Origin of the sequence: Agrobacterium sp. MCAB5 (assembly GCF_052114365.1) — a bacterium.
Lineage (GTDB): Bacteria > Pseudomonadota > Alphaproteobacteria > Rhizobiales > Rhizobiaceae > Agrobacterium > Agrobacterium tumefaciens.
The window spans coordinates 230,687-287,098 of record NZ_JBFREP010000002.1; the positions used below are offsets into that span (position 1 = coordinate 230,687).

General features: G+C 59.4%; 55 protein-coding genes (2 of these 55 only partly in view). 26 read left to right on the forward strand and 29 right to left on the reverse strand.

The genetic code is table 11. From position 1 onward, the window contains the following. The 3 genes in view from bigR to AB4Z23_RS05805 are tightly spaced (each overlapping or abutting the next) and all read left to right on the forward strand, a layout consistent with a single transcriptional unit that may run on beyond the window. Nucleotides 1-115 carry the 3' end of a sulfite-sensing transcriptional repressor BigR gene (bigR, locus tag AB4Z23_RS05795; RefSeq protein WP_065687817.1) on the forward strand. 239 nt of this gene lie to the left of the window's left edge, so only the last 115 of its 354 coding nucleotides appear in the window; its start codon lies off the left edge, out of view; its stop codon occupies nt 113-115. Further along, a complete protein-coding gene (locus AB4Z23_RS05800) occupies nt 112-519 on the forward strand; it encodes a YeeE/YedE family protein (RefSeq protein WP_142851168.1) in 408 nt (135 codons plus the stop codon). Before bigR ends, AB4Z23_RS05800 begins: the two co-directional genes overlap by 4 nt. Next, on the forward strand, nt 516-950 hold the full coding sequence (locus AB4Z23_RS05805; protein WP_065687818.1) for a YeeE/YedE family protein: 435 nt from the start codon (nt 516-518) through the stop codon (nt 948-950). The genes AB4Z23_RS05800 and AB4Z23_RS05805 overlap by 4 nt, the downstream gene beginning before the upstream one ends. A gap of 60 nt (nt 951-1,010) precedes the next feature. On the opposite strand, the gene gpmI is transcribed toward AB4Z23_RS05805, so the two are convergent. The 6 genes from gpmI to AB4Z23_RS05835 form a co-directional block, all read right to left on the reverse strand. After that, nucleotides 1,011-2,528 (reverse strand): 2,3-bisphosphoglycerate-independent phosphoglycerate mutase, encoded by a 1,518-nt coding sequence (gpmI, locus tag AB4Z23_RS05810; protein WP_065687819.1) that lies wholly within the window; start codon nt 2,526-2,528, stop codon nt 1,011-1,013. 212 nt (nt 2,529-2,740) lie between these two features. Beyond that, nucleotides 2,741-3,994: a dihydrolipoamide acetyltransferase family protein gene (locus AB4Z23_RS05815; RefSeq protein WP_065687820.1), complete on the reverse strand. Its 1,254-nt coding sequence runs from the start codon at nt 3,992-3,994 to the stop codon at nt 2,741-2,743. Nucleotides 3,995-3,996: 2 nt separating this feature from the next. Next, entirely contained in the window at nt 3,997-5,010 is a 1,014-nt protein-coding gene (locus tag AB4Z23_RS05820; protein ID WP_013761697.1) for an alpha-ketoacid dehydrogenase subunit beta, read from the reverse strand. 3 nt (nt 5,011-5,013) lie between these two features. Beyond that, nucleotides 5,014-6,252 (reverse strand): 3-methyl-2-oxobutanoate dehydrogenase (2-methylpropanoyl-transferring) subunit alpha, encoded by a 1,239-nt coding sequence (locus tag AB4Z23_RS05825; RefSeq protein WP_003511177.1) that lies wholly within the window; start codon nt 6,250-6,252, stop codon nt 5,014-5,016. A 44-nt stretch (nt 6,253-6,296) separates the two neighbouring features. Beyond that, the gene (locus AB4Z23_RS05830; RefSeq protein ID WP_060642351.1) at nt 6,297-7,424 is read right to left on the reverse strand and encodes an acyl-CoA dehydrogenase family protein; all 1,128 of its coding nucleotides are present in this window, start codon (nt 7,422-7,424) and stop codon (nt 6,297-6,299) included. Between the two features lie 12 nt (nt 7,425-7,436). After that, a complete protein-coding gene (locus AB4Z23_RS05835) occupies nt 7,437-8,600 on the reverse strand; it encodes an acetyl-CoA C-acyltransferase (protein ID WP_081308483.1) in 1,164 nt (387 codons plus the stop codon). 182 nt (nt 8,601-8,782) lie between these two features. Here AB4Z23_RS05835 and AB4Z23_RS05840 point away from each other — a divergent pair, with 182 nt between their 5' ends. The 8 genes from AB4Z23_RS05840 (at nt 8,783) to panB (ending at nt 17,640) form a co-directional block, all read left to right on the forward strand. Further along, nucleotides 8,783-9,256 (forward strand): Lrp/AsnC family transcriptional regulator, encoded by a 474-nt coding sequence (locus AB4Z23_RS05840; RefSeq protein ID WP_003500312.1) that lies wholly within the window; start codon nt 8,783-8,785, stop codon nt 9,254-9,256. Between the two features lie 81 nt (nt 9,257-9,337). After that, the gene (locus AB4Z23_RS05845; protein ID WP_035199562.1) at nt 9,338-10,510 is read left to right on the forward strand and encodes an isovaleryl-CoA dehydrogenase; all 1,173 of its coding nucleotides are present in this window, start codon (nt 9,338-9,340) and stop codon (nt 10,508-10,510) included. 8 nt (nt 10,511-10,518) lie between these two features. Beyond that, nucleotides 10,519-12,120 (forward strand): carboxyl transferase domain-containing protein, encoded by a 1,602-nt coding sequence (locus AB4Z23_RS05850; protein ID WP_035199563.1) that lies wholly within the window; start codon nt 10,519-10,521, stop codon nt 12,118-12,120. 7 nt (nt 12,121-12,127) lie between these two features. Continuing rightward, nucleotides 12,128-14,113 carry an acetyl/propionyl/methylcrotonyl-CoA carboxylase subunit alpha gene (locus AB4Z23_RS05855; protein ID WP_112674735.1) on the forward strand — a complete coding sequence of 662 codons (1,986 nt, stop codon included), beginning with the start codon at nt 12,128-12,130 and terminating at the stop codon, nt 14,111-14,113. 1 nt (nt 14,114) lies between these two features. After that, entirely contained in the window at nt 14,115-15,041 is a 927-nt protein-coding gene (locus tag AB4Z23_RS05860; protein WP_065687822.1) for a hydroxymethylglutaryl-CoA lyase, read from the forward strand. Continuing rightward, a complete protein-coding gene (locus AB4Z23_RS05865) occupies nt 15,031-15,807 on the forward strand; it encodes an enoyl-CoA hydratase-related protein (RefSeq protein WP_113291591.1) in 777 nt (258 codons plus the stop codon). Before AB4Z23_RS05860 ends, AB4Z23_RS05865 begins: the two co-directional genes overlap by 11 nt. A 118-nt stretch (nt 15,808-15,925) precedes the next feature. Next, entirely contained in the window at nt 15,926-16,804 is an 879-nt protein-coding gene (gene panC / locus AB4Z23_RS05870) for a pantoate--beta-alanine ligase (protein WP_065687824.1), read from the forward strand. Next, a complete protein-coding gene (gene panB / locus AB4Z23_RS05875; RefSeq protein ID WP_065687825.1) occupies nt 16,801-17,640 on the forward strand; it encodes a 3-methyl-2-oxobutanoate hydroxymethyltransferase in 840 nt (279 codons plus the stop codon). The genes panC and panB overlap by 4 nt, the downstream gene beginning before the upstream one ends. 201 nt (nt 17,641-17,841) lie before the next feature. Here panB and rhaI read toward each other — a convergent pair whose 3' ends face one another. After that, a complete protein-coding gene (rhaI, locus tag AB4Z23_RS05880) occupies nt 17,842-19,134 on the reverse strand; it encodes an L-rhamnose catabolism isomerase (protein ID WP_003511194.1) in 1,293 nt (430 codons plus the stop codon). Nucleotides 19,135-19,234: 100 nt separating this feature from the next. Continuing rightward, nucleotides 19,235-21,331, reverse strand: coding sequence for a bifunctional rhamnulose-1-phosphate aldolase/short-chain dehydrogenase (locus AB4Z23_RS05885; RefSeq protein ID WP_065687826.1), 2,097 nt, complete (start codon nt 21,329-21,331; stop codon nt 19,235-19,237). A gap of 201 nt (nt 21,332-21,532) precedes the next feature. Here AB4Z23_RS05885 and AB4Z23_RS05890 point away from each other — a divergent pair, with 201 nt between their 5' ends. The 7 genes from AB4Z23_RS05890 (at nt 21,533) to AB4Z23_RS05920 (ending at nt 28,894) form a co-directional block, all read left to right on the forward strand. Next, nucleotides 21,533-22,363 carry a DeoR/GlpR family DNA-binding transcription regulator gene (locus AB4Z23_RS05890; protein WP_003511198.1) on the forward strand — a complete coding sequence of 277 codons (831 nt, stop codon included), beginning with the start codon at nt 21,533-21,535 and terminating at the stop codon, nt 22,361-22,363. Nucleotides 22,364-22,411: 48 nt separating this feature from the next. After that, on the forward strand, nt 22,412-23,422 hold the full coding sequence (gene rhaS / locus AB4Z23_RS05895; protein ID WP_003511200.1) for a rhamnose ABC transporter substrate-binding protein: 1,011 nt from the start codon (nt 22,412-22,414) through the stop codon (nt 23,420-23,422). A 208-nt stretch (nt 23,423-23,630) separates the two neighbouring features. Further along, the gene (locus AB4Z23_RS05900) at nt 23,631-25,166 is read left to right on the forward strand and encodes a sugar ABC transporter ATP-binding protein (RefSeq protein WP_065687827.1); all 1,536 of its coding nucleotides are present in this window, start codon (nt 23,631-23,633) and stop codon (nt 25,164-25,166) included. A 13-nt stretch (nt 25,167-25,179) separates the two neighbouring features. Beyond that, nucleotides 25,180-26,181 carry an ABC transporter permease gene (locus AB4Z23_RS05905; RefSeq protein WP_065687828.1) on the forward strand — a complete coding sequence of 334 codons (1,002 nt, stop codon included), beginning with the start codon at nt 25,180-25,182 and terminating at the stop codon, nt 26,179-26,181. Then, complete coding sequence (locus AB4Z23_RS05910; protein ID WP_003511205.1) at nt 26,178-27,188, forward strand: ABC transporter permease; 1,011 nt, start codon at nt 26,178-26,180, stop codon at nt 27,186-27,188. The genes AB4Z23_RS05905 and AB4Z23_RS05910 overlap by 4 nt, the downstream gene beginning before the upstream one ends. 3 nt (nt 27,189-27,191) lie before the next feature. Continuing rightward, nucleotides 27,192-27,515, forward strand: coding sequence for an L-rhamnose mutarotase (rhaM, locus tag AB4Z23_RS05915; RefSeq protein WP_065687829.1), 324 nt, complete (start codon nt 27,192-27,194; stop codon nt 27,513-27,515). Further along, nucleotides 27,512-28,894: an FGGY-family carbohydrate kinase gene (locus AB4Z23_RS05920; RefSeq protein ID WP_065687830.1), complete on the forward strand. Its 1,383-nt coding sequence runs from the start codon at nt 27,512-27,514 to the stop codon at nt 28,892-28,894. The genes rhaM and AB4Z23_RS05920 overlap by 4 nt, the downstream gene beginning before the upstream one ends. 55 nt (nt 28,895-28,949) lie before the next feature. Here the strand turns inward: AB4Z23_RS05920 and AB4Z23_RS05925 are convergent, their stop codons facing one another. The 4 genes from AB4Z23_RS05925 to AB4Z23_RS05940 form a co-directional block, all read right to left on the reverse strand. Continuing rightward, nucleotides 28,950-29,786 (reverse strand): alpha/beta fold hydrolase, encoded by an 837-nt coding sequence (locus tag AB4Z23_RS05925; RefSeq protein WP_112674739.1) that lies wholly within the window; start codon nt 29,784-29,786, stop codon nt 28,950-28,952. A gap of 335 nt (nt 29,787-30,121) precedes the next feature. Beyond that, a complete protein-coding gene (locus AB4Z23_RS05930) occupies nt 30,122-30,817 on the reverse strand; it encodes an FkbM family methyltransferase (protein WP_065687832.1) in 696 nt (231 codons plus the stop codon). 164 nt (nt 30,818-30,981) lie between these two features. Then, nucleotides 30,982-32,916, reverse strand: coding sequence for a putative bifunctional diguanylate cyclase/phosphodiesterase (locus tag AB4Z23_RS05935; RefSeq protein WP_003511211.1), 1,935 nt, complete (start codon nt 32,914-32,916; stop codon nt 30,982-30,984). Between the two features lie 9 nt (nt 32,917-32,925). Beyond that, nucleotides 32,926-33,432: a molybdopterin-dependent oxidoreductase gene (locus AB4Z23_RS05940; protein ID WP_003511212.1), complete on the reverse strand. Its 507-nt coding sequence runs from the start codon at nt 33,430-33,432 to the stop codon at nt 32,926-32,928. A 625-nt stretch (nt 33,433-34,057) separates the two neighbouring features. Between AB4Z23_RS05940 and AB4Z23_RS05945 the strand changes: the two genes are divergently transcribed. After that, nucleotides 34,058-35,494, forward strand: coding sequence for an NAD-dependent succinate-semialdehyde dehydrogenase (locus AB4Z23_RS05945; protein ID WP_003511213.1), 1,437 nt, complete (start codon nt 34,058-34,060; stop codon nt 35,492-35,494). A 360-nt stretch (nt 35,495-35,854) separates the two neighbouring features. After that, nucleotides 35,855-36,952, forward strand: a complete 1,098-nt coding sequence (locus AB4Z23_RS05950) for a DNA alkylation repair protein (RefSeq protein ID WP_065687833.1) — start codon at nt 35,855-35,857, stop codon at nt 36,950-36,952. An 18-nt stretch (nt 36,953-36,970) separates the two neighbouring features. On the opposite strand, the gene AB4Z23_RS05955 is transcribed toward AB4Z23_RS05950, so the two are convergent. The 5 genes from AB4Z23_RS05955 to AB4Z23_RS05975 all read right to left on the reverse strand — a co-directional run bounded on the left by AB4Z23_RS05955 (nt 36,971) and on the right by AB4Z23_RS05975 (nt 42,020). Continuing rightward, nucleotides 36,971-37,996, reverse strand: coding sequence for a sulfate/molybdate ABC transporter ATP-binding protein (locus AB4Z23_RS05955; RefSeq protein ID WP_013761716.1), 1,026 nt, complete (start codon nt 37,994-37,996; stop codon nt 36,971-36,973). A 5-nt stretch (nt 37,997-38,001) separates the two neighbouring features. Next, entirely contained in the window at nt 38,002-38,889 is an 888-nt protein-coding gene (cysW, locus tag AB4Z23_RS05960; RefSeq protein ID WP_065687834.1) for a sulfate ABC transporter permease subunit CysW, read from the reverse strand. Nucleotides 38,890-38,892: 3 nt separating this feature from the next. After that, a complete protein-coding gene (gene cysT / locus AB4Z23_RS05965) occupies nt 38,893-39,735 on the reverse strand; it encodes a sulfate ABC transporter permease subunit CysT (protein WP_013761717.1) in 843 nt (280 codons plus the stop codon). Between the two features lie 54 nt (nt 39,736-39,789). Beyond that, the gene (gene cysP, locus AB4Z23_RS05970) at nt 39,790-40,776 is read right to left on the reverse strand and encodes a thiosulfate ABC transporter substrate-binding protein CysP (RefSeq protein ID WP_065659633.1); all 987 of its coding nucleotides are present in this window, start codon (nt 40,774-40,776) and stop codon (nt 39,790-39,792) included. Between the two features lie 173 nt (nt 40,777-40,949). Continuing rightward, nucleotides 40,950-42,020, reverse strand: a complete 1,071-nt coding sequence (locus tag AB4Z23_RS05975) for an enoyl-CoA hydratase/isomerase family protein (protein ID WP_065687835.1) — start codon at nt 42,018-42,020, stop codon at nt 40,950-40,952. A 281-nt stretch (nt 42,021-42,301) separates the two neighbouring features. Here AB4Z23_RS05975 and AB4Z23_RS05980 point away from each other — a divergent pair, with 281 nt between their 5' ends. After that, entirely contained in the window at nt 42,302-42,553 is a 252-nt protein-coding gene (locus tag AB4Z23_RS05980; protein WP_065687836.1) for a DUF2934 domain-containing protein, read from the forward strand. 68 nt (nt 42,554-42,621) lie between these two features. Here the strand turns inward: AB4Z23_RS05980 and AB4Z23_RS05985 are convergent, their stop codons facing one another. After that, nucleotides 42,622-43,425 carry an SH3 domain-containing protein gene (locus AB4Z23_RS05985; RefSeq protein WP_003511225.1) on the reverse strand — a complete coding sequence of 268 codons (804 nt, stop codon included), beginning with the start codon at nt 43,423-43,425 and terminating at the stop codon, nt 42,622-42,624. After that, the gene (locus AB4Z23_RS05990) at nt 43,426-43,644 is read right to left on the reverse strand and encodes a hypothetical protein (protein WP_139104343.1); all 219 of its coding nucleotides are present in this window, start codon (nt 43,642-43,644) and stop codon (nt 43,426-43,428) included. It abuts the gene before it with no gap. 39 nt (nt 43,645-43,683) lie between these two features. On the opposite strand from AB4Z23_RS05990, the gene ubiG reads away from it, so the two are divergent. Continuing rightward, complete coding sequence (gene ubiG, locus AB4Z23_RS05995; RefSeq protein ID WP_026330704.1) at nt 43,684-44,430, forward strand: bifunctional 2-polyprenyl-6-hydroxyphenol methylase/3-demethylubiquinol 3-O-methyltransferase UbiG; 747 nt, start codon at nt 43,684-43,686, stop codon at nt 44,428-44,430. A gap of 82 nt (nt 44,431-44,512) precedes the next feature. Here the strand turns inward: ubiG and AB4Z23_RS06000 are convergent, their stop codons facing one another. The 4 genes from AB4Z23_RS06000 to AB4Z23_RS06015 are packed head-to-tail and all read right to left on the reverse strand — an operon-like array spanning nt 44,513 to nt 46,832. Beyond that, nucleotides 44,513-44,941: a DUF1178 family protein gene (locus tag AB4Z23_RS06000; RefSeq protein WP_003511227.1), complete on the reverse strand. Its 429-nt coding sequence runs from the start codon at nt 44,939-44,941 to the stop codon at nt 44,513-44,515. Beyond that, nucleotides 44,938-45,789 (reverse strand): carbon-nitrogen hydrolase family protein, encoded by an 852-nt coding sequence (locus AB4Z23_RS06005; RefSeq protein ID WP_003511228.1) that lies wholly within the window; start codon nt 45,787-45,789, stop codon nt 44,938-44,940. Before AB4Z23_RS06005 ends, AB4Z23_RS06000 begins: the two co-directional genes overlap by 4 nt. Before the next feature lie 29 nt (nt 45,790-45,818). Continuing rightward, nucleotides 45,819-46,073: a glutaredoxin 3 gene (gene grxC, locus AB4Z23_RS06010; RefSeq protein WP_003511229.1), complete on the reverse strand. Its 255-nt coding sequence runs from the start codon at nt 46,071-46,073 to the stop codon at nt 45,819-45,821. A 60-nt stretch (nt 46,074-46,133) separates the two neighbouring features. Further along, nucleotides 46,134-46,832: a ComF family protein gene (locus AB4Z23_RS06015; RefSeq protein WP_441360026.1), complete on the reverse strand. Its 699-nt coding sequence runs from the start codon at nt 46,830-46,832 to the stop codon at nt 46,134-46,136. A 260-nt stretch (nt 46,833-47,092) separates the two neighbouring features. On the opposite strand from AB4Z23_RS06015, the gene AB4Z23_RS06020 reads away from it, so the two are divergent. Beyond that, nucleotides 47,093-47,974, forward strand: coding sequence for a methyltransferase domain-containing protein (locus AB4Z23_RS06020; RefSeq protein ID WP_003511231.1), 882 nt, complete (start codon nt 47,093-47,095; stop codon nt 47,972-47,974). A gap of 17 nt (nt 47,975-47,991) precedes the next feature. On the opposite strand, the gene AB4Z23_RS06025 is transcribed toward AB4Z23_RS06020, so the two are convergent. The 6 genes from AB4Z23_RS06025 to AB4Z23_RS06050 all read right to left on the reverse strand — a co-directional run bounded on the left by AB4Z23_RS06025 (nt 47,992) and on the right by AB4Z23_RS06050 (nt 52,157). Beyond that, nucleotides 47,992-48,183, reverse strand: coding sequence for a Flp family type IVb pilin (locus tag AB4Z23_RS06025; RefSeq protein WP_441360027.1), 192 nt, complete (start codon nt 48,181-48,183; stop codon nt 47,992-47,994). Nucleotides 48,184-48,277: 94 nt separating this feature from the next. Further along, nucleotides 48,278-48,592, reverse strand: a complete 315-nt coding sequence (locus tag AB4Z23_RS06030; RefSeq protein WP_003511234.1) for a hypothetical protein — start codon at nt 48,590-48,592, stop codon at nt 48,278-48,280. A 162-nt stretch (nt 48,593-48,754) separates the two neighbouring features. After that, nucleotides 48,755-49,168 carry an 8-oxo-dGTP diphosphatase MutT gene (gene mutT, locus AB4Z23_RS06035; RefSeq protein ID WP_003511235.1) on the reverse strand — a complete coding sequence of 138 codons (414 nt, stop codon included), beginning with the start codon at nt 49,166-49,168 and terminating at the stop codon, nt 48,755-48,757. After that, nucleotides 49,165-49,941, reverse strand: coding sequence for a GNAT family N-acetyltransferase (locus AB4Z23_RS06040; protein WP_013761724.1), 777 nt, complete (start codon nt 49,939-49,941; stop codon nt 49,165-49,167). Before AB4Z23_RS06040 ends, mutT begins: the two co-directional genes overlap by 4 nt. 18 nt (nt 49,942-49,959) lie before the next feature. Beyond that, on the reverse strand, nt 49,960-51,201 hold the full coding sequence (argJ, locus tag AB4Z23_RS06045) for a bifunctional glutamate N-acetyltransferase/amino-acid acetyltransferase ArgJ (protein ID WP_065687837.1): 1,242 nt from the start codon (nt 51,199-51,201) through the stop codon (nt 49,960-49,962). Nucleotides 51,202-51,293: 92 nt separating this feature from the next. After that, complete coding sequence (locus tag AB4Z23_RS06050) at nt 51,294-52,157, reverse strand: peptidylprolyl isomerase (RefSeq protein ID WP_013761725.1); 864 nt, start codon at nt 52,155-52,157, stop codon at nt 51,294-51,296. A gap of 243 nt (nt 52,158-52,400) precedes the next feature. Here AB4Z23_RS06050 and secA point away from each other — a divergent pair, with 243 nt between their 5' ends. From secA to AB4Z23_RS06065, 3 genes are all read left to right on the forward strand, one after another. After that, on the forward strand, nt 52,401-55,109 hold the full coding sequence (gene secA / locus AB4Z23_RS06055; protein WP_065688010.1) for a preprotein translocase subunit SecA: 2,709 nt from the start codon (nt 52,401-52,403) through the stop codon (nt 55,107-55,109). 149 nt (nt 55,110-55,258) lie between these two features. Then, complete coding sequence (locus tag AB4Z23_RS06060) at nt 55,259-56,152, forward strand: DMT family transporter (RefSeq protein ID WP_013761727.1); 894 nt, start codon at nt 55,259-55,261, stop codon at nt 56,150-56,152. 81 nt (nt 56,153-56,233) lie between these two features. Continuing rightward, nucleotides 56,234-56,412, forward strand: the start of a protein-coding gene (locus tag AB4Z23_RS06065; RefSeq protein WP_081308484.1) for an acyltransferase family protein. It continues 1,024 nt past the right edge of the window; the window shows 179 of its 1,203 coding nt (coding positions 1-179); the start codon lies at nt 56,234-56,236; its stop codon lies beyond the right edge, outside the window.

A 56,412-nucleotide genomic window follows, 5' to 3' on the forward strand; every position in this document is an offset into this window, starting at 1 on the left:
TGTTGAAACGCGGCGCGAGGCCAAACAGATCTTCTACCGGTTAACCGAGGAAAAAGCGGCGCAGCTGATCGAGGCTCTCTATACCATCTTCTGTGCGCCGGAGGAAAACCCGTGACAGCCTATTGGCCCTCTCTATTCGGCGGTATGCTGCTCGGCCTCGCGAGTATTCTTCTGTTTCTCTTTAACGGCCGCATCGCCGGTATCAGCGGCATCCTGGGCAATGTACTCGGCAAGGAACGGCGCTTGACGGATGTGGCTTTCGTCGCAGGTTTGCTCACAGGCCCCTATCTTTACGCCGCCGCATTCGACCGCTTTCCCGCGCTCACCATATCTGCACCCTGGCCGCTGATCGTCATTGCTGGGCTGCTGGTGGGGTTCGGTACGCGCATGGGATCCGGCTGCACATCCGGCCATGGCATCATGGGTCTTGCACGATTTTCCCGGCGCTCCATCACCGCCACTGCCATCTTCCTGATCACCGGTATCCTTGCCGCGACGATAACCGGAGCGCTGTCATGAAAAATCAGGTCATGGCGCGTTTCGTGGTGGCACTTGCGGCCGGGGCACTGTTCGGATTTGGCCTCTCCCTGTCCGGCATGATCGATCCTGCCCGCGTTTCAGGCTTTCTCGACGTGGCGAGCGGCCATTGGGATCCGAGCCTGATGTTCGTTCTCGGCGGTGCGGTTTTGGTCGCCGTGCCGGGCGTTCTGTTGTGCCGTTTCCTTGCCAAACCAGTTCTCAGTGCGGAATTTCACCTTGCCGCCAAAACTCGGGTCGACGCGCCGTTGGTTGTGGGCTCGGCTATTTTCGGCGCAGGCTGGGGGTTTGCCGGTTTCTGCCCCGGCCCGGCGATATCGGCGCTTGCTCTCGGCCTAATGCCGGTCATTCTCCTCGTTTGCGCCATGATCGCCGGCATGCTCGTTCACGACCGAATCTACGCCAAACGGTAGGCATTTCCGCCTTGCCTGGACATGCGCGAGAGCAGCAGGCTCTCGCGCATCGTCGCTGGATTACAGGTCGATCAGGCTTTTGCCCGTCATTTCCGCAGGCAGCGGCACATTCATCAATTGCAGCAGCGTGGGAGCGACATCGGCGAGGATACCGTCATGCAGCTTCGCGCCTTCAGGTCCACCGAACAGGATCACCGGCACCGGATTGGTGGTGTGCGCGGTGTGCGGGCCACCGGTTACCGGGTCGACCATGGTTTCACAATTACCGTGGTCGGCAATCACCAGCATGGCGCCGCCAACCTTTTCCAGAGCGGCAACGACTGCGGCGAGCCCCCGGTCCACGGCTTCGCAAGCCTTGATCGCGGCTTGCAGATCGCCGGTATGGCCCACCATGTCGGGATTGGCGTAATTGGTGACGATGAGATCGTAACCCTTGCCGATCGCCTCGACGAATTTCTCCGTCACCTCAGGCGCGCTCATTTCCGGCTGCAGATCGTAGGTCGCAACCTTCGGAGACTTCGGCATGAAGCGGTCTTCGCCCACTTCAGGTTCTTCCTTGCCACCATTCAGGAAGAAAGTGACATGCGGATATTTTTCCGTCTCGGCCAGACGGAACTGCCGCAGACCCTGCTTGGCAACCCAGGCACCCAAAGTATTTTCGATATCGCGCTTAGGGTAAGCCGTCGTCATGAAGGTCGCATGTTTGGTCGAATATTCCACCATGCCAAGCAGCGCCGAAAGCACTGGCTTTTCACGGACAAACCCGTCGAAATCATCCGCACCGATGGCAAGCAGGATTTCACGAGCGCGGTCGGCACGGAAATTCAGGCAGAAGAGACCGTCGCCGGATTTGAAGCCTTCGTAACCACCGATGACCGTTGGCAGGATGAATTCGTCCGTAACATCATTTTTGTAGCTTGCGGCAACCGCGCTCACCGCGTCCGGCGCATGTTCGCCCCGGCCGAGAACCATGGCGTCATAGGCCTTTTCAACACGCTCCCAGCGATTATCGCGGTCCATCGCATAATAACGGCCGATCACCGTGCCGATGCTGGCGCCTTGCGGCAGGCTTGCCGCAAATGCGGGGACGAAGCCCTCTGCGGACTGCGGCGCGACATCGCGACCATCGGTGATGGCGTGCACGACGACCTTCAAACCCAGATCGGTCAGCAGCTTCACCGCCGCCCGACCGTGGACGATGTGGCCGTGAACGCCGCCATCGGAAACGACGCACATCACATGCGCCACGCCGCCCGCAGCCTTCACCTTGGCGGCGAAATCGAGCATCGCAGCATTCCTGAAAAAGCTGCCGTCTTCGATAGCCAGATCGATCTGGCCAAGATCCATGGCGACGATGCGACCGGCGCCGATATTGGTGTGTCCAACTTCCGAATTGCCCATTTGCCCGGTGGGCAGACCGACATTCGGGCCGAAGGTGGTCAGCCGCGCATTCGGGCAGGTGGCGAAAAGCCTATCCATGGTGGGCGTGTTTGCCAGTACCGGCGCATTGCTGGACGTGTCCTCGCTCAGTCCCCAGCCATCGAGAATAGTCAGGACAACGGGTTTGGGAGTGCTCATGAAAGGACCTTCTTCTTCATTCGGTTGCCGACGAACAGCGAAGCGCTGGGCACCGGAGCGCCCCCGTCCGCCACTATGATCATGATGAGAAAACACGCTTCTCGTTCTTTCTCTTCTATACTCGAAGATCGCGAACGCAAGCCTATACCGACACCGAAACAGTTCCGTGAAGCTGAAGTGCTTCACGGAAGAAAATCCTTTTCGAACGAAGCTCAGCCGTCGATGAAGATCAGCGCCGGCTTTTCCAGCAGCGCCTTGATAGCCTGAATGAAGACGGCGGCATCCCAGCCGTCTACGACCCGGTGATCGAAGCTGGAGGAGAGGTTCATCATTTTGCGCGGCACGAAACCGCTGCCATCCCAGACCGGTCGCGTCACGATCTTGTTCACGCCGATGATCGCCACCTCCGGGTGATTGATGATGGGCGTCGAAACGATACCGCCAAGGGGGCCGAGCGAGCTGATGGTGATGGTGGACCCCGTCAACTCGTCCCGTTGCGCGGCGCCGGTGCGCGACGCCTCGGCCACGCGCATAACTTCAGCAGCACAATCCCAAAGGCCGAGCGCTTCCGTGTGGCGAACGACCGGGACCATCAGCCCCGTAGGTGTCTGCGTGGCTATGCCGATATGCACCGCTTCGTAGTGACTGACGACCCCTTTTTCGTCATCGAAGGTGGCATTCATGCCGGGATGATCGGCGACCGTTTTCACAAGTGCGCGCATCAGGAACGGCAGGATCGTCAGTTTCGGCTGTCCTGACCGGCGGTTGCCATTCATGGTCGTGCGCAAATCCTCCAGATCGGTCACGTCGATTTCCTCGACGTAGGTGATGTGGGGAATGCGGGAGACGGACAGCGTCATCTTCTCGGCGATCTTGCGCCTCAGCCCTGTCACCTTCACCTCTTCGACAGCGCTATCGCGGGAAGCTATCGGCGCAGCGGGCCGCTCAGATTGCGACCGTGCGGTCAGAAATGTATCGAGATCGGCGTGGGTGATATGCCCGTCCGGCCCTGTTCCCCTCACTTGTCCGAGATCGATATCGAGATCGTCGGCGCGCTGGCGAACGGCTGGCGACGCCAGAGGTTTATGGTGTTCCACCTCAGAGGAAGGCGGCGCATCCTGTATTTCGCGGGCGGGCTGGATTTCAGCCGCTGGCGGCTCTTCCGTCATGTCGGATGGCGCTTCCGGCTCGGTCACATCCGCGGGGGCAGCAGCAACAGCGGAGGCATTGGTTTCGATGCGCACCAGCGGTGCCTTAACCGCCACCGTATCACCCACCTCCGCTGCCAACCATGTGACGACGCCCGCAACCGGCGAGGGGATTTCAACCGTCGCCTTGTCGGTCATCACAGCGGCCAGCACCATATCCTCGTGCACGGGATCGCCGGGTTTGACGTTCCATTCCACCAGTTCGGCTTCCGCCACACCTTCGCCGACATCAGGCATAGTGATAACAAATTCCGCCATCTTCAGGCCTCCATGACTTCGACGAGGGCGCGCCCGACGCGGGCCGGCCCCGGAAAATAATCCCACTCCTGCGCGTGGGGATAAGGCGTATCCCAACCAGCCACACGGACGACGGGTGCTTCCAGATGATAGAAGCAGTGTTCCTGTACCAGCGAAACGACCTCCGCACCGAAGCCTGACGTGAGCGTTGCCTCATGCACCATGACGCAGCGACCGGTCTTGGCAACGGACTTTACAATGGTGTCCAGATCGAGTGGCAAAAGGCTGCGCAGATCGATGATCTCGGCATCCACGCCCGTTTCTTCCGCTGCGGCGAGCGCAACATGCACCATGGTGCCGTAAGCGATGACAGTGACATCCTGCCCGGCGCGGCGGATTTCGGCCTTGCCGATCGGAATGGTGTAATGTCCTTCCGGCACCTCGCCCATCTCGTGCTTCGACCATGGCGTTACCGGCCGGTCGTGATGGCCGTCGAAGGGGCCGTTATAAAGCCGCTTCGGCTCCAGAAACATCACCGGATCCGGGTCTTCGATCGAGGCGATCAGCAACCCCTTGGCGTCGTAAGGATTGGAGGGAACCACCACCTTTAGCCCGCAGACATGGGTAAAAAGCGCCTCCGGGCTCTGACTATGCGTCTGCCCGCCAAAAATGCCGCCGCCGGTCGGCATGCGCAGGACTATGGGGCAGGTGAAATCGCCATTGGAGCGATAACGAATGCGCGCCGCTTCCTGGGTGATCTGGTCATAGGCCGGGTACATGTAATCCGCGAACTGGATTTCGACGCAGGGGCGCAGGCCATAAGCGGCCATGCCGATGGCCGTGCCGACAATACCGGATTCGCTGATCGGCGCGTCGAAACAGCGTGTCTTGCCATATTTGCCCTGCAAGCCCTGCGTCGCACGAAACACGCCGCCGAAATAGCCAACATCCTCGCCGAATACCACCACATCGTCGCTGCGCTCCATGGACACATCCATGGCGCTGCGGACGGCTTCGATCATCGTCATTCTTGTCATGTCTCACCACCCTGCCTTCTGGCGCTGGCGGGCGAGATGCGGCGGCATCTCGGCGTAAACGCCCTCGAAAATATCCTTCTTTGGCGGCTTGCGGCCCTCATGCAGCGTACCGTGGCTTTCCGCCTCACGCTGCGCCTCAAGCACCTCGTCGGCAATTTCCGCTTCCGCCTGCCGGTGCCGCTCCTCCGACCAGACGCCGCGCAGGATGAGATGTTTCTTCAACCGCAGAACCGGGTCACCCAGTGGCCATGCCTCGGACTCGGTCTTGGGGCGATAAGCGCTCGGATCGTCGGAAGTGGAATGCGCGCCGACACGGTAGGTCACATATTCGATCAGCGTCGGTCCGAGATTGCGCCGCGCCCGCTCCACCGCCCAGCGAGCCACGGCATAAACGGCGAGATAATCGTTGCCGTCGACCCGGAGCGCCGGAATGCCGAAGCCCAGGCCTCTGGCCGCAAAGGTGCCGGAACCGCCGCGCGCGATACCCTGAAAGGTGGAAATGGCCCATTGGTTGTTGACGATATTGAGGATGACCGGCGCCTTGTAGGTGGAGGCGAAGACCAGCGCCGAGTGGAAATCCGATTCCGCCGTTGAGCCGTCACCGATCCATGCTGCCGCGATCTTCGTATCGCCCTTGATGGCAGATGCCATCGCCCAGCCGACCGCCTGCACATATTGCGTGGCAAGATTGCCCGACACGGTGAAGAAGCCATGCTCCTTCGAGGAGTAAAGAACCGGCAATTGCCGCCCATGCAGCGGGTCCAGTTCGTTGGAATAGATCTGGTTCATCATGGTGACGAGCGGGTAATCGTCGGCGATCAACAGACCGGCCTGCCGGTAGGTCGGGAAATTCATGTCGCCTTTGGAGAGCGCCTTGCGGAAGGCGCAACTGACCGCTTCCTCGCCCAGATGTTGCATGTAAAAGGAGGTCTTGCCCTGCCGCTGTGCCATCAGCATGCGGGCATCGAAAGCCCGCAGCCGCATCATGTTCTTCAGGCCGACGAGCAAATCCTCATCCGAAAGCAGCCCGGCCCACGGGCCGACAGCCTCACCTTGATGATTGAGGACGCGGATGATGGAATAGGCCAGATCGCGCATGTCTTCAGGTGCTGCGTCCACCTCCGGGCGTGGCACGGAGCCGGCCTTGGGTATCTTCACATTGGAGAAATCCGGCTGGTCGCCTGGCCGCACCGCTGGTTCGGGAACATGCAGGCTGAGATGCGTGGTTTCGGTAATATCCATTCTACTCCTCCCATCGCCATCTCCTCCAGACGACGAAACAATTTTCAGAGGTTTCGCGCGATGACCATGCGCTGGACATCGCTGGTTCCCTCGTAAATCTGGCAGATGCGTACATCGCGATAGATCCGCTCCACCGGATAATCCGCCATGTAGCCGTAACCGCCGTGAATCTGGATGGCGTCCGAGCAGACACGCTCCGCCATTTCCGAGGCAAAGAGCTTTGCCATCGAGGCCTCCGAAAGGCAGGGCTCGCCCGCTTCCTTCAGCGCCGCCGCATGCAGCACCAGTTGCCGCGCCGCCGTTATGCGCGTTGCCATATCCGCAAGCCTAAACGCAACGGCCTGATGCTCGATGATGGCTTGCCCGAAGGCCTTGCGCTCGCGGGCATAATCCCGCGCCGCCTCGAAAGCCGCCTGCGCCATGCCAACCGCCTGTGCGGCAATGCCGATACGACCGCCTTCCAGATTGGCGAGCGCGATGCGATACCCCTGCCCCTCTTCACCGAGCCGCAATTCGGCTGGGACCGCCATATCGGTAAAGGCAATCTGGCAGGTATCCGAAGAATGCAGACCGAGTTTTTCCTCGATCCTGATTACCTCGTAACCGGGCGTATCTGTCGGCACGATGAAGGCCGTGATACCTTTTTTGCCAGCAGCAGGATCGGTGACGGCGAAGACGATGACGACATCGCCATTCTTGCCCGACGTGATGAACTGTTTTGCGCCGTCGATGATATAGCGGTCGCCATCGCGCCGCGCTTTTGTCTTCAGATTGGAGGCGTCGGAACCGGCCTGCGGTTCGGTCAGCGCAAAACCGCCGATCCATTCGCCGGAGGCGAGCTTGGGGAGGAAACGCTGCTTCTGCTCTGCCGTGCCGAATTTCAGGATCGGCACGCAGCCAACCGAATTGTGGACGCTCATGATGGTGGAACAGGCGCCGTCACCGGCAGCGATTTCCTCCAGCGCCAGGGCGTAAGCGACAGCACCGGTTTCCGACCCGCCATAATCCTCCGAGACCAGCATGCCGAGAAAGCCGAGCTCACCCATTTCTTTCAGCTCGTCTTTCGGGAACCGGCTTTCCCGGTCGCGCGCGGCAGCACCGGGGGCAAGCCGCTCGCGGGCGAAATCGCGGGCCATGTCCCTGATCTGTTGCTGGGCTTCGTTCAGGATCATCTCCGCCTCCCTTCAGTGCCGCTCGACCGCAAGCGCAGTCGCCTCGCCGCCGCCGATGCAGACGGCGGCAACGCCGCGTTTCAGTCCGTGACGCTGCAAAGCGGCCAGCAACGTGACGACGATGCGTGCACCGGAAGCCCCGATGGGATGGCCGAGCGCGCAGGCGCCGCCATGCACATTCACCTTCTCATGTGGCAGATCGAGATCACGCATGGCCGCCATCACCACAACCGCGAAAGCCTCGTTGATTTCGAACAGATCGACATCCTTTGCCGACCAGCCGGTTTTTTCGAACAGCTTTGTCATCGCGCCGTTGGGGGCCGTCGGATATCTGGCGGGTGCATCCGCATGGGATGCCTGACCGATAATGGTCGCCAGCGGTGAAAGGCCTCGTCTTTCCGCTTCGGAACGGCGCGTGAGAACGAGAGCGGCTGCACCATCCGAGATAGAACTGGAATTCGCCGCCGTCACCGTTCCGCCGTCGCGAAAGGCGGGCTTCAGCTGCGGTATCTTTTCCGGCTTTGCCTTCCCCGGCAACTCGTCCACGCCATCATCGCCAACAGGCGCGATTTCCGCTTCGAACGCACCTTCCTCTACGGCGCGTCGTGCCCGTTCCAGTGAGGCGAGCGCAAAATCATCCTGCATCGCACGAGTGAATTGATACTCTTGCGCGCAATCTTCAGCAAAAGTCCCCATCAGCCTGCCCTTGTCATAGGCGTCTTCGAGACCGTCGAGAAACATGTGGTCGGTGAGCTTTCCGTGGCCGAGACGATAGCCGTTGCGGGCGCGGTCCAGCAGATAGGGGGCGTTGCTCATGCTTTCCATGCCACCGGCAAGCACGATGGAAGAGCTTCCCGCCGCAAGCTGGTCATGTGCCAGCATGATCGCTTTCATGCCCGAGCCACACATCTTGTTGATTGTTGTTGCGCCAACCGAGTTGGGAATGGCGGCGGCAATCGCTGCCTGTCTGGCAGGAGCCTGTCCCTGCCCGGCTGAGAGCACGCAGCCCATCAGCACATCGTCGATGTCAGCGGAAGAAATTGCAGCCCGTTCGACGGCCGCGCGGATCGCCGCCGCCCCGAGATCGGAAGCCGCCACCGATTTGAATTCGCCCTGGAACCCACCCATAGCAGTACGGGCGGCCCCGACGATAACGACAGGGTCATGCACAGCCAAATTCACCTCCCTTGGTCATCCTCCCACCGAGAGAACGACCGTCATCGCTATCTCCTCCAGACCGCGACTGACGTGAACGCTATCACTATCTCGAATTCATTTCAAAGCTATTTTGATTGACAGTTTTTTGATTGGCGATATCTTTGATCCAACAATTAGTCATATCATAGAGCAAATGATCCATGATTGAGCTCGACAGTTTCGACCAGAAGATTCTCCATGTGCTTGGCGATGACGGGCGTGTGAGCTGGCGCGATCTGGCGGCCCGGATCGGGCTTTCCTTCACGCCGACACTGCGCCGCGTGCGCAAGCTGGAAGAAGAAGGCATCATTCGCGGTTATACCGCCGTGTTCGATGAGAACCGGCTGCTCGGCAATATGGGCGTCTTCATTTCCGTCACGCTGGAACGGCAGATCAAGGAAGCGCTGACGACGTTCGAGCACCATGTCGCCTCCATTCCGGAAGTGGTGGGCGGCTACCAGACGAGCGGCAGTTCCGACTATCTCATTCATGCAATGGTGCGGGATCTACCGCATTATCAGCAGCTTCTGGATTTCCTGACCACGGTTCCCGGTGTGTCGCGCATCCAGTCCAATTTCGCCATCAAGACATTCGTGCGCCGTTCCGCCGCCTTCACCGGAGGTGACGCGCCATAAATGAGAGTTGCCAGCACGGAGGAGGTGCTGGCCGCTGACGAGAGGGACGGAGATAAAAGGCCGTCCGGAGGAGGAGACGCGATGAGTTTGAACCTCGCCGCCATTTTCGATGCCGATCTCGGCCCGGAAATCGCAGCATTGCGCGACAGCGCAAGAGCATTCGCAGACGATGAAATAGCGCCGCTCGCCGCAGAAATCGATCGCAACGATCAGTTTCCGCGCCAGCTCTGGCCGCGGATGGGTGAACTCGGTCTGCACGGTATTACCGTTTCGGAGGAATTCGGCGGTGCTGACATGGGCTATCTCGCTCATTGCGTGGCGATGGAGGAGATAAGCCGCGCTTCCGCGTCCATCGGCCTGTCCTATGGCGCACATTCCAACCTCTGCATCAACCAGATTCATCGCTGGGGAACGGAAGAGCAGAAGCGGCGATATCTGCCGAAGCTGGTGTCGGGCGAGCATGTCGGTTCGCTCGCCATGAGCGAGACGGAAGCCGGCTCGGATGTCGTCTCGATGCGGCTGAAGGCGGAACGTAAGGGCGACGTCTATGTGCTGAACGGCACAAAGATGTGGATCACCAACGGTCACGAGGCAGACACGCTGGTTGTATACGCCAAGACGGACATGTCCGCCGGTGCGCGTGGCATCACGGCCTTTCTGATCGAAAAAGGCTTCAAGGGTTTTCGCCCCGCACAAAAACTCGACAAGCTTGGCATGCGCGGCTCACCCACCTCCGAACTGGTGTTTACGGATTGCGAGGTCCCGGAGGAAAACCTCCTCGGGCGCTTGAACGACGGCGTGACGGTGCTGATGAGCGGGCTTGATTACGAGCGCGCGGTGCTGGCTGCCGGCCCTGTTGGCATCATGCAGGCGGCTATCGATCTGGTGCTACCCTATGCGCGCGAGCGCAAGCAATTCGGCAAGCCGATCGGCGAATTCCAGCTGGTGCAGGGAAAGCTTGCCGATATCTATTCGGCCATGAACGCCTCCCGCGCCTATGTCTATGCCGTGGCGCGCGCCTGCGACAATGGCCGCATCACAAGGCAGGATGCGGCAGGTGCGATCCTGTTTGCCGCCGAGCGGGCGACGCGAGTTGCACTGGATGCAATCCAGCTTCTCGGCGGTTCCGGCTATGTCAATGAAAGCCCGGCGGGTCGCTTGCTTCGGGACGCCAAGCTTTATGAAATCGGCGCGGGCACCAGCGAAATCCGCCGGATGCTGATCGGCCGCGAACTGGTCAAAGGCAACGGGTGAGGAATGCGATGAAGCTTACATCCAGTCTGAACCGCGATCCCACCTTTTCCGCCAACGTCACCTTCATGTCGGGCCTGGTGGATGACCTGCGGCAGCATGTCGAAAAAATCTCCAAGGGCGGCGGCGACAAGGCGCGCGAACGGCATCTGTCACGCGGCAAATTGCTTGCGCGCGACCGGATAGAGGCACTGCTCGATCCCGGCAGTCCGTTTCTCGAATTCTCGCAATTCGCAGCATACGAGGTCTACGACGAACCCGTTCCGGCCGCCGGCATCGTCACCGGCATCGGTCGGGTCGCAGGCCGTGAATGCGTCATCGTGGCCAATGACGCGACGGTGAAAGGCGGCACCTATTATCCGCTGACGGTCAAGAAACATCTGCGCGCGCAGGAGATCGCTGCCGAAAACCACCTGCCCTGCATTTATCTGGTCGATTCCGGCGGTGCGAACCTTCCCAATCAGGACGAGGTTTTTCCCGACCGCGATCATTTCGGCCGCATCTTTTACAATCAGGCCAATATGTCGGCGGCAGGCATCGCCCAGATCGCCGTGGTGATGGGAAGCTGTACGGCTGGCGGGGCCTATGTGCCTGCTATGAGCGACCAGTCCGTGATCGTCAAAAATCAGGGCACGATCTTCCTCGGCGGCCCGCCGCTGGTGAAGGCCGCAACGGGCGAAGTGGTGAGTGCGGAAGAACTGGGTGGCGCGGATGTGCATTCGCGGCAATCCGGCGTGACTGATCACTATGCCCACGATGACCGCCACGCGCTTTCGCTGACCCGAAGGATCGTCTCCACCCTCAATCGCCGCAAACGCGTGGAGCTGGATATTCGCGAACCCGCAGAACCGCTTTATCCATCGGAGGAGCTTTACGGCATCGTGCCCACCGATACGCGCAAGCCTTTCGAGGTGCGCGAGATCATCGCGCGTCTGGTGGATGGTTCCGAATTCGACGAGTTCAAGGCGCTTTACGGCACGACGCTGGTCTGTGGTTTCGCCCATATCCACGGTTATCCCGTCGGCATCGTCGCCAATAACGGCATTCTGTTTTCGGAATCGGCGCTGAAGGGCACGCATTTCATTGAACTCTGCTGCCAGCGCGGCATTCCCCTGGTTTTCCTGCAGAACATCACCGGCTTCATGGTCGGCAAGGCCTATGAGGCTGATGGTATCGCGAAGGATGGCGCCAAGCTCGTTACGGCCGTTGCATCGGCTAAAGTGCCGAAATTCACCGTCATTATCGGCGGCTCCTTCGGTGCGGGCAATTACGGCATGTGCGGGCGCGCCTATTCGCCGCGCTTCTTGTGGATGTGGCCGAATGCGCGCATTTCCGTCATGGGCGGCGAGCAGGCGGCATCCGTTCTGGCGCAAATCCGGCGCGACGGCATCGAGGCGGATGGCCGCCACTGGTCCAAGGAGGGCGAGGAGGCGTTCAAACAGCCGATCCGGGAAAAATACGAGCGGGAAGGTCACCCCTATTATGCCAGTGCAAGGCTGTGGGACGATGGCATCATCGACCCGAAGGACACCCGCCTCGTGCTCGGCCTTGGCCTGTCGGCCGCGCTGAACGCGCCGATTGAACCCACCCGTTTCGGCATATTCAGGATGTGAGGCGACGATGTTCTCAAAAATACTGATCGCCAACCGCGGCGAAATCGCCTGCCGGATCATCCGCACCGCCCGCAAGATGGGCATCCGCACCGTCGCGGTCTATTCGGATGCCGACCGCGACGCCATGCATGTGGCGCTGGCCGACGAGGCCATTGCGATCGGTCCTGCACCTGCCCGCTCGTCGTATCTCGATGCTGAAAAGATCATCGCCGCCGCACAGGCAAGCGGCGCGCAAGCCATTCATCCCGGTTACGGTTTTCTCTCGGAGAATGCCGGTTTCGCCGAAGCCTGCGCCTCTGCCGGCATCATTTTCATCGGCCCGACACCCGATGCCATCCGCGCCATGGGCGGAAAAAGCGAGGCGAAGGCGCTTATGGCGAAGGCGGGCGTTCCCGTGGTGCCCGGCTATCACGGCGAGGATCAGGCCGACGAAAAGCTTGCCGGCGAGGCAGAAGCCATCGGCTATCCGGTTTTACTCAAGGCTTCAGCTGGCGGCGGTGGCAAGGGCATGCGCGTTGTCCGTGAAAAGCGTGAATTTGCGGCAGAACTCGCCGGCGCAAAACGCGAAGCGCTCGCCGCCTTCGGCAATGACCGTATGCTGATCGAGAAATATCTGGAACGGCCGCGACATGTGGAGGTGCAGGTCTTTGCCGATGGCCATGGCAATTGTCTTTCGCTTTTCGAGCGCGATTGCTCGATCCAGCGCCGGCACCAGAAAGTCATAGAGGAGGCCCCTGCCCCCGGCCTGCCCGATACGCTCAGGCAACGCATGTACGACGCGGCGGTCGCCGCCGCCCGCGCCATCGACTATCGCGGGGCTGGAACGGTGGAGTTCCTGCTCGACCCGTCCGGCGCGTTCTATTTCATGGAAATGAACACGAGGCTTCAGGTCGAGCATCCGGTCACGGAATATATTACCGGGCTCGATCTGGTAGAATGGCAGATCCGTGTTGCGAATGGAGAGGCGCTGCCGGACGACTGGGGCAATCTGCGCATCAACGGCCATGCCATCGAGGCACGGATTTACGCCGAAGACCCGACGCATGATTTTCTGCCGTCAATCGGCACGGTCAGCCACCTCGCCTTTCCGGAAGAAGGACCTCACCTTAGGATAGATAGCGGCATACGCACCGGCGACGCCATCAGCGTGCACTATGATCCGATGATCGCCAAGCTGATCGTCTGGGATTACGACCGTCTGTCTGCCGTGCGGCGTCTGCGTCTTGCACTCGAAAAACTGGCGATTTGCGGCGTCACCAGCAATGCCGCCTTTTTAACACGGCTTGCAGGGCTGGATGCTTTCGCCGCCGCCGAACTCGATACCGGCTTCATAGCCCGCAACGAAGCGGCGCTCTTTGCCCCCGGAGCCACGGGCGAGAACGAAATAGCTTTGGCCACGCTCGGCCTGCTTCTCTCACGCCGGAACGGGGCCAAGCCGCAGGCCGATCCTTATAGCCCTTGGAACAATACGAACTCTTTCCGCCTCAATGCGCCAGCGCGGGAAACCCTGCGTTTCGTCCTGGATCAACAGCCGGTCGATGTCGCCGTTAAACATGAGCCAGATGGTTTTTCACTGGAGATCGGCACGCGGGCAATCCGCGCTCATGGCAGCATCTCACAAGACGGCGCACTGCGGGCGACCGTCGATGGCAGGCAAAGGCAGTGCCGTTTCTTTGCCAGCGATAACGGCCACGCGCTTTTTCTGGATGGCGAGCACTATCGCATCAGCCAGCCCGACCCGGTCGATGTAGCGGATACCTCCACCCATACCGGCGGTCTGGAAGCCCCGATGCCCGGCGTCATCCGCGCCATTCTAAGCAAGCAGGGCGCAGCGGTTGAGGCCGGTGACGCGCTTGTGGTGATGGAGGCGATGAAAATGGAGCACACTATCCGTGCGCCAGCAAAAGGCACCGTCACCGCCATCAACTGCGCCGAAGGTAATATGGTCGAAGCCGGCGCCATGCTGGTGGATTTCGAACCGGAGGGCGCATGAGATGGCCTTGCCCAAAACCGTCAAGATCGTCGAGGTCGGCGCACGTGATGGCCTGCAAAACGAAACTGCTGAGGTTCCCACCGCCATCAAGATCAGGTTGATCGAGCGGCTGGCTGCGGCCGGATTGGCAGCGGTGGAGGCGGGAGCCTTCGTTTCGCCAAAAAAAGTTCCGCAAATGGCAGGGTCGAAGGAGGTGCTTCTAGGCCTCAAACGACACCCCAATACCGCCTATCCGGCGCTCGTTCCAAATATCAAGGGTTTCGAGGCCGCCGTTGAAGCCGGTGTGACGGAGATAGCCGTTTTCGTGTCCGCATCCGAAGGCTTCAGCCAGCACAATATCGCCTGTTCGCGCGCCGAAAGCCTCGAGCGCCTGCGCGATGTTTCGGAGGCAGCTGCCAGCCGTAACATCCGCATGCGCGGCTATGTCTCCTGCATCGCCGGTTGCCCCTATGACGGCGCGGTCGCACCCGAAGATGTGGCGGCGATGGCCGAAGCGCTTGTCGCCATGGGATGCTACGAAATCTCGCTCGGCGATACGATTGGTGTCGGCACGGCCGGGCAAATCCGCAAGCTCATCCAACATGTATCGACCCGCATCCCGCGCGAAAAACTCGCCATGCATTTCCACGACACCTATGGGCAGGGCGTCGCCAATGTGCTGGCTTCGCTTGAGGAAGGTATTTGTGTGTTCGACAGTTCCGTGGCCGGGCTCGGCGGTTGCCCCTTTGCGCCGGGCGCAAGCGGCAATGTCGCCACCGAAGACGTTGTTTATCTCCTGCACGGGCTTGGCATCAAAACCGGCATCGACCTGATGACGGTGGCGAGAACGGGAGACTGGATAAGTCGCCATCTCGGCAGGGCGAATGCGGCACGCGCAGGTAAAGCACTGCTTGCCGTAAAGATGGAGGATAATGCACATGGTGGGTGAGCTGTTGAGCGAGAAGCGCAAGGACGTTCTGTGGCTGACGCTTAACCGGCCGGACGTCCACAACGCCATGAACGCCGCGATGACGGACGCCTTGACGCATGCGATCCGGACGGCCTCCAGCGACGGCGACCTGCGTGCCGTTGTGATAACGGCGGCGGGCGACCGTAGCTTCTGCTCAGGGGCCGATCTGAAGGAAAGCGCTGGTGGCATGTTCCTCTCGCGAGACGGAACGAACCCCATCGCCAATGTGATGCGCGCTATCGAGACCTGCAACAAAATCGTCATCGCCCGCGTCAATGGCCGGGTGCTGGCGGGTGGGCTAGGCCTTATCGCGGCCTGCGATCTCGCTTATGCCGCCGATCATGCTGAGTTCGGCCTGCCGGAAGTTCGCGTCGGGCTTTTCCCGGCCATGGTGGCGGCGAAACTTCTGGCCAAAATACCGCTGAGCCGCCTCCACGAAATGGCCTATCTGGGGCAACCGGTCACCGCCGCAGAGGCCGAAGGCATCGGCCTCATCAACCGCACGGCGCCACGTGCCGAACTCGATGGCGTGATCGAGGGAGTAATCGCCCGCTTGCGGCAGAACGCGCCGGGCGCAGTCGCCGCCGGAAAGGCAGCGCTGCTGAGGATGCGCGACATGCCGGCCAGTGAACGGCTCGCCTTTGCCGAAAGCGTCATCGCGAAGATCAGCAGCAGCGAGGAGGCGCGCGAAGGCAGAGACGCCTTCGCTGGAAAACGCCCGCCGATCTGGGCTGGCGGGTCCTGAACCACCGCTCAAGGTCTTAATCGATATAATGCCCAAAGTCGCGTTGACCCCGTTCGGCAAATCGAGTTCTATCCACCACCTTTCGCCGGAGGGCGATCGGGGAGCCGGAGGAGAACCTATGCGCCTTGTAAAAACCGTCGCCGAGTTGCGCGGTCTGACCGCCAAGTTTCGTCGCGATGGCAAGACCGTCGGCTTCGTGCCGACCATGGGTTTTTTGCATATCGGCCATCTGACGCTGGTTGCCAGGGCGAAAGCGGAGAACGACGTGACGGTGGTCTCGATCTTCGTCAATCCGCTGCAATTTGGAGCCAATGAGGATCTTGCCCGTTACCCCCGCGATCTCGCCCGCGATAGCGCGCTGCTGGAAGAGGCAGGTGTCGACATTCTTTTCGCACCCGAGGTTACGGAGATGTATCCGCGCCCGATGCAGACCGTGGTGGATGTGCCGGAACTGGGAAGCCAGTTGGAAGGTGCGGTACGGCCGGGGCATTTTGCCGGGGTTACGACTGTTGTCACTAAGCTTTTTAATCTCGTGCAGCCGGGTGCCGCCTATTTCGGTGAAAAGGACTACCAGCAGGTAACGCTGATCCGGCGCATGGTGGACGATCTCGCCCAGCCAGTCCGCGTCGTTCCCGTCGCCACCGTACGTGAGGCGGATGGGCTCGCCTGCTCCTCGCGCAATGTCTACCTGAGCCTTGAAGAGCGTGCCGCCGCCGTAATTGTGCCGCGCGCGCTTGATGAGGCCGAGCGGCTGTACGATGAGGGCTGCGACGACCCGGCCACTTTAGAAGCGGCGATAGAAAAATTCATCGCCAAGGAGAAGCTGGCGTTGCCCGAAGTCGTGGCGGTGCGCGATCCCGACACGCTGGCCCCCGTGGTTTCGCTGCAGGCGGGGCCTGTGCTGGTGGCACTGTTCGTGCGGGTCGGCAACACCCGCCTTCTCGACAACCGCGTCATCGGACGTGATAAAACCGGCAAACAGGAGGCTGCACGATGAGCACGCACGCGAAACAGAAGCGGCTGACGACAGCCTCCATCAAGCAAATGAAAGGCGGTGCGCGCATCGTCTGCCTCACCGCCTATACGACGCCGATTGCCCGCCTGCTCGATCCGCATTGCGACCTGCTGCTGGTTGGCGATTCAGTCGGCATGGTACTTTATGGCATGGACACGACGGTCGGCGTCACCCTGGATATGATGATCGCCCACGGCCGCGCCGTCATGCGTGGTGTGGAACACGCCTGCGTCATCGTCGATCTCCCCTTCGGGACCTATCAGGAATCAAAGGAACAGGCGTTCCGCAACGCCGTGCGGCTGATGCAGGAAACCGGCTGTGATGGCGTGAAGCTGGAAGGCGGTGAGGAAATGGCCGAAACCATCGCCTTTCTCGTGGCGCGCGGCATTCCGGTGTTCGGCCATGTCGGGCTGATGCCGCAGCTGGTCCACACCGCCGGAGGTTTTCGCTCTCTTGGGCATTCAGATGCGGAAACGCAGAAAATCTGGCGCGATGCGATTGCGGTCGATCAGGCCGGTGCTTTCGCCATTGTCGTGGAAGGTACCGTCGAGCCGCTTGCGCGCGAATTGACCGAAAAACTCTCCGTCCCGACTGTCGGCATCGGCGCATCACCGGCCTGCGATGGGCAGGTGCTGGTTTCCGACGACATGCTCGGTCTCTTCACCGATTTCAAACCGAAATTCGTCAAACGTTTCGCCGATCTGGGTGCGACCGTTTCACAGGCAGCGGCAGGTTATGCCGAAGAGGTGCGCTCCGGTGCGTTTCCGGGGCCGGAGCATACGTTTCAGGTCCGCAGGCAATCGCCTTCCGGGGAGTGAGGGAACGGCGCAGAGGAGTTGGTGAGGTGGTGACGGACACCTTCACCTTCGTCACGCTCGGGCTTGTCCCGAGCATCTGCTACCTATCTATTTTGTGAAATGTCGGCAGATCCTCGGCACAAGGCCGAGGATGACGTCGCGTTTGCGGCAAGGTTTGTAAGTAGGCTCGGCTTCTCCGCCTGTCCCCTCAAACCCCAACCCCTAAACAATCCCGCCGCTGCCGCCGACCGAAGCCGGGCGTTCCGCCGCAACCCGTTTGCGATAACCACTCGCCCGGTAGGTGGCAACAGGATCGATCGCGCCGCCCGCCAACTGCCTTGCTTTAGCGAGAACCGGCTCGACATCGGTGCGATAGGCCCGTTTCAGCGTATCGGAGGCCATCAACGCATCGTTGTCTTGCTGGTAGCCATCCAAAGCCGCGCGATCCACCAGCAGCGCCTGCGCATAGGCGCGGCGGATTTCGTTGGCACTGGAAATCAGGCTTTCGATTGGGTCGGTCACATTGTGCGACTGGTCGATCATATGGGCGGGATGGAAGCCCTTCACGCCACGATGTTCGGCATCTACCAGCTCGTTGAAGACGAGGAACAGGCGGTAAGGCTCGATGGAGCCGGCATCCAGATCGTCATCGCCATATTTCGAATCGTTGAAGTGGAAGCCACCGAGCTTGCCGAACTGGATGAGCCGGGAGACGATCATCTCGATATTGGTGTTCGGCGCATGGTGACCGAGATCAACGAGGCAGAACGCCTTTTCACCGAGCGTATTGGCGATGAGGTAGTTGGTGCCCCAATCCTGCACGACGGTGGAATAGAAAGCAGGCTCGAACATCTTGTGTTCGGAAAAGATGCGCCAGTCATCCGGCAGCGCCTTGTAGATATCGGCCATGGCCGCGAGATAGCGCTCGAAACTTCTGGTGAAATTGCTCTGGCCGGGGAAGTTGGAACCATCGCCCACCCACACCGTCAGCGCCTTGGAACCAATGGCTTTACCGATCTCGATACATTCGATGTTGTGCTCCACGGCTTGGCCCCGCGTTGCGGCATCGGTGTGGCTGAGCGAACCGTATTTGTAGGAATGGCTCTGATCCGGTGCATCCGAGAAGGTATTGGAATTCATGGCGTCGAAGCCGAGACCTAGCGTGTCGGCATGGTCCTTCAAACGCTTCGGGTCCTGCTTGTCCCACGGAATATGCAGGGAGACATTCGGGGTCGCCCGTGTCAGCTGGTTGATGACGGCGCAATCATCCAGCTTGTCAAAAATGCCGCGGGGCTCACCTTCGCCCGGAAAGCGGGCGAAACGGGTGCCGCCGGTGCCGACACCCCAGGATGGAACAGCGACGAAGAATTCCGCGACCTTGGCGGTGACAGCATCGATATCGATGTTGCGGCGCGCAAGCTGGTTGCCCAGCGCATCGTAGTCGTCCTTCAGCGCGGCGGCGCGCTTGTCGTTTTCGGCCGCGATCACATCGGCGGCGATTTTGGTGTCGGTCATCTCTTCCTCCCCGGAATCGGTCCAGTGCATGCTCGATCATCGCCCCCTCCGTCATTCCGGCATTCAGCCGGGATGACGGAGGTGAGACGTGCCGAAATTCCTACCGCGTAAAGCTCTGCGCATTGCCGGCATCGACATTGATGATATTGCCGGTTGATTTGGCCGACGCGTCGGACGCCAGGAAGTAGATCGCTTCGGCGATGTCTTCCGGGAACACATTGAGCTTCAGCATAGAACGCTTGCGGTAATGTTCCTCCAGATCGGTCACCTCGATCTTCGACGAGGCCGCGCGCTGCTCGCGCCACTCGCCGTTCCAGATCTTCGAACCGCGCAGAACGGCATCGGGATTGACGGTGTTGACGCGAATGCCGGCTTCCGCCCCTTCCAGAGCAAGGCAACGGGCAAGATGGATTTCAGCCGCCTTGGCCGTGCAATAGGCAGAAGCATTGGGCGAAGAGGCAAGACCGTTTTTAGAGGCGACGAACACCACGTTACCGCCGAGATTTTGACGCCTGAGTAGCCGGAATGCTTCCCGCGACACGAGGAAATAACCCGTCGCGAGAATATCGATATTCTTGTTCCACATGGCAAGCGTCGTGTCTTCCACCGGTGCAGACGAGGCGATGCCGGCATTGGAGACGAGAATATCCACGCCGCCAAATTCCACGCTCGCTTCCGCAAAGGCGGAAATGACCGCGTCTTCCTGCGTCACATCCAGCTTGACGCTGCGCACCGCATCAGCACTGTAGCGCTTCGCGAAATCGCCCTTGGCCGCCTCCAGCGCCGCCTCGTCAATATCGGCGAGAACAACGCAGGCGCCCTCCGCTGCCAGCCTTTCCGCCGTCGCCCGGCCGATGCCGCCGGCGCCACCGGTGACAAAGGCCACGCGTCCGGCAAGGCTTTTCGGCTTCGGCATGCGCTGCAGCTTTGCCTCTTCCAGCAGCCAATATTCGATATCGAAGGCTTCCTGTTCGGGTAGGCCCTGATATTCGGACACGGTGGAAGCGCCGCGCATGACGTTGATGGCGTTGACGTAAAATTCACCGGCGATACGGGCGGTCGCCTTGTCCTTGGCGAAGGACAGCATGCCGACACCGGGGATCAGGAAAATCACCGGGTTCGGGTCGCGTATATCAGGCGAATTATCATGGCGGCACGCCTCATAATATCTGACGTAGTCGGCGCGGTAGGCCTCAAGCGCCTTGTCGAGACCGGCTGTCAGCGCATCCACATCGGGATTTGCCGTATCGAGATCGAGGATCAGCGGGCGGATTTTCGTGCGCAGGAAATGATCCGGGCAGGAGGTGCCGAGATTTCCGAGCGGCTTCAGATCCTTCGAATTGACGAACTCCAGAACCGCGTCCTGATCATCGAAATGGCCGAGCTTGCGCTCCTCGCGGCCGATCCGACCACGGATTTCCGGCATCAACCGCGCAGCAATCGCGCGGCGTTCGGCAAGTGGCAGGCTCCTGGCAACGGCACCGCCGAAAATCGTCCTGCCTTCGGTCTTTGCCGCAAACCATTCGATCGCCTTGTTGATGATGGCGAGCGTCAGCTCGTAACATGTCTTGGCGTCGTTATCCCAGGTAAACAGACCGTGGCTTTCCAGCACAACGCCCTTGGCCTCGGGGTTGGCTTTTACGAAAGCCTCGAGATCGAGACCTAGCTGGAAACCGGGACGGCGCCAGGGAAGCCAGCCGATGTCATCGCCAAAGATCTGCTGCGTCAGTTCTTTCGAATTTTTGGAGGCGGCAATCGCGATGATCGCATCCGGATGCATATGATCGACATGATCAAAAGGCACGAAGCCGTGCAGCGGCGTATCGATGGAGGCGGCGCGTGGGTTGAGGTTGAAAGTGCAATGCGGCAGGAAGCCGACCATGCGGTCCTCATCCTCGACACCCTTGTAAATGCCCTTTAGCGCTTCCAGCTTGTCGAGATAAAGCGTCGCAAAGCCATCGAGCTTGATGGTCCCGACATCGCCGCCGGACCCTTTAACCCACATGACGCGGACTTTCTCGCCCGTCAGCGGATCGGTTTCGAGCACCTTCGCGGATGTGTTTCCGCCGCCGTAATTGGTGATGCGCTTGTCGGCGCCAAGCAGATTGGAGCGATAAAGCAGCTTGCCAGGCTCATCGAGCGTTTTGGCATAGGCATCGTCCCAACGGCTTTCGAGAAGGCGGGATTTTCCCGTCATGTCTTCCTCCCAAGTCAAGTCTGCATTCGCGGGTGCCGATATCGGCCCGCCTCCGTTGACGGCAGATATCGCGCATACAAAAGCATAATGTCAATCAAAAACGATCATAAATTTTCATGTTGCAGCGCGATATTGATTAATTTGATCGTTCTTGATTGACAACGTAAAGAGATTGCGAATAATCACAATCAGGAGGACCACATGCACGAACGCGAACGCCATCGCATCATCTTGAGCGCCACACAGGAAAAAGCTGTCGTGACGGTGCAGGATATTGCCGAACTGACGGATGCGTCGGAAGCAACGATCCGCCGGGATATCGCGTCCCTGCATGTTCAGGGAAAGTTGCGACGCGTGCGTGGCGGTGCCGAAGCGGTGCATCCACCGCAGTTGGGTAATCTGGCCGCGCGACCGTTCCGCGTGTCCGAATCGGTCAACATCGACAAGAAACGCGCAATTGCGCGCAAGGCGGTTGATCTCTGTAATGACGGTGATGCGATCATCCTGAATGGTGGGACGACCACATTCCAGATGGTGCACTACATGGCGGCGCGCCGGCTGCAGGTGATGACCAATTCCTTCGCGATTGCGGAGCATCTGGTCAAACATTCCAAATGCAATGTCAGCGTGCCGGGTGGCGCGATCTATCGCGATCAAAGCCTCATCCTGTCGCCCTTCGAAAACGATGCCATCCGCAATTTTTACGCAAGACGAATTTTTCTCGGCGCGCAGGGCATCGGCGCACTCGGCATCATGGAATCGGACGCGCTGGTGATCCAGAGCGAGCAGAAGCTGATGCGGCAGGCGGAAGAGCTGATCGTGATGGTCGATTCCTCGAAATTCAAAAAACGATCCAGCCTGATTTTATGCCCACTCGAAAACGTCTCGACCATCATCACCGATGACGGGATTTCGGATGAGGCGGCGCGGATGGTTGAAAACGCCGGCGTCGAATTGCTGATCGCCGGCGCAGCGGGGGATGGCAAGATAGCCAACCCGCCTGATGAGGAGGATTCCTCTTCGGTCGCTTGAGGAAGCACCGAAGAGAGGAACAGGTTCAAAAACGGGAGGAAAAGGAACATGAAACTTACACGCAGAACATTGACGAGCGTCCTGGCACTTAGCGCGGCGCTTTCCGTCGCGGGTCTTGGCGGCGTTGCCCAGGCAGCCGATGTGAAGATCGCGCTGGTGGTCAAATCACTTGGCAACGGCTTTTTCGAAGCCGCCAACAAGGGCGCGCAGGAGGCTGCAAAAGACCTCGGTGGCGTCGAGATCATCTATACGGGCCCGACCAGCACCACCGCGGAAGGCCAGATCGAGGTCATCAATTCGCTGATCGCGCAGGGCGTGGATGCCATCGCCATTTCCGCCAATGACCCGGACGCCGTAGTTCCGGCGCTGAAAAAGGCGGCGCAGCGCGGCATCAAGGTCATCTCCTGGGATTCCGGCGTGGCACCTGAAGGCCGCATTCTGCAGCTCAACCCCTCGTCCAACGCGCTGATCGGCAAGATGTGCCTGCAGCTTGCCGCATCGCACCTGGAAGGCGGCAAGGGCGATTTCGCCATCCTTTCTGCCACCACCACCTCCACGAACCAGAATATCTGGATCGATGAGATGAAGAAGCAGTTGAAGGACTTCCCCGGCCTCAACCTCGTTACCACCGTTTATGGTGACGACCTTGCCGACAAGAGCTACCGCGAAGCACAGGGCCTGCTTTCCTCCCATCCTGATGTAAAGGTCATCGTCGCACCGACGACGGTTGGCGTTCTTGCGGCCTCTCAGGCCGTGAAGGATGCGGGCAAGATCGGCAAGGTCTTTGTGACGGGCCTTGGCCTGCCCTCGGAGATGGCTGGCGCCATCAAATCAGGCGCAACCAAGGAATTCGCCATCTGGAACCCGATCGACCTCGGTTATTCCGCCACCCAGATTGCCTACCGCCTTGTGAAGGGTGAAGCAGACGGCAAGCCGGGCTCGGAAATCGAAGCCGGCCGCATGGGCAAGATCAAGGTTGGCGAAAATAGCGAAGCGGCCATGGCCGATCCCTTCATTTATGACGCCAAAAACATCGATCAGTTCTCGAAGATTTTCTGATCTGAATAATTTCCGGCAGTGCGAAGGCTACCCCCCTTTGTCCTGCCGGACATCTCCCCTCAAGGGGGGAGATCGATATGCCGCACCCGCTCGTTCCATAGGCAGGGTGTATCCGCTTGCCGATCTCCCCCCCTTGTGGGGGAGATGCCCGGCAGGGCAGAGGGGGGTGCCTCTCGCCGCTTCACTCAAAACCAACCGGTAAGACGGAATGATGCGTGCTGAAACCAAAATCTTAGACGTTACCGAGACTTCCAGCGCGACGCCCATTCTGGAAATGCGCGGCATCAGCCAGATATTCCCCGGCGTGAAGGCGCTGGATGGCGTCGATATCGCGCTTTATCCCGGCAAGGTCACGGCGCTGATCGGCGAGAACGGTGCTGGAAAATCCACGCTCGTCAAAATTCTCACCGGAATCTACCGCCCGAATGAAGGGGAAATCCTTCTCGATGGCCGGCCTGTCACCTTTCACGGCGCACAGGATGCCATCGATGCCGGCGTGACCGCCATTCATCAGGAAACCGTGCTGTTCGACGAGCTTTCCGTGGGCGAAAACATCTTCCTCGGTCATGCGCCCAAAGGCCGTTTCGGCCTCATTGACTGGAAGACCATCAATGCGCGCGCCGGGGTCCTGCTTGAACAGCTCGAAAGCACCATCGATCCGTCCATTCGGCTGAAGGACCTTTCCATCGCGCAGCGCCACCTCGTGGCAATCGCCAGAGCGCTTTCCGTCGAGGCACGTATCGTCATCATGGACGAACCGACAGCCGCCCTTTCCCGCAAGGAAATCGATGATCTGTTCCGCATCGTTGAAAACCTGAAGCGGCAGGGCAAGGCCATCCTGTTCATCAGCCACAAGTTCGATGAAGTATATGAAATCGCTGAAAATTACGCCGTATTCCGGGACGGAAAGATGGTCGGCGCGGGTAATCTCGCCGCCACCACGCAGGACGAGATCGTGCGCCTGATGGTTGGCCGCGACGTCACGAACGCCTTTCCGAAACAGGAGGTCACACTCGGCCCGACGGTTCTTTCGGTGCAAAATTATTCACACCAGACGGAATTTCGCGATATTTCTCTCGATCTGCGCAAAGGCGAAATTCTTGGCCTTTATGGGCTGATCGGCGCCGGGCGGTCGGAACTGTGCCAGTCGCTTTTCGGCATCACGCGCCCAGCCTCAGGACAGATTACCCTCAACGGCGAACCGCTCGTCATCCGTTCGCCGGAGGATGCGATCCGCGCCGGGATCGTTTATGTGCCGGAAGAGCGTGGACGGCATGGGCTGGCGCTGGACATGCCGATCTACCAGAACATGTCGCTCCCCTCTCTTGCCCGCACCTCTCGCAAGGGCTTTCTCGCCGCCGCAAACGAATTTGCTCTGGCGCGCAAATATGCCTCACGCCTCGACCTGCGCGCCGCCGCCCTGTCCGTGCCCGTCGGCACGCTTTCCGGCGGCAACCAGCAGAAGGTGGTGATCGGCAAATGGCTCGCCACGCAGCCGAAAGTCATTATTCTCGATGAACCCACCAAGGGCATCGATATCGGCTCCAAGGCCGCCGTGCACGGCTTCATCAGCGAGCTGGCGGCCGAAGGTCTCTCCATCATCATGATTTCATCTGAACTTCCCGAAATTCTCGGCATGTCCGACCGCGCCATCGTCATGCGCGAAGGCCTGATGGCAGGTCAGTTCGAACGCGCCGATTTTTCTCCGGAAAAGCTGGTGCGCGCCGCCACCGGCAACGCCTGAGAGGGGCAAAACCATGCAACGTTTTCTCAAAAATCGCGAATGGCTGCTGGCGGGCATCATCGTCATCATGATCGCAGGCTTTGCGCTGCGAGCGCCCGGTTTCGGTAAGCCGGCCAATCTCGTCAATATCTTCAACGATACCTCCATCCTCATCATCCTGGCGCTTGGCCAGATGGCGGTCATTCTCACCAAATCCATCGATCTTTCGGTTGCCGCCAACCTCGCCTTCACCGGCATGGCAGTGGCGATGACCAATGCCGCCTTCCCGGGAATTCCACTGCCGCTTCTCATCGCCATGGCGGTCGGCATCGGCGCGTTTCTGGGATCGATCAACGGCATTCTCGTCTGGTGGCTCGGCATTCCGCCCATCGTCGTCACGCTCGGCACGCTCACCATCTATCGCGGCATGGCCTTCGTGCTGTCGGGCGGCGGCTGGGTGAATGCGCACCAGCTTTCGCCGACCTTCCTCAACGTGCCGCGCACCATGATCCTCGGCATGCCGGTTCTGTCCTGGGTCGCCATCCTCATCATCGCCGGTGCCTGGCTGGTGCTCAGCCGGACTTCTTTCGGCCGCTCCGCCTACGCTTCCGGCGGTAATCCGGGCGCTGCGGTCTATGCCGGCATCGATGTCGGCCGCACGCGCTTTCTGGCTTTCGTTCTGTCGGGTGCACTGGCAGGACTTGCCAGCTATCTCTGGGTGTCGCGTTATGCCGTTGCCTATGTGGATATCGCCGCCGGTTTCGAACTCGATAGCGTGGCGGCAAATGTGATTGGCGGCATCTCCATTGCCGGCGGCATTGGCTCGGTGGCAGGCGCTGTGCTCGGCGCACTGTTTCTCGGCGTCATCAAGAACGCCCTGCCCGTCATCGGCATTTCTCCCTTCGCGCAAATGGCGATTTCCGGCGTGGTTATCGTGCTCGCCGTCGTCTTCAACGCCCGCGCCGAAGCTCGAAAAGGGCGCTTCATCCTGCGCGACCGGGCGGCAAGCGATCAGGCCAAGGAGGCCGCAGCATGAGTACGAATTCTCAACCGGCGCAGAAGCCGCGCATCATTCCAGACAAGCTTGGCACGCCGTTGCGCCGTCTCCTGGCAAGCTGGGAAGTGCTGCTGCTCGGCGTCGCGATCCTCATCTTCATCGCCAATTCGTTTGCCTCGCCCTATTTTCTCAATGCCTGGAACCTGTCCGACGCGACGTTCAACTTCACCGAAAAGGCGATCATCGCCTTTGCGATGGCGCTTCTGATCATCGCTGGCGAGATTGATCTCTCAGTCGCCGCCATCATCGCTCTCGCCTCCACCGCAATGGGTGCGGCGGTGCAGATGGGTGTCGGCACGCCGGGGCTCGTCGCCATCGGCATCGGAACCGGGCTACTCTGCGGGGCGTTCAACGGCTTTCTCGTCGCTGGCCTCAAACTGCCATCCATCGTCGTCACCATCGGTACGATGAGCCTGTTTCGCGGTATTTCCTATATGGTGCTGGGTGATCAGGCCTATGGCAAATATCCGGCGGATTTCGCCTATTTCGGTCAGGGTTACGTGTACTCGGTCATCTCCTTCGAATTCGTACTGTTCCTCGCCATGGCCGTCATCTTCGCCATTCTGCTGCACGCCACCAATTTCGGCCGGCAGGTCTACGTGATCGGCAACAATCCGTTTGCCGCCCGTTTTTCCGGTATTCCCGTCGAGCGGGTCAAATTCATCCTCTTCCTTTTGACCGGCCTGATGAGCGGCATCGCCGCCGTCTGCCTCACCTCGCGGCTCGGTTCCACCCGTCCCTCGATTGCTCAAGGCTGGGAGCTTGAAGTCGTGACCATGGTGGTGCTCGGCGGCGTGTCCATTCTCGGCGGCTCCGGCACCATTGCAGGTGTCGTCATCGCTGCCTTCGTCATGGGCCTCGTCACCTTCGGCCTCGGTCTTCTGAACGTGCCTGGCATCGTCATGTCGATCTTCGTCGGCCTGCTTTTGATCATCACCATCGCCATACCCATCGTTGTGCGCCGCCTTCGCGCCATCAGAGGCTAAGCCATGCCGGAATTAGAAAAACACGCTTTCAAGATGAAACTCTTCGCCGGCAAGCAAGCCGAATATAGACGGCGCCATGACGAGATATGGCCGGAACTGGTTGCTCTACTGCATGAAGCGGGTGTGAGCGACTATTCAATCCACCTCGACCCGAAAACCGACATCCTGTTCGGCGTGCTGACCCGCCCGAAGAACCACGGCATGGCAGCATTGCCCGAGCATCCCGTGATGAAGAAATGGTGGGCGCATATGGCTGACATCATGGAAAGCAACCCCGATAATTCGCCTGTCGCGACTGACCTTGTGACGGTGTTCCACCTGCCATGAATGACATGACAAAGCCACGCCGCGTCGCGGTCATCGATATAGGCAAGACCAATGCCAAGGTCGTTGTCATCGACACCCGAAACGGCGAAGAGATAACCGGTGACAGACGTTCCAACCCTGTCCTTCGTGACGGCATTTATCCGCATTACGATGTGGAGATGCTCTGGAGCTTCATTCTCGCCTCTCTGCGGCGGTTCGCGGAAGAGCCGGGTTTCGACGCGATTTCCATCACGACCCATGGCGCGTCTGCCGCACTTCTTGACGAAAACGGCGATCTTGCCATGCCTGTGCTGGATTACGAGCACAGCTACCCCGCAAGCGTTGCGGAAGCCTATCTCCGCATCAGGCCGGATTTTGCTGAAACCGGCTCGCCCTCGCTTCCAGCCGGATTGAACCTTGGCGCACAAATCCATTTCCAGAAAACCGCCTTTCCGCAGGAATTCGCTGGGGTGCGCAGCATCGTCACCTACGCGCAATATTGGGCGGGGCGGCTGACCGGCGTTCAGGCCACCGAGACGACCTCGCTCGGTTGCCATACGGATTTGTGGAATCCGCGGCTGAAGGCGTTTTCATCGCTGGTCGAGCGCTTGGGCATTGCGCACTTGATGGCACCGGTGCGCTCCGCCTTCGATGTACTCGGGCCAGTCCGCGAATCGGTGGCGCTGGAAACCGGGCTTTCGGCGGATATATCGGTCTATTGCGGCATCCACGATTCCAACGCCTCGCTACTGCCGCATCTGCTGCGGCGGCAGGGTGATTTTTCGGTCGTCTCCACCGGCACCTGGGTGGTGAATTTCGCCATCGGCGGTACGGCGGAGACGCTGGATCCCGCCCGTGATACGCTTTTGAATGTCGATGCCCTCGGGCGTCCCGTTCCCTCCTCCCGCTTCATGGGCGGCAGGGAATATGAAACGCTGACGCAACAATTCGGGCCTGCTCCGGACGAAGAAACCAAAGCCGCTCTCGGCGGCGTGCTCACAAGAGGCATGATGCTGTTGCCCAGCGTCGTCAGCGGTTCCGGCCCCTTCCCCGGCAAAACAGCGCGCTGGATTGCCGACGACAATGCCACGGTTGCTGAACGGCACGCGGCAGCGGCGCTTTATCTCGCCCTGATGACGGAGTTCAGTCTATCGCTCATCGGGCAGAAAGGCCCGATACTGGTCGAAGGGCCATTCGCCAGCAATGCGCTTTATCTCAAGGCGCTGGCAGGTGTTGCCGAAACTGAGGTCATCGCCGTCAGCGGTTCCACAGGCACCAGTGCCGGGGCAGCACTCCTCACCGGTATCAAACCACTTGCCGGCCGCGAGCGTCATTTCGCTCCCGATGCCATTGCAGGGCTTCCCGCCTATCGCAGCGAATGGCAGGCCCGTCTGGCTTGACGCAAGACGACAAAATGCGGCCGGGTATCCAGCCGCATTCCGTTTTGCAAAAGGATCAAGCCTTGATGAAGGCCAAGAGATCGGCGTTGAGCACGTCTGCATTGATGGTCAGCATGCCGTGCGAGAAGCCGGGATAGGTCTTCAGCGTACCGTTTTTCAGGAGCTTCACCGATTTCAGCGCAGAGTCCGCAATCGGCACGATCTGGTCATCTTCACCGTGCAGCACGAGTGTGGGCACGCTGATGGCCTTCAGGTCTTCGGTCTGGTCGGTTTCCGAGAATGCCTTGATGCCATCGTAATGCGCCTTGGCACTGCCCATCATACCCTGCCGCCACCAGTTCTGGATCACGCCTTCCTGAACGGTCGCTCCATTGCGGTTGAAGCCGTAGAACGGGCCGGAGGGCACATCGCGGAAGAACTGCGCGCGGTTTGCGGCAAGTGCTGAACGGAAGCCATCAAAAACCTCCATCGGAAGGCCCTCGGGGTTGGCCTCGGTCTTGAGCATCAGCGGCGGCACGGCGGAAACCAGAACGGCCTTCGCGACGCGGCCTGCGGGTTCACCGTGTCTGGCAACATAACGCGCCACTTCGCCACCGCCGGTGGAATGGCCGATATGCACGGCATTTTTCAGGTCCAGCGTTTCTGCAACGGCAAAGGCGTCTGCGGCATAATGGTCCATATCGTGACCTTCGGAAACCTGCGCGGAGCGACCGTGACCACGGCGATCATGGGCGACGACACGATACCCTTTCGAGAGGAAAAACAGCATCTGTCCATCCCAGTCGTCGGAGCTGAGTGGCCAGCCGTGGTGAAACACGATGGGCTGAGCATCCTTCGGGCCCCAGTCCTTGTAGAAGATGTCCGTTCCATCTGTCGTCTTAACAAAGCCCATGATCGTTTCTCCTTCGGTTGCGTTGGCATCTTCCGGTGCGATCTATGTTGTGCGCCGGTTTGATGGAGGGATGATGACGCAGGAAAATATCCGCAACAATTGCAACAATAATTCTGAATGAATTGCTGATCTGGCAATAATGGCCGTGCCGCCCGTTGTCTTACGCCCGGGTACCGGCGCTAAACGGCACCGCGACCGAAAAGTTGCGACAGAAGACGCAAACGGATTGAAATAACCAACCGGATAAGTTGCGGTTTAAATTGTAATCAACGGCGCACGGGCGCGGTCGCGACTGCACACCGCCGGAAACGAAACTCGCTAAGTTATTCGAACTCTCAATCCACGTCGGGATCGTATTCCCTCGGGCTGTCGTCCTTGGAAAACAACACGCAAGGGCCGCGTGAACCGCGCGGATCATAGGCGTATCCCTTGGCGGTCAGTGCCTGCATGATGTCGCGAACACCTTCGAGGCCATAAAGGTGATCGTGCAGCTCGACGAATATCCGCTCCACGCCAGCAAGCTCGGCATTGCCGAGCAGATCGCGTTCCGCGCCCTCGATATCCATCACGAGCGCCGTGATGCCCCGGCTGGCGACAAACGCATCGATATTCTCGGACGAGATTTCGATGCGCCTTTCATAAGGACCCTGATTTTCGTCCATGGACGACATCCAGAGATCCTTGCGGACATAGAAGGGATAGGTACGCGGCTGGTCGGCCGTGAGAAGTCCTTGGGAAAACACGACATTGCCACGGCAATTTGCCTTGATCACCCGTTCCGCCAGTGCCGCTGTGGACGGATTGGCCTCGAATGCCCAAACGGAAACATCCTGAATACCGGCAATGATCGAGGTTATGATGCCGATGCCGGACCCCAGTTCCAATACGCGATCGCCGGGCTTGATGGCTTTCAGGACGCTGCGGGCCTCTTTCGCCTCATAGCTGCCGTCGGTCAGCGCCTGCCATATGACGGGCGATACCTCATCGGAAGAAAGAGGCAGGGCTACGCCATGCACATCCAGAATTTCCATATTTCCCAAGCCCTTTCTCAAAACCCGGTCTCGTCAACAGAACGATCCCGCATAGACCGCGAATGCTCTACAGTATCGGTGCGACAAACGGTGTTGGTTTTCGCCGTCAACGATGTATCCCACTGAAATTTAACATGGCTTGCCCTGTTCGAAAGCAAACCCGTTCAAACAGAACTCCAGGCCACAAGCTCCTTGGCCGGCAACGGCCTGCTGATCAGATAGCCCTGTACCAGATCGCATCCCAGACGTTTGACCAGCTCATATTGCTCCTCCGTCTCGATGCCTTCGGCGATGGTGGTCATTCTAAGGCTGCGCCCGACGCCGACCACGAATTCGACGATCGCCAGCGCGTCGCGGTCGCTGGTGATATCGCGCAGGAATGACCGGTCGATCTTGATCTTGTCGAACGGCACGCCGCGCAAATTCGCAAGCGAGGAGTAACCGGTGCCGAAATCGTCCATGGCGATCTGGATGCCGACGGCCTTCAGCCGCGTTAGCGTGTTGATCGTCTGGTCGCTCTTGTTCAGCAGGATCGATTCGGTGATCTCAAGCTCGAGCCGGCTCGGCTCCAGCCCGCTTTTATCAAGGGCACCCATCACGTTCTGAATGAGGTTGGTACTGTGGAACTGAACCGGCGAGAGATTGACCGCCACCTTCATGTCCTCATCCCATCGCATCGCCTCGCGGCAGGCAGTCTCCATCACCCATTTTCCGAGCGAATGGATAAGGCCGGTTCGTTCCGCAACGGGAATGAACACGCTGGGCGGAACATCGCCGCGCACTGGATGTTTCCAGCGCAAAAGTGCCTCGAAGCCACAAAGCTTGCGGGTCTGCGTCGCCACCTGCGGCTGGTAATAGACCTCCATCTCGTCGTTCTGCAGCGCAGTCTGCAGATCAGCCTCGAAGGATTTCTTTTCGGTCAGCTGCTTTTGCATGCGGACTTTGAAAACACTCGCCCGGCCAGGGCCGATGGCCTTGGCTTCATAAAGCGCCAGATCCGCGCGCTTGAACAATTCATCCGCATCGACGGTACCATGCGATATGGCGATGCCGATGCAGGTGCCGATTTTCACCTCCTGCTCGCCGAGCTGGTAGGTCCGGCTGATCTGCTCGATAAGCTTGGAGGCGAGACGGCGCGCCGTGTCCTCATTGAGATCATCTGACACGACAGCGAATTCATCGCCGCCAAGGCGGCAAACCATGTCGTAATCACCGCCGATCCCCGAAAGGCGCTGTGCCACGGCCTGAAGCAAGGCGTCGCCCGAATCGTGGCCAAGCGTGTCGTTGACGTCCTTGAACCCATCGAGATCAAGCAGAAGAATGGCCGTCGTTCCATTGCCGCCGAAAGAGCGGCGCAACCGCTCGATAAGTTCCTGCCGGAACAGCGAGCGGTTCGGAAGGCCCGTCAGCGCATCATGATAGGCATCATGCTCCAGCCGGACATTCTTGGCCTGCAATTCAAGCGTGGCGGCGCGCAGGTCGTCCGTCAGCCCGCGCATGCTTTTCTGCGCGCGGTTCAACAGATCGTTCTGGCGAAGCAGCAATATCACCAGCGCGATGCCGCACAGGATCAATCCGCCCGCAAGCGCGGTGTAGACGATATGCAGCTTGCGCACGTCCTCATGGGCCGTATCGATCAGATTGACGTCATAGGCGACCGACGACGAAGCCAGCGTCGTCATCGGCGCATCGAGCGAGCTCATCTCGGAGAGCAGATCCGGAACATCCCTTGGCTCCAAGGTGTTCATCTGCTGTTCCAGGCGGGCCAGAACCGCGTCAAGGCGGGTTACGAGATCCCGCCATTGCTGTTTTTCATTGATGAAAGCGCCGAGGTTACCCTGCTTCAAGAGCTCCAGGCGGCTTAGCATGATGTCCATGCGCAGCTGCAATTCGTCCCGGTCTATGACACCGGGACTGAGCGCAAAAACGGCCAATTTGTTCTGAAGGCGGAGATACTCCGCCACGGTCTGACTGACCGCCCACGAATCGTTATAGCGGGCAAATTTCTGCAGAGCGGTCTGACGCTCGGCAATGACGAAAGCGATATAGCCCGTTGCCAGGACGAAGCAACAGATGATCACCGCCACAAGTTTTCGCAAACGGCACCTTTATTCCACTATCAATTTGGCAACTTGCCATGCGGACCGCGAATAATAGGTCTGCTTCTGCAATTCCGGGTCGCTATCATAGGGATAGATGACAAACAGCGGACCCTTTTCGCGAACTGTCATGTAGTTGCCATCCAGCTTGATCGCGAGGATAACGTTAAATTTCTTAAAATCCTCAACCGGTATGGTGCTCACATAATCGTTGAGTGCAACTGCCGTTACGCTGGTGCCTTTTGCACCGACGAGATCCATCAACTTTGCCAGTGACACGCCGTCAAAACGAACGCGGCCATCGTGCCAGGGCGTCGTGGTCTCCACCGTCACCATGCCCAATCCCTCCAGCATGTCGCGATCGAATACCGCAGCGCCATCGGCATTGGTGTTGGTGATGTTTCCGGAGATGGTCAATATCGGCTTGCCTTGCGGCTTGGCGATCGTCCCGGCCTCGGCACAGGAAAGCCACATGAGCGACAGAAACGCACTGAGAAGTACCCGGGCGAAACTCATACTCTTTCTCCATCTAGCGTTCAGGTCGAGGGGTTTTCGCCAACCTCTGAGGGTCAAGGGAACCGACGCTCGCAATATATATCAGGAATGAGTGTTATATCCTTAGTGAGATTTTATCCGTATTTTCTCTAGGTTTTGAGTAAACCGTTTGGATAATTTTTCCGTCTTATTGTACTTTTTTACACTTCACGCCCTGTTATGACGCAAGCAACACTACAAGTTACGTCTTCGTATCAATCCGTCTGGTGCGACAAAGGCCAAATTGCGGCATATGCGTGATTGCTTAACAACAGCAACACATGATTCGCGCGTATCGGACAAGACCAATGCGCGTTCGGCATCCGCCTGCCTGTCAGGCAGGAAAGCCGAGAGACAAGTTTCGCATCACAGAAAAATCATGGCGATTGCCAGAGCGAACGGTTGAAACATACCGTACGCAACTTAATATAAGAGCTGTCATTTCCGTTTCCGGCATTTTCAGCTTCCTCTTGCCGGAAATGCCCAGACGCCCGTTCCGCGCAGCGCAAGCGGCGATACCGGATATAGTCCGGTCAGGAAAATTCTGTTCACGTCTCCGGGCTGGACGGCACCCTGCCGTATCGGCCGCATCATGAAGGTAGTCCCTATGCACACCTATCCCGACATCAAACTTCTCATTGATGGCGAATGGCGAGACGCCGTTTCCGGCAAGACGATCGCCGTATCCGACCCTGCGACCGACGAAATCATCGGCGCGATCGCTCATGCCGAAAAGGCGGACCTCGATCTGGCACTTGCCGCCGCCGAGCGTGGCTTCAAGGTCTGGCGCGACACCTCGCCCTTCGAGCGTTCCAAGATCATGCGCAGGGCAGCCGATATCCTGCGCGAGCGCAAGGACAAGATCGCCTATATAATGACCCGCGAGCAGGGCAAGCCGCTGTCGCAATCGGCAACCGAAATCATGGGCGCCGCCGATACCATCGACTGGTTCGCCGAAGAAGCACGTCGCACCTACGGCCAGGTCATCCCGGCGCGCGCAACCGGCGTTTCCCAGCTTGCCATCAAGCTGCCGGTTGGTCCCGTCGCGGCGTTTACGCCATGGAACTTCCCGATCAACCAGATCGTCCGCAAGCTTTCGGCTGCCCTTGCCACGGGCTGCTCCATCATCGTCAAGGCCCCGGAAGAAACACCGGCATCGCCGGCGGAACTGATCCGAGCGTTTGTGGATGCGGGCGTGCCGGCGGGTGTCATCGGTCTCGTTTACGGCGTGCCATCCGAGATTTCGGAATATCTGATCCCGCATCCGGTCATCCGCAAGATTTCCTTCACCGGCTCCACGCCGATCGGCAAACATCTGGCAGCGCTTGCCGGCAAGCACATGAAGCGCGCCACGATGGAACTCGGCGGTCATGCGCCAGTGATGATCTTTGACGATGCCGATATCGAAAAAGCGATCGAGGTGACCTCGCTTGCCAAGTTCCGCAATGCCGGTCAGGTCTGCGTCGCTCCCACCCGCTTCCTCGTGCAGGACGGTGTGGCGGATCGCTTCCTTGAAGGTTTCGTGGAAGCCACGAAGGCGATCAAGGTCGGCAACGGCCTGGAAGAAGGTGTCGTCATGGGGCCGCTCGCCAATGAGCGCCGCATCCCAGCGCTGGAAGGCCTGATCAACGACGCCGTTTCCCATGGCGCGGAACTGAAGACCGGTGGCCGCCGCATCGGCAACAAGGGCAACTTCTTCGAGCCCACGGTGCTCGCCAACGTGCCAGTGACAGCCAAGATCATGAACGACGAGCCCTTCGGTCCCGTCGCCATCATCAACCGCTTCTCGACGTTCGATGATGCCATCAACGAAGCGAACCGCCTGCCTTTTGGCCTCGCATCCTACGCCTTTACCAGCTCGGTCAAGACAGCGCATGCGCTCGGCCACCAGGTCGAGGCGGGCATGCTGACCATCAACCACAACGGCCTTGCGCTTCCCGAAGTCCCCTTCGGCGGCGTCAAGGATTCCGGTTATGGCACGGAGGGCGGTTCGGAGGCGGTTCAGGCCTATCTGGAGACGAAATTCGTCAGCCAGATGAGCTGAAGCTTTGGATGCAAGCTCAGGGCGGATGACAATATCCGCCCTGAACCTGAATTTGGCGAACCCGGAATCTCCACGCATCGTCACTCCGGACTAGATCCGGGGTCCAGCGCGGTCAAGTCACTGATCGCAAAAGACTATTCGCCGCGCAGGCGCCCAGTGGCCGGATGCCGGATGCCGGATGCCGGATGCCGGATGCCGGATGCCGGATGCCGGATCAAGCCCGGAATGACGGAGTGAAAGGCCTTCGTCAATCTGTGAAGAAGCAAGATCTGCTATGTCTTTTCTTCGGTAGTAGCGCCTTCCCTTGCCTCCGTCCTCATCATGTCCTAAAAGAACAAAAAGTGAACTTTGAGAGGCCCTATGAGCGAGACAGCGGCACCCGCGTTGAAGGAAATCTTCAACCACGAAAAACTGCGACACATCGCCGATCAGACCAAAGCCGTTCATGCGCCTTTCGATGTTCCCGCCTTCATGGCGCTTGCCACGACAAATCTCGAAGCGCTGGGCATCATGCAGCGCATGCGGCAGGTGGCGACCAGCCTGCACGCCACGCTTCCCGGCGACTTTGCCCGCAACATCGAAATTCTGACAGCCGCAGCACCCGGGATAGGCAACGGTTTCGCGTCCATTTCGCTGCCAGAATATGTGGCGCTTTACGGTCTCGACGATTTCGATCTTTCCATGCAGGCGCTGCAATATTTCACCCGTTTCGGCTCCTCGGAATTTGCCATCCGCCATTTCCTGCAAAGGGATCTGGCCCGAACACTTGCCGTGATGGAAACATGGTCGCGACATGACAACGAACATGTGCGAAGGCTGGCGAGCGAAGGCTGCCGGCCGCGCCTGCCTTGGTCGTTTCAGCTCAAAGCCCTGATCGATGATCCCTCACCGGTCACCGCGATCCTCGATGCCATGAAAGCTGACGAGGCGCTTTACGTGCGCAAATCCGTCGCCAATCATCTGAACGACATCACCAAGGACAATGCCGCTTTCGTGCTGGCGCTCATCGACACATGGCCGAAGGAAAACCCGCATACACGCTGGATCGTGCGGCAGGCCTTGCGCACTCTGGTCAAGAAAGGCGACGCTGCCGCACTCGCCCATTTGGGCGCCCATAAGGAGGCTCAGATCGCACTTTCGGCGTTTCAGGTTTCTCCTGAAAAGGTCGCTCTTGGTAATCCAGTGCGGATTTCAGCTTCTTTCACCTCGACGGCAGAAAGCCCGCAGAAACTGGTGATCGATTATGCCGTGCATTACGTGAAAAAGAGCGGTGACGCCTCCGCGAAAGTCTTCAAGTGGAAAGAAATCGAGTTGCAGCCGGGCGAAACGTGCGCGCTCTCGATAAGCCGCGCCATGCGCGATTTCACCACCCGCAAGCACTATGCGGGTGTTCACAAGGTTGACCTGATGGTCAATGGCAGGCTGGCGGCCGAGGCCTTTTTCGAACTGCTGATATGAGGCTGGCGAGAGCGTCCCTCAAGCCGCCGGGAAAATCTTCGCACGGCGGATGATGACGGAACCGCGATCGCCTGCCGCGACATCATTTTCCGGCGGCACGTCGAATTCCAGGAGATCGCCGCCATCTGTGCTGGCAATCACCCGCCGCTCGCCTGCCCTGTCGAGAACCCGCGAAACCGAGGCTGGAATGCCCTCGTGCAGATCTTCCCATTCCAGGTCGGAGGGACGGGCATAGATCTCAACGGCGCCATCCGCCTGACCGTAGGAGAAGGGCAGTTCGTTGTCACCGACATAGACCTTGCCGCCGCGCGCCACGCCGGACACACGGTTGGCATCGCCGAGAAAGCGCATGACGAAGGCGCTGTTCGGCTGGCGGCACACTTCCTTCGGCGTGCCCTGTTGCACGATCTCGCCCTGATTGAGGATGACGACGCGGTCAGCGAGATCCAGTGCCTCTTCCTGATCATGTGTCACGAAAATCGTGGTAATGCCCAGCGCGCCGTGAATTTCACGCAGCCAGCGGCGCAGGTCGCGGCGCACATTGGCATCCAGCGCGCCGAAGGGCTCATCCAGTAGAAGCACTTTGGGATCGACCGAAAGCGCACGGGCCAGCGCCACACGCTGCCGCTGCCCACCGGAAATCTGCGCCGGGAACCGGTCGCCCAGACCGTCAAGCTTGACCAGGTTCAACAGTTCCCCGACCCGCGCATCGATCGCCGCTTTGTCGCGCTTCACCTTCGACACCTTCATGCCGAACGCGATGTTTTCATGCAGCGTCATATGCGGAAAAAGTGCGTAGTGCTGGAACACGAAACCGACGCCGCGATCGCGCACCGGAATATTGGTGGCGTCTTCGTCTCCAAAAAAGATGCGGCCGCCATCGCTATATTCGAGACCGGCGACCATGCGCAAAATCGTGGTTTTGCCTGAACCCGAGGGGCCGAGCAGCGCCAGAAGCTCGCCACTTTCAATATCGAGCGAAACATCGCGCACCGCGCGGAATGTATCGAAGGTCTTCACCACATTTTCGAGGCGGATTTTCATGGGTATCAGGTCTCCGTGGCGATGGCGGCACCGCCGTTGGTCTTCTTGGCCCCGCGCCCCGCACCGCGCCCTTCCAGCGCCACCTTGGCGATGATGGTGATGACGGCGAGCAGAGCGAGGATGGAGGCCGACGCAAAGGCGCCGGCCGTCTGGTAATCATGGTAGAGCAGCTCGATATGCAGCGGCAGCGTGTTGGTCTGGCCGCGAATATTACCTGACACGACCGACACCGCGCCAAATTCACCCATGACGCGGGCGTTGCACAGAACGACGCCGTAGAGCAGCGCCCATTTGATATTCGGTAGCGTCACCGAAAAGAAGGTGCGCCAGCCGGATGCGCCAAGCGAGGTGGCCGCCTCCTCCAGATCGCGGCCCTGCGCCTGCATCAATGGGATCAGCTCGCGCGCCACGAAGGGTGCCGTGACGAACATCGACGCGATGACGATGCCGGGTAGTGCAAAGAGTATCTTGATATTATGCGCATCGAGGAACGGCCCAAACAGCCCCTGCAGCCCATAAACGAAGAGATAGGCGACACCGGCGACGATCGGCGAGATGGAGAAGGGTATCTCGATCAGCACCAGCAGGAAGCGCCGGCCGGGAAAATCGAATTTGGTGATCGCCCATGCGGCCGCGACGCCGAAGGCCGTGTTGATCGGCACCGCAATCAGCGCCGTCAGCACCGTCAGCATGATGGCGTGGCGGGTATCGGGGTGGGTGATGGTGGCTGAGTAAACCTTCCAGCCCTGCGAAAAAGCCTCGACACCGATGATGGTCAGAGGAGCGACAACCAGGAACGCGCCGATGACGAGCACAAAAGCAATCAGGCTGCGGCGAACCCAGGGTGCATCACCAACGCGTGGCGGCTTGCGGCGGGAAGAAAACGCGCTCATGTCTCAGCTCCTCACCGTATAACGAAGCGCACGCGCCTGGAGGTAATTGGTCACCGCCAGCATCACGAAGGCCGCGATGAGCAGCACCGAGGCGATGGCGGCGGCGGCCTGATAATCATATTCCTCAAGCCGGATGAAGATCAGCAGTGCGGTGATTTCCGTCGAGAACGGCTGGTTGCCGGCAATAAAGATGATTGCCCCAAACTCGCCGAGGCTGCGTGCGAAGGACAGCGAAAGACCAGCCAGCAGAGCGGGTGTCAAAAGCGGCAGGATGACCTTGCGGAAGATTTCGAGATCGGAACCGCCGAGCGATTGCGCCGCCTCCTCCAATGCCGGATCGAGGTCTTCGAGCACCGGCTGCACGGTGCGCACGATGAAGGGTAGACTGGTAAAGGCCATCGCCACCATGATGCCGAGCGGCGTATAGGCAACCTTGATGCCGAATTGCGCAAGCACCGAGCCGAACCAGCCGTTACCCGCAAACAGCGTCGTCAGCGCAATGCCGGCAACGGCGGTGGGAAGCGCAAAAGGCAGATCGACAATGGCATCGACAAGGCGCCAGCCGGGGAAACGGTAACGCGTCAGCACCCAGGCGAGCGCCAGTCCGAAAACGACGTTGAACAAGGTCGCGGCGAGAGCGCAGAGCACCGTGACGCGATAGCTCGCAACAGCGCGCGGCGAAGAGATAATGGCCCAATATTCGGCTGGCCCGAGGCTCGCCGCCTTGAACACCAGCGCCGAGAGCGGCAGAAGCACGATGATGGCGACGTAAGTGAGGGTAACGCCGAGGGACAATTTAAGCCCCGGCAGAACATTCCGCTTCAAACCCCGCCCCCATTTCATCATAAAGCGACCCGGCAGTTTCCCGCCGGGTCTTTTACCTGTTGCATATCGTCGTGATTAACGGCTGCCGTAGAGCGTATCAAGCGTCGCGCCGGACGCAAAATGCTCTTTCTGGATTTTATTCCAGCCGCCGAAGACGTCATTGACGTTGACGAGGCGAATGGCCGGGAACTTGTCCTTGAACTCGCCGACAACCTTTTCGTTGTGAACGCGATGGCCGAATTCGGCAGCAATGCGCTGGCCCTCTTCGGTGTAGAGGAAATCGAGGTAGCTCTTCGCCAGATCGCGCGAGCCGCGCTTGTCGACCACCTTGTCCACCACAGCGACCGGGAATTCGGCGAGCAGGCTGACGGAAGGCACCACGCCCTCAACCTTGTCGGCGCCATATTGCTTGGCAATGCCGCGGGTCTCAGCTTCGAAGGTGATCAGCACGTCGCCGATTTCACGTTCCACAAAGGTGGTGGTGGCGGCGCGGCCTCCGGTGTCGAAAACAGGGGTGTTGTCGAAGATTTTCTTGACGAATTCCTGAACCTTCTTCTCGTCGCCGTTGAACTTCTCCTTGGCATAGGCCGTGGCGGCGAGATAGGTGTAACGGGCGTTACCCGAGGTCTTCGGATTGGGGAAAACCACCTTCACGTCGTCACGGGCAAGATCGTCCCAGTCTTTGATGTGCTTGGGATTACCGGCACGCACGAGAAAGGACGGGAAAGAATAGAACGGCGAGGCGTCGTTCGCAAAATCCTTCTGCCAGTCGGCGGAAACGAAACCCTGCTTCACCAGAAAATCGACATCCGTTACCTGGTTGAAGGTGACGACATCGGCTTCCAGACCCTCAACGATGGCACGCGCCTGCTTGGAGGTGCCGGCGTGCGACTGATCAACCGTGATACCCGGATGCAGCTTGATGAAAGCCTCGTTCTCGGCTGCGAAAACCTCACGGGCAACATCGTAGGAGGCGTTGAGAATGGTGGTCGGAGACTGCGCCTGCGCCGCACCTGCAAAAAGAGCGGCAATGGCAGTGCCGATGATGAGAAGACGTTTCATGAATACCCCCGGAAAATCGAATGGTCGTCAACATAACGGGGGGCGACAACGCCTGCGAGCAACAGCCGTGCGTTAAGCAGAAGCGTATTAGAAATTTCACCCAAGCAACATCAATTCGAAAGGTGATGATTTCATATATGTCCGCAAGCCGGATTTCTTTTGCGTTGCGCAATCTAAAGGCGGTGCTCGGGAAAGAGATTACCGGAATGTTTGGTAAAATATGGCAGAAGGTCTTCTTCACGCACCTCTTCCAGCTGTGCCGGTCGCCAGCGCGGATTGCGGTCCTTGTCGACCAGGGCCGCACGCACGCCCTCATAAAAATCATGACCCCGCAATATCTCCGTGCCGGCGGCAAATTCCCGTTCGAGGCATTCGATGAGGCTGGCGCTTTCCCGCCCCAGGCGCAGCAGCTTCAGGGTTAGTTTGAGACTGGTAGGGGAGCGTTTTTTGAGAATTTCCAGAGTCTCGCGCGAAAACGTATCGTCACGCTCCGAAAGTGCTGCGAAAATCTCCTCGACCGTGTCGAAACGGAATGCCGCGTCGATGATCTCACGGTGTGCCGACAGGACCCCCTCACCAGCTTCGACGGCATAAGTTCCGATTACCGCCTCGACACCATCAGGATCGAGCGCTTGTGATAGATTCTGCACCAAATCTGTAAGGCGCGCAGAAGGGACGAAATAATCGGCAAAACCGGCATAGATCGCATCGGCAGCAGTGACCGCATTGCCTGTCAGCCCCAGCCAGGTGCCACATTCGCCCGGCGCTCTGGGCAAAAGCCAGGAACCGCCGACGTCAGGGAAATAGCCGATACCGGTTTCCGGCATGGCAAGCTTCGTCCGCTCGGTGACGATGCGGTGGCTGGCATGGGCGGAAATGCCGACGCCGCCACCCATGACGATGCCGTCCATCAACGCGACATAAGGTTTACCAAAGCGGGCAATGTGATAATTCAGCGGAAACTCTTCGCGCCAGAAATCCAGCACCTGCGGATCGCCCGCTTTGCCGAGATCGTGAATGATCCGAACGTCACCCCCCGCACAGAGCCCCCTGTCGCCTTCTCCTGTCAGCACCACGCAGGAAACGTCAGGATCATCCTCGAAACGGTGAAGCGCCTGAAGCATGGCACGAACCATCGGCAGCGTCAGGCTGTTGATGGCTTTCGGACGGTTCAGGTGGATGATACCGGCCCCTACCCGTCTCTCGATGACGACCTGCGTCTCCGCTTCCGTTGCAACTTCCAAGGTCGCCTCCTCCGCTACCGTTCACCAGCCCATCTTGGAGGTCCGGGCGCGATCACGCAACGTTGATCTTGTCCTTCAGGAACGTCTTTCGCTCAAACCGCTTTCACCCGCGTAAAATGCCTGAAATCCGCTTTCGCAATGCAGCATGTTTGCTTGACGCCCGGAAAATCATGGCATGTAATGGAGTTTGAAATGCCGGCATTGATTCCTGTCGAGCGTGTGCCGGACCAAGCGGAATGTCGCCTTGTCAAAGGCGTTGTCAACAGCAACGGGAGACGAGCATGCAGGTTTCGGAACAAGAGTGGATCAGCAAACGGGCCTATACACTTTGGGAAAAGGAAGGCCATCCTCATGGCCGTGACGCGGACCATTGGGAACAGGCAAAGCATGAATTTTCGCTGCTGAAGACGTCGGAGGCGACAAAGCCTGCCCAGCGCAAGAAAGCAGTGCCGAAGACCGCTGCTGCGGAGCCGGAGGCAGAAGCCCCCGCAAAACCCAAGGCCCGTGCACGCAAGGCAGCAACCGCGAAATAAAAGTACTCTCGTGATAATATGAACCGGCAAATGAAAAGCCCGACGAAATCTCGCCGGGCTTTGTCTGTTTATCGCGGATCGCAACCGGGATCACCGACCCGGCAACCGCCCTGAAAGTTTTCCGAGGCGGGCGCGCGGCGTGGATCATCCCACTGGCGGCGCTCCGGACGACGCTGGCCTTCGTCCTGATTCGGCTGGCGATCGCGATTGCGGTCGCGATTTTCTTCCTCGAACCGCGGGCGGTCACCATCTCGACGCGGCCTGTCCTGATTTCCATCGCCCCGGTTTCTGTCACCCTGGTTCCAGTCGCCGTAACGGCGCTCCCAGCGGCCATCATTCGGTCCACCGCCCTGACGCGGATCGCGCCATTCATCCCGGCGGCCATCACGCCATTCGTCGCGCGGACGCGGGCGTTCCCAGTCACCGCGCGGCGGCGGAGGCGCAGCATTCCAGTAACCGCCTGATGGCGGCGGACGACGCCAGCGGTCACGCTCGCGGTAGAAGTCACGGTCACGATAATAACGGTCCCAATAACGACCGGCTTCGAAGGTGATCACGGGAACGCCGAGATCGCGGTAATAACGCGGCTCAACGTAGACCCGGTTCTGCCTGAACGTCGTCTGGATGTAACGACCGGCGACCCAACCACGACCGCTGACGAAAGAGACGTCGCACCACGGCGTATCGGACAGGCAGCCATGAACCGTCAATGGTGCGCCGACCGGGATCACGACCACGGCCGGATAGGCTGTGCTCGGACCGGAGCGCATATTCACATTCGCGGTGGCAAAGCCGCGAGTCGCAGCTTCGGCAAGGGCCGGCGCGGCGAGCATGGCCACCAGCGCAATTGCGCCAAACAGTTTTTTCTTCACTTACTTCTCCTCAAGCAAAAGCCCGCTTTGCCCTTGTCGGCGTCCATCGATTTCGATGGACGAGCATGCGTTCCACATACTGCCATGGCTGGAAAATACGCCGTGTTCCATGAACGCAGCATGAAACAAATCGCAGCCCGTTTCAGTTCCACCTGCGGCAATGAAGCACCCGGGAATTTGCCGACGGAATGTGCCGCCGGTCTTGACTTCGGGGATCAATCATCCGACTTCAATGCAACAGCAATATGGAGCAGAACCATGAGCGAAACCGCACAGACGACCGTCGACCAGAGCGAAGTGGATCGCTTCTCCGCGATGGCTGCGGAATGGTGGAGCCCGACGGGCAAGTTCCGGCCGCTGCACAAATTCAACCCGGTGCGGCTTGAATATATCCGCAACCGCATCTGCGATAATTTCGGCCGCGACCCGAAGGCGCACCGCCCGCTTGAAGGGCTGCGTGTGCTAGATATCGGCTGCGGCGGCGGCCTGCTTTCCGAACCCGTGGCGCGCATGGGCGCGGACGTGGTGGGCGCCGACCCTTCAGAAAAGAATATCGGCATCGCCTCCACCCACGCCCGTGAAAGCGGTGTCAGCGTCGACTACCGCGCCGTGACCGCCGAACAGTTGCTGGAGGCGGGCGAAACCTTCGACGTCGTCCTCAACATGGAAGTTGTCGAGCATGTGGCCAATGTCGATCTCTTCGTCACCACCTGCGCGAAAATGGTGCGTCCCGGCGGGCTGATGTTCGCCGCCACCATCAACCGCACGCTGAAAGCCCGCGCGCTCGCGATCTTCGCCGCCGAAAACGTATTGCGCTGGCTGCCGCGCGGCACCCACCAATATGAGAAGCTGGTTCGCCCGGATGAGCTTGAACGACCGCTGGTGGCCAGCGGCATGGATATCGTCCACCGTACCGGCGTCTTCTACAACGTATTGCAGGACCGCTGGAACCTCTCGCCGGACATGGAAGTCAACTACATGATGCTGGCGAAAAGACCCGCGTGAAGCCAGCGTACCCAACTCTCCGGTCATGAACGACGGATGACGTCACCCTGAGTGGTGGACGTCATCAGAATCGCAAGCAAACTCAATTCACATCATCGGGCAGCACTGGCAACGGTGCAATCTCGATGCCCTCGTCAATCAGGGCCTTCGCGTCCTGGGCAGACGCGTGGCCGATGATGCCGCGTTCGTCGGCCTCGCCATAGTGGATCTTGCGGGCTTCTTCAGGAAATTTATCGCCGACATCTTCCGCATTCGCGCGGATATTTGCGACCGCCTCGCGGATTTTTGCGATAGCCTCTTTTCTGGCCGTGTCCATGGCGAGCGACTGGCGTTCGTCTTTTTTGCGGGCGGTGGAGACCGAAGGCGCCATCAGAAGTTTGGAAACCTGCGGGGAATTGCACATCGGGCAGGACAGGAAGCCGCGCTGCAACTGATTGTCGAAATCGTCGCTCCCGGAAAACCAGCCTTCGAACTCATGGCCCTTTTCACAGGCCAGCGCATAACGGATCACGCCGCCTCACCTCCAGCAGGAATAACCGTGTCCAGTCCGAACTCGCGGGCATTGCGCAGATTGGGGATTTTCCCGCGCGCGGCAGCCACGAGAGACGTGTCGATCTCTGCGAAAATGATCTCTTCCCCGGCGCCACCGGCCATTGCCAGCACCTTGCCCCAGGGATCGATGATGATGGAATGGCCGAACGTGACCCGCCCGTCCTCATGCAGGCCGGCCTGTGCGGCGGCAATGACGAAAGCGCCGTTTTCAATGGCGCGGGCACGCAGCAGAATTTCCCAGTGGGCTTCCCCTGTCTGGCGGGTAAAGGCGGCCGGAACCGTCAGAACCTCGGCGCCGGCGAGTGCCTCCGCCCGGAAAAGCTGCGGGAAGCGCACATCGTAGCAGATCGCAAAGCCGAATTTCCCCAGCGGCAGTTCGGCAACGCGAGCGACAGCGCCGGGTTCGTAAGCCGCACTTTCGCGCCAGCTTTCGCCATTGTCGAGATCGACATCGAACATATGGATCTTGTCATAGCTGCAGATACGCGAACCGTCAGGCGCAAACAGAAAACCGCGATTGGCAATCTTGCCATCCGGGCGGGCAATCGCTGTCGAGCCGACATGGACATGGATGCCGAGTTCGCGTGCCAGCCGCGCGGCGGTCGCAACGATGATATCGCCATCGTCGTCACGCAGCTGGGCGCGAAGCGCCTGCCTGTCCTTCTGGAGAGCGCCGGTCATTTCCGGCGTCTGAACATAGACAGCGCCCGCAGCCGCAGCAACACGTACCAGGCGCTCCATATCGGCGGCGTTTTTCACCGTATCGACACCCGAGCGCATCTGAATGGCGGCAGCCTTGAAAATCATCACGTCCTCCGTATCGAAAATCGAGCCGATTAAGCGGCCAGCATAACGTCTAGTTTGCCAGCACGCTCCAGTGCATGCAGATCGTCGCAACCGCCGATATGCTGGCCGTTGATGAAGATTTGCGGGAAGGTCGTTCCGCCGGATTTCTCGATCATTTCCTGCCGGTATTCCGGCGTCGTCGTCGCGTTATATTCGGCGTAATCGACGCCCTTGCTGTCCAGCAACGCCTTGGCGCGCGCGCAATAACCACAAAAATCCCGTGTATAGATCGTTACCGGTGCCATGTATTTCGAAGCCTCGCAAACGTGTGCTGAAACGCACGATATCCTCGTTTCATTCAGGCTTCATATAGGGCCGGAAATGGCCATTGCAAAGGTCAAAACGGTCACATCCGTGGCACCCGCCTTCCGCAAGACGCGACTTGCCGCGCCCACCGTTGCACCAGTGGTATAAACATCATCCACCAGCACCACTCGCTTGCCATAAACATCGGTTTTTCGGCCGGGCGCTATTGCAAAAGCACCCCGCACATTGTCCTGCCGGGCAAGCGCGGAAAGCCCCACCTGCCGCTCGGTCGGCTTCACGCGCAACAGCGTGCCGGCAAACAGCGGTTTGCCGGTGGCCTTGGCCAGATGCCGTGCGAGCTCAGCGGACTGGTTGAAACGGCGACGCCAGAAGCGGTGGCGATGCAGCGGAACCGGCACGATACAGTCGCAGCTATCAACCGTTCCGTCGCTTGCCCGCAGCATCCACAGCGCCATGAAACGCACAAGATCGGTCCGGTCCTGATATTTCAGCCGGTGTACGAGTTTACGCGCGGTTCCCTCATGGCTGGCAACAGCACGCAGACGGTCGAAAGGCGGTGGATCGGCGATGGCTTGTGCGCTTACAACACCCGCGCCGTGATCCCGGGCGAAGGGAATGCCCAGAACCTCACAAAAAGGTCGATCGATAAAGGCCACATCCCGCCAGCAATCCGCACACAGGGCACCCTCGCCGCCGGTCATGCGGGAACACCCTGCGCAAGTGGGCGGATAGACCATGCGGAAGTGGGCGGATAGACCATGCGGAAGGCCGAGTGCAACACGCTGCGTGCCGCCACCGACACCGTCGCGGACCTCGACAGCAATCCCGAAAACAGATCTTCACCAGCGCCCATGAGGTTGACTTTAGCGCCGAACGGGTGCCTTTGCGAGAGAGATATGTTTCGGCCTCTGACCGGAAAAACAATGCCCGAAGCGGCATGACAGCAACGATGCGGCCCGCCAATCCCAAAGGCGCTACAGGCCGAGCAGGCACGACGATGGATATTCTCTTTGACCAGGCCCTGATCGAACAAAATCGCCGCCGGGCGTGGAACCGGCGTGACGACAAGGCCCTGTTTCTTCTCGACATGGCCGCCGACGAGTTTGCCGACAGGCTCGCCATCGTCGAGCGCCGTTTCGAGACCGCAATCGAACTGCACGGCGGGACGGGCATCACCGCCCGGCGCTTGACCGAGACGGGCAAGGTGGATGCTATCCGTCGTATCGAGACGGATACCTCCTTTGCGACGGATGGGAATCTGCCGCAGGTGGCCTCCATGGAGCATCTGCCGCTCGAAGAAGCCTCCGCCAATCTCATTGTTTCCCCGCTTGCCCTCCACCTCACCAACGACACCCCCGGTGCGTTGATCCAGATAAGGCGGGCGTTAAAGCCGGACGGACTGTTTCTCGGAGCCATTCCCGGCAGCGGCACATTGCAGGAACTGCGCGATGTGCTGTTGACTGCAGAAGCCGAGTTGACCGGCGGCGCCAGCCCGCGCGTCATTCCCTTTGCCGATGTGCGCGATGTTGGCGCACTGTTGCAGCGTGCCGGTTTTGCGCTTCCCGTCACCGACGCGGAAACTTATACGGTGCGTTACGACTCGATTTTTCCGCTGATGCGCGATCTGCGCGCCATGGGCATGGCCAATCCGCTGGCAAGCCGCAGCAGAAAACCGCTCAACCGCGCTTTTTTCCTGCGGGCAGCGGAGCTTTACGCCGAACGTTATTCCGATCCGGACGGGCGGATCAGAGCCACGTTTTCCATCATCTATGTCTCAGGCTGGGCACCGCACGAGAGCCAGCAGAAACCGCTGAAACCTGGTTCCGCCAAAATGCGCCTTGCCGATGCCTTGAAGACGACCGAAGTCAAGCTTTCCTGATAGGCGTAGCGCAGGCCTCAGATGTTGGCAAAAGTATCGGCGAGGAACTGGAATACAGCATTGATGGTGCTGCAGATGGTGGTTCCGCCACCGATGATGGCGGCGGAAATAACGCCGACGATCAGGCCGTATTCGACTGCGGTCGCGCCGTTTTCGTCTTTAAAGAAACGAATAAAACAATGCAGCACGGGATATTCTCCATCCGCCATCCGGTGCTTACGCTAACCGGCATTATATATTGCTAAAATCGAATTTATACTATGCCACGGGCATGAGTAATCCGTTACCGATGATGGTAAACGATCAGCAACCGCTCTCGCTGCTATAGCCCGTCACGACACAGGGCATCTCGGGCATCGGCTGGGTTATGCTGCGGCGGATGGAATACGTCTTGCCAGCATCGGTCTTCTTGATGGAGCCGGTGCTTATCATGTCGTAATTGTCGGAGAACTGCGCGACGCGCGTTGATGATTTTCCGGCAAGCATGGGGGTGACGATCAAGGAAAGAGCAATCACAGCCGTCCCGAAAAGCAGCGCGACATTAAGAACGCCGGTGCGACGGGATTTATTGGAGTAAGACTGACGACCTTCCACCGTCTTCCAGAAATCCTCGTTCATAGCCAACCTCATACGCGCAGTTTACCGCTTCTTTAGCTTAACAATCTGCCAGAGGGTGCTGAACGATCTGTTAACACAGCCTCGTTTTGGCACGGTAAAGCGGAGTTACGGGATGTTTTCAACAGGCTGCGCGAGGGGATCGAACCCGCCAGGAAGTTCGCTTTAAAGCAAATCCTGAAGGAAGGGGATGAGCGGCTCGTCGGCCGGCGGCATCGGATAATCACGCAGAGCCTGCGGCTTTACCCATTTAATTGCCTGTCCTTCGCGCCCATGGGCCATGCCTTCATAACGACGGCACACGTAAAGCGGCATCAGCAGGTGAAAAGTCTCGTAGGTATGGCTGGCGAACGTCAGCGGCGCGAGGCAGGCTATCTTGGTCTTGATACCCAACTCCTCGTCCAACTCGCGGACGAGGGTCTCCTCCGGTGTTTCGCCTTGTTCCACCTTGCCGCCTGGAAATTCCCACAGGCCGGCAAGCGACTTGCCCTCAGGTCGTTGCGCCAGAAGAATACGGCCGTCCTGATCGAGAAGGGCGCAGGCGGCAACCAGCAGGATTTTTTTGCCGGCTTCGCTCATTCTTCACCAGCCTTGCGCCAGTAGCGATAGGAATAGGCCTCGGTGAAGCCGAATTTTTCATAAAGTGCAATCGCGGGCGCATTTGTGGAGACGACCTGCAACCAGGCGCTTTTGGCGCCGCTGATGCGGGCCCAGCGCAGTGCTGACGCCAGCAGCTGCGTGCCGAGGCCCTTTTTCCGCTGCGACTTCTCGACATCGAGGGAAAGAATGCCGGCAAGATCGTTATCCTGCACGCAGATAACGGTGGCAAGTGCGCTGCCCCCTGCTTCTTCGTTGATGAACAGGCCAAGGGTCGGCTTGATCGAACTGAGGATTTCAGCGATCGCCGGGCGCAGGGTCGGGTCGCCATCGCTGACCTTGATGCTCGCCTCGACAAAACGGCCAATATCGTGGCTCGGCAGGCTGACCAGCGTTTCCGGCAGTTCCATGCCAGCGAGATCGGCCGTCATGACCTTGACCTCCTCAACCATGGACCAGCCGTCCTTTACCAGAAAATCCTTGAGCTGCGGCGGCATCAGCGTCGTTTCGCGCACCACCAGCGGACGGCCGAAATCCTCGAAGCGCTTGCGCGCCTTTTCCAGCCGCACCGCGCAGTTTCCATAATCGGAAGGATCGAGCGGCACCACGCAATTGATGCGTTTTGATGGATGCGACCCCGTCAGGCGGATTTGCCAGCTACCGTCATAAATCACCGACGAGGCCGGCCAAGCCCGAAAGCTGACTGCTTCCAGACGGCGAACCAGCGGCAGATTGACGATTTTATTGTCCTGCATTCTCTTCGGCTCCAACGGTCAGCTCCGGTAGTCGCCGTTGATCGCAACATATTCCTTGGTCAGGTCGCACGTCCATACGGTGGCCTTGCCCTCACCGAGACCGATGTCAACCTTCACCGGAATGTCTTCCAGCCGCATCACGGCGGTGGTCTCCGCTTCCGAATAATCCGGATCGCGTTCGCCATTGACGGCAACGCGCACGCCGCCGAACCAGATGGCAAGGCGATCACGGTCGGCCATTTCACCGGATTTGCCCACAGCCATCACGACGCGACCCCAATTAGCATCTTCGCCGGCAACCGCAGTCTTCACCAGCGGTGAATTGGCAATCGAAAGGGCGATCTTCTTGGCAGCGACATCGTTTTCCGCGCCGGTAACGGTGACTTCGACCATCTTGCGTGCGCCTTCGCCATCGCGAACCACCTGCAGGGCCAGATCTTTCAGGAGATCGTTCAAGGCGGCGCGGAAGGAGGAAAGCCGCTCGTCATCGGCGCGCGTCACCTTGACCTGACCGTCCTCAGCCGCCGCACCTGTCGCAAACAACATCAGCGTATCGGAGGTGGAGGTGTCGCTGTCAACAGTCACGGAATTGAAGGTCGAGCCGACACCGGCGGAAAGCAGTGATTGCAGCGCGGCCGGATCAATATCTGCATCCGTCACCACGAAGGAAAGCATCGTCGCCATATCGGGAGCGATCATGCCGGCACCCTTGGCGATACCGTTGATGGTGACCACGACACCGCCGATTTCGGCCGTGCGGGTCGCGACCTTGGGATAAGTGTCGGTCGTCATGATTGCCTTGGCGGCTTCCTGCCAGAAATCGGCTTCAGCCATGCCCTGCATGTCGCCCAGAACCCCGGCGAACTTGGTGGCATCGAGCGGTTCGCCGATTACGCCGGTCGATGCCAGAAACACTTCATTTTCAGAGCAGCCGACTGCAGCGGCTGCGGATTTCGCCGTCAATTCGGTCGCGGCCTTGCCTTTGACGCCGGTAAAGGCGTTTGCGTTACCGGAATTGACCACCACGGCGCGCGCCACGCCACCGCCGAGATTGGCGCGGCAGAAATCAACGGGGGCCGAGGGGCATTTCGATTTTGTGAAAACGCCGGCCACGCTTGCCGGCTTGTCGAACACCATCAACAGAACGTCGGTCCGGTTCTTGTACTTGATGCCGGCGGCAGCCGTCGCCATGCGAACACCACGCAGCGCGGGCATGTCGGGATAGGATTTCGGAGCGAGCGGGGAAACGGCAACGGACATGGGAAAGCGCCTGAGATTCTGGAAACGGGGAAGGTTTGAAAGTGCCTGAGATGAAGCGGGGCGGCCTGTGGCCGCCCCGTAACATGGTTTTATTACTGCTGCGGCTGTGCCTGCTGTTCCTTCGTGGCTTCGTCGTAGCCCTTCTTCAGCGTCTCATCCATGATTTCGATCTTCTGGTCAGCCTTTGCCTTCTCGATGAGGGCAACGTACTTGTCACGCATGACAAGCTGACGAACCTGCGGCTCGACCTGCTCGAAAGCCGGCGGCGGTGCGATGCGCTTGTCTTCCAGCTTGATGACGTGGAAGCCGAACTGCGTCTTGACAGGCGTCTTGGTGTAGGCGCCCTTTTCGAGACCGAAAGCGGCCTCTTCGAATTCCGGAACCATGCGGCCCTTGCCGAACCAGCCGAGATCGCCGCCATCATCCTTGTTGGAGTCGGTCGACTTTTCCTTGGCAAGTGCTGCGAAATCCTTGCCCGCATCAAGCTGCTTGATGACGTCCTTGGCTTCGTCTTCGCTTGCAACCAGAATATGGGCTGCCTTGATTTCTTCTTCCTTCGGCAAGGCTGCTACTTCCTTGTCGTAGCGCGCCTTCACCTCTTCATTGGTGACAGCGTCAACCACATGCTTGCGGAAATAGGCGTTGTGCAGCTCACGGTCCTGAATGAACTCCATGCGCTTCTTGAAGTCTTCGGTCTTTTCCAGACCTTCGGCGCTGGCATTCTTCACGAGAAGCTTGACGTCGATCGCGCCGGAAAGGGCTGCGACCTTCTTCTGCTCGTCGGGAAGCTGTGCGAGCTGCGGATCGAGATTGCCCATGGCAAGGTCGAGTTCGGACTGGTGGATTTCCAGATCGCCAACCTTGGCGACAACCTTGTCTTCCTGTGCAAAGGCAGGAAACTGGAGGCCGAGCGTGGCCACAATCACCGCAGCCGCAATTTTATTATAGCGCAACATTTTGAACCTTTCGGGGACAATGCCGGCTCCAGACATGGTTTCCGGCTCTGAAAAAACTTCCAAACACCGGATTGTGGCCATTCTGTAACGGGCAGAACCGTTGACATCATTTGCCCCCCCTCTTATCTGTCACGCAACCTCGCGTCCAGATACGTTGAAGGGCGAAGTCCGTCATTTGTTGCCGAAATCGGCGTGATGGAAAAAACCGCCTGCGAAAACGGAATTTCAGAAAGGGCCAGTAAGATGGTCAGCCTCGGCGGAATAGCCCGCAAATTGTTCGGTTCGGCAAATGAACGCCGCGTCCGCTCCTATAAAAGCAAGATCGCAGCCATCAATGCGCTGGAGGAAGCCACCAAGGCTCTTTCCGACGACGCGCTGGCGGCAAAGACGGCGGAGTTCCGCCAGCAGCTTGCGGACGGCAAATCGCTGGACGATCTGCTGATCCCGGCTTTTGCCGTCGCCCGCGAGGCGTCGCGCCGTGTTCTGCACATGCGACCCTTTGATGTGCAGCTGACCGGTGCCATGATCCTGCACCAGGGCGCCATCGCCGAAATGAAGACCGGTGAAGGCAAGACGCTGGTGGCGACCCTTGCGGTCTACCTCAATGCGCTGGCCGGCAAGGGCGTGCATGTCGTTACCGTCAACGACTACCTCGCCCAGCGCGACGCGGCCACGATGAGCAAGCTCTACCGTTTCCTCGGTCTGACGACCGGTGTGATCGTGCACGGGCTTGATGACGACCAGCGCCGCGAGGCCTATGGCTGCGACATCACCTACGCCACGAATAACGAGCTTGGCTTCGATTATCTGCGCGACAACATGAAATATGATCGCGCCCAGATGGTGCAGCGCGGCCACAACTACGCAATCGTCGACGAAGTGGACAGCATTCTGGTCGATGAGGCGCGCACGCCGCTTATCATCTCCGGCCCGCTGGACGACCGCTCCGATCTCTATAACACCATCGACACCTTCATTCCGCTTCTGTCGCCGGAAGATTACGAAATCGATGAGAAGCAGCGTTCGGCCAACTTCTCCGAAGACGGCACCGAGAAGCTCGAAAACCTGCTGCGGCAGGCGGGCCTGCTCAAGGGCGAATCGCTTTACGACATCGAAAACGTCGCCATAGTTCACCACATCAACAATGCGCTGAAGGCCCACAAGCTCTTCACCCGCGACAAGGACTACATCGTCCGCAACGACGAGATCGTCATCATCGACGAATTCACCGGCCGCATGATGCCGGGCCGCCGTTATTCCGAAGGCCAGCACCAGGCGCTGGAAGCCAAGGAAAAGGTGCAGATCCAGCCGGAAAACCAGACGCTGTCTTCCGTCACCTTCCAGAACTACTTCCGCATGTATGCAAAGCTTGCCGGCATGACCGGTACGGCGTCGACGGAAGCGGAAGAGTTCGGCAACATCTACGGTCTCGACGTCATCGAGGTGCCGACCAACCTGCCGATCCAGCGTATCGACGAGGACGACGAGGTTTATCGTACCGGCGAAGAGAAGTTCCTTGCCATCATCGCCGAGATCAAGGCGGCGCATGATCGTGGTCAGCCGGTTCTCGTCGGCACGACCTCCATCGAGAAATCCGAGCTTCTGGCCCACATGCTGCGCCAGTCCGGCTTTACCGATTTCCAGGTTCTGAACGCCCGTTACCACGAGCAGGAGGCCTATATCGTTTCGCAGGCCGGTGTTCCCGGTGCGGTCACCATCGCCACCAACATGGCCGGTCGTGGTACGGACATCCAGCTCGGCGGCAACGTCGAGATGCGTCTGGAGCGCGAGCTGGAAGGCATGGAGCCGGGTCCGGAGCGTGATGCGAAGGAAGCGGCCATCCGCGCCGAGATCAAGGTTCTCAAGGAAAAGGCGCTTGCCGCCGGCGGTCTCTACGTCATCGCGACCGAGCGCCACGAAAGCCGCCGTATCGACAACCAGCTGCGTGGCCGTTCCGGCCGTCAGGGCGACCCCGGCCGCTCCAAGTTCTATCTGTCGCTTCAGGACGACCTGATGCGCATCTTCGGTTCCGAGCGCATGGACAGCATGCTGCAGAAGCTCGGCCTGAAGGACGGCGAGGCCATCGTCCATCCGTGGATCAACAAGGCGCTGGAACGTGCCCAGAAGAAGGTCGAAGCCCGTAACTTCGAGACCCGCAAGAACCTGCTGAAATATGACGACGTGCTGAACGATCAGCGCAAGGTCATCTTCGAGCAGCGCCTTGAGCTGATGGAATCCGACAATATCGGTGAAACCGCAGCCGACATGCGCCACGAAGTGATCGAAGCGCTCGTCACCAAGCATATTCCTGAAAATGCCTATGCCGAACAGTGGGATATCGCCGGTCTCAAGGCCGGTATCGCCCAGTTCCTGAACCTCGACCTGCCGGTGGAGGAATGGGCGAAGGAAGAAGGCATCGCCGAGGACGACATTCTTCAGCGCGTTACCGAGGCCGCGGACAAATACGCCGCTGAACGTGCGGAACGTTTCGGCCCGGAGATCATGACCTATGTCGAGCGCTCGGTCGTGCTTCAGACAATCGACCATCTGTGGCGCGAACACATCGTCAACCTCGATCACCTTCGTTCCGTCGTCGGTTTCCGCGGTTACGCCCAGCGCGATCCATTGCAGGAATACAAGGCGGAAGCCTTCGAGCTGTTCCAGTCGCTGCTTACCAACCTGCGTGAAGCCGTCACCGCCCAGCTGATGCGCGTGGAACTGGTGCAGCAGGAACCGCAGCAGCCGGAGCTGCCGGAAATGACCGCGCATCACCTCGACCCCGTCACCGGGGAAGACGAGATGGCGCAGGGCGTGCCGGTCGCTTTCGTACCGGCCGAGGAGCGCGACCCGAACAACCCCGCCACCTGGGGCCGTATCGGCCGCAACGAAATGTGCCCCTGCGGCTCGGGCAAGAAGTACAAGCACTGCCACGGCGTTTACGAACAGGCGTAAAAGGCCAGGGCTTTATGCCAGCAATCGATCGCCCGTAACCTGCGTTACGGGCGATTTTGTTTGGGCAGGATCATTGCTGCTGGTCGGGGTGTTGACTGGTATCGGCACTTTCCCTATGGGAGCCGGATCATCTTGCGGAAACTGCTTTCATGGCCCCTCGCGATCTTGCCGCCTATATTTTTCTCGCGATTACGTGGGGCGTGTCTTTCCTGCTGCTTCTACATGTCGTCGCAGCCTTCGGCTGGATTGGCGCAGTCACGCTTCGCTCGCTCATAACCGCTGTAGCACTCTTTCTCATTGCGCGTGCGGCACGCCGGAAGCTGGCATTCTCCGCAAGCTGGCGCGCTTTCGCAATCGTCGGCGCAACGACGGTCGCCGGGCAACTGATCGGCCTGTCCTACGCGACGCCTCAGATCGGCACTGCGATGGCAGCCATATTGGTGGCGACCATCCCGCTTTTTTCAATGCTGATCTCGCAGATTTGGGGTCTGGAACGCCTGACGCGGCAGGGTATTGCCGGTCTCGTCATCGGCTTTGCCGGCATCGTCCTGCTCGTTGGTTTTCCCGCTGTTCCTGTCACATCCGGCTTTGTCATTGGCTGTGCTGCCGCTGTCGCCGCCTGCATCTGTGCCGCCTATGGCAGCAATTTTGCGAGCCTGCACCTCAAGGGGGTTGGATCCTGGGAAATAACCATCGGTTCCTTCCTGACAGGCGGCCTGATGACCTTGCCGCTTCTTTTCGCTGTGCCCTTGCCCGGAACGCCCGATCTCGTCGATTACGGTTATCTTCTGATACAGGCGGTCGTCATGAGCGGCCTGACCTACATCACCTATTTCAAGCTGGTCTCCTCGATCGGCGCAACGAAGGCGATCAGCGTGGAATTTGCCGTCACCGTCGTGGCGGTGCTTGTTGGCGCCCTGGTGCTCGACGAACCCCTGTCGCTTCCCCAGCTGTTCGGTGCCGGTATCATCATTCTGGGCTGCGCACTGGTGCTTGACCTCATGCCCAAGAAAAAGGCCCCGCCCACCCCGTCGGGTGCATGAAGGGTTTATTAGCGTTTTCCACCAATAGTCGTGTTGATCGTTACGGATCAGGCGGGATCGCGTTCGTCACGCGAGGGGAAAATGCAACCGGGCAAATCAGACTATGAGCATTATTGGGACCCGTTGCGGGCACTCCTCATGCTGCTCGGCATACCCTATCACGCCTCCCTGCTCTACAGCTATGCTTTGCCCTGGGACATCAAGGATTTCGAGACCAGCCCAGTCCTGACCGCGCTTGGGGCAGCGCTCGTCACCTTCCG

Bases quoted from the DNA above. Each gene is read 5' to 3' on its own strand.
- AB4Z23_RS05805 (WP_065687818.1), top strand. From the start codon at position 516: ATGAAAAATCAGGTCATGGCGCGTTTCGTGGTGGCACTTGCGGCCGGG.
- gpmI (WP_065687819.1), bottom strand. From the start codon at position 2,528: ATGAGCACTCCCAAACCCGTTGTCCTGACTATTCTCGATGGCTGGGGA.
- AB4Z23_RS05815 (WP_065687820.1), bottom strand. From the start codon at position 3,994: ATGGCGGAATTTGTTATCACTATGCCTGATGTCGGCGAAGGTGTGGCG.
- AB4Z23_RS05820 (WP_013761697.1), bottom strand. From the start codon at position 5,010: ATGACAAGAATGACGATGATCGAAGCCGTCCGCAGCGCCATGGATGTG.
- AB4Z23_RS05825 (WP_003511177.1), bottom strand. From the start codon at position 6,252: ATGGATATTACCGAAACCACGCATCTCAGCCTGCATGTTCCCGAACCA.
- AB4Z23_RS05830 (WP_060642351.1), bottom strand. From the start codon at position 7,424: ATGATCCTGAACGAAGCCCAGCAACAGATCAGGGACATGGCCCGCGAT.
- AB4Z23_RS05840 (WP_003500312.1), top strand. From the start codon at position 8,783: ATGATTGAGCTCGACAGTTTCGACCAGAAGATTCTCCATGTGCTTGGC.
- AB4Z23_RS05845 (WP_035199562.1), top strand. From the start codon at position 9,338: ATGAGTTTGAACCTCGCCGCCATTTTCGATGCCGATCTCGGCCCGGAA.
- AB4Z23_RS05850 (WP_035199563.1), top strand. From the start codon at position 10,519: ATGAAGCTTACATCCAGTCTGAACCGCGATCCCACCTTTTCCGCCAAC.
- AB4Z23_RS05855 (WP_112674735.1), top strand. From the start codon at position 12,128: ATGTTCTCAAAAATACTGATCGCCAACCGCGGCGAAATCGCCTGCCGG.
- AB4Z23_RS05860 (WP_065687822.1), top strand. From the start codon at position 14,115: ATGGCCTTGCCCAAAACCGTCAAGATCGTCGAGGTCGGCGCACGTGAT.
- AB4Z23_RS05865 (WP_113291591.1), top strand. From the start codon at position 15,031: ATGGTGGGTGAGCTGTTGAGCGAGAAGCGCAAGGACGTTCTGTGGCTG.
- panC (WP_065687824.1), top strand. From the start codon at position 15,926: ATGCGCCTTGTAAAAACCGTCGCCGAGTTGCGCGGTCTGACCGCCAAG.
- panB (WP_065687825.1), top strand. From the start codon at position 16,801: ATGAGCACGCACGCGAAACAGAAGCGGCTGACGACAGCCTCCATCAAG.
- rhaI (WP_003511194.1), bottom strand. From the start codon at position 19,134: ATGACCGACACCAAAATCGCCGCCGATGTGATCGCGGCCGAAAACGAC.
- AB4Z23_RS05885 (WP_065687826.1), bottom strand. From the start codon at position 21,331: ATGACGGGAAAATCCCGCCTTCTCGAAAGCCGTTGGGACGATGCCTAT.
- AB4Z23_RS05890 (WP_003511198.1), top strand. From the start codon at position 21,533: ATGCACGAACGCGAACGCCATCGCATCATCTTGAGCGCCACACAGGAA.
- rhaS (WP_003511200.1), top strand. From the start codon at position 22,412: ATGAAACTTACACGCAGAACATTGACGAGCGTCCTGGCACTTAGCGCG.
- AB4Z23_RS05900 (WP_065687827.1), top strand. From the start codon at position 23,631: ATGATGCGTGCTGAAACCAAAATCTTAGACGTTACCGAGACTTCCAGC.
- AB4Z23_RS05905 (WP_065687828.1), top strand. From the start codon at position 25,180: ATGCAACGTTTTCTCAAAAATCGCGAATGGCTGCTGGCGGGCATCATC.
- AB4Z23_RS05910 (WP_003511205.1), top strand. From the start codon at position 26,178: ATGAGTACGAATTCTCAACCGGCGCAGAAGCCGCGCATCATTCCAGAC.
- rhaM (WP_065687829.1), top strand. From the start codon at position 27,192: ATGCCGGAATTAGAAAAACACGCTTTCAAGATGAAACTCTTCGCCGGC.
- AB4Z23_RS05920 (WP_065687830.1), top strand. From the start codon at position 27,512: ATGAATGACATGACAAAGCCACGCCGCGTCGCGGTCATCGATATAGGC.
- AB4Z23_RS05925 (WP_112674739.1), bottom strand. From the start codon at position 29,786: ATGGGCTTTGTTAAGACGACAGATGGAACGGACATCTTCTACAAGGAC.
- AB4Z23_RS05930 (WP_065687832.1), bottom strand. From the start codon at position 30,817: ATGGAAATTCTGGATGTGCATGGCGTAGCCCTGCCTCTTTCTTCCGAT.
- AB4Z23_RS05940 (WP_003511212.1), bottom strand. From the start codon at position 33,432: ATGAGTTTCGCCCGGGTACTTCTCAGTGCGTTTCTGTCGCTCATGTGG.
- AB4Z23_RS05945 (WP_003511213.1), top strand. From the start codon at position 34,058: ATGCACACCTATCCCGACATCAAACTTCTCATTGATGGCGAATGGCGA.
- AB4Z23_RS05950 (WP_065687833.1), top strand. From the start codon at position 35,855: ATGAGCGAGACAGCGGCACCCGCGTTGAAGGAAATCTTCAACCACGAA.
- AB4Z23_RS05955 (WP_013761716.1), bottom strand. From the start codon at position 37,996: ATGAAAATCCGCCTCGAAAATGTGGTGAAGACCTTCGATACATTCCGC.
- cysW (WP_065687834.1), bottom strand. From the start codon at position 38,889: ATGAGCGCGTTTTCTTCCCGCCGCAAGCCGCCACGCGTTGGTGATGCA.
- cysT (WP_013761717.1), bottom strand. From the start codon at position 39,735: ATGATGAAATGGGGGCGGGGTTTGAAGCGGAATGTTCTGCCGGGGCTT.
- cysP (WP_065659633.1), bottom strand. From the start codon at position 40,776: ATGAAACGTCTTCTCATCATCGGCACTGCCATTGCCGCTCTTTTTGCA.
- AB4Z23_RS05980 (WP_065687836.1), top strand. From the start codon at position 42,302: ATGCAGGTTTCGGAACAAGAGTGGATCAGCAAACGGGCCTATACACTT.
- ubiG (WP_026330704.1), top strand. From the start codon at position 43,684: ATGAGCGAAACCGCACAGACGACCGTCGACCAGAGCGAAGTGGATCGC.
- AB4Z23_RS06005 (WP_003511228.1), bottom strand. From the start codon at position 45,789: ATGATTTTCAAGGCTGCCGCCATTCAGATGCGCTCGGGTGTCGATACG.
- grxC (WP_003511229.1), bottom strand. From the start codon at position 46,073: ATGGCACCGGTAACGATCTATACACGGGATTTTTGTGGTTATTGCGCG.
- AB4Z23_RS06015 (WP_441360026.1), bottom strand. From the start codon at position 46,832: ATGGTCTATCCGCCCACTTGCGCAGGGTGTTCCCGCATGACCGGCGGC.
- AB4Z23_RS06020 (WP_003511231.1), top strand. From the start codon at position 47,093: ATGGATATTCTCTTTGACCAGGCCCTGATCGAACAAAATCGCCGCCGG.
- AB4Z23_RS06025 (WP_441360027.1), bottom strand. From the start codon at position 48,183: ATGGCGGATGGAGAATATCCCGTGCTGCATTGTTTTATTCGTTTCTTT.
- AB4Z23_RS06030 (WP_003511234.1), bottom strand. From the start codon at position 48,592: ATGAACGAGGATTTCTGGAAGACGGTGGAAGGTCGTCAGTCTTACTCC.
- mutT (WP_003511235.1), bottom strand. From the start codon at position 49,168: ATGAGCGAAGCCGGCAAAAAAATCCTGCTGGTTGCCGCCTGCGCCCTT.
- AB4Z23_RS06040 (WP_013761724.1), bottom strand. From the start codon at position 49,941: ATGCAGGACAATAAAATCGTCAATCTGCCGCTGGTTCGCCGTCTGGAA.
- argJ (WP_065687837.1), bottom strand. From the start codon at position 51,201: ATGTCCGTTGCCGTTTCCCCGCTCGCTCCGAAATCCTATCCCGACATG.
- AB4Z23_RS06050 (WP_013761725.1), bottom strand. From the start codon at position 52,157: ATGTTGCGCTATAATAAAATTGCGGCTGCGGTGATTGTGGCCACGCTC.
- secA (WP_065688010.1), top strand. From the start codon at position 52,401: ATGGTCAGCCTCGGCGGAATAGCCCGCAAATTGTTCGGTTCGGCAAAT.
- AB4Z23_RS06060 (WP_013761727.1), top strand. From the start codon at position 55,259: ATGGCCCCTCGCGATCTTGCCGCCTATATTTTTCTCGCGATTACGTGG.